Raw genomic sequence first — 54859 nt, 5'->3', positions numbered from 1 at the left:
CGCGCGACCGAGCTCGGCACCGACTGGTCACCGACCATGTGGATCTACGCCGAGGCCTTCGAGAACCAGGACTACGGCCAGGCGGCGGCGGGCTCCCTGCTGCTCGCCCTCGTCGCCGGCCTCCTCTCCTTCGTCGTCACCAAGACCGGCAACCGCTGGAAGGCCTCATGAGCACCAAGACCGCACCGCGCGCGGCGCAGGCCACCACTGTGAAGACGGCGGAGCTCCCCATACGCGTCCGGCCCGCACGCCGCCCACGGCAGTTCGCCTCCAAGGCCGTCGTCCACGCCGTACTGATCGTCTTCGCCCTCTACGCCCTGATGCCGCTGACCTGGCTGGTCATCGCGTCCACCAAGAACTACCGGGACCTGTTCGCCACCAACCCGTTCTCGCTCGGCGACTTCAGCCTTCTCGCGAACCTCAAGGCCCTGTTCGCCTACAACGACGGCATCTACGCCACCTGGCTCGGCAACACCGTCCTCTACACCGTCGTCGGCTCGCTGCTCTCCACGCTGATCTCGGTGGCCTGCGGATACGCCTTCGACAAGTACGAGTTCCAGGGCAAGGAGAAGCTGTTCGGACTCGTCCTCGTCGGTGTCCTCGTCCCGTCCACGGTCACCGCGCTCCCGCTCTACCTGCTGTTCTCCGAGGCGGGACTCACCAACACCTACTGGTCGGTCCTTGTCCCGAGCCTCGTCAACCCCTTCGGCGTCTACCTCGCCCGGGTCTTCTCCGAGGGGTACGTCCCCTCCGAGGTCCTGGAAGCGGCCCGGATGGACGGTGCCGGCGAACTGCGGATCTTCAGCAGGGTGGCGCTGCCGATGCTCGCGCCCGGCTTCATGACCATCTTCCTGTTCTCGTTCACGGCGTCCTGGAACAACTTCTACAGCGCCCTGATGATGCTCAACGACGAGCAGCTCTACCCCGTCAACCTGGGCCTGTACGCGTGGATGAAGAACGTCTACCAGCAGCCCGAGCTCTACCCGCTGGTGATCATCGGCGCGCTCGTCGCCGTCGTCCCGCTGATCCTCGCCTTCCTCGGCCTCCAGCGCTTCTGGCGCTCGGGCCTGACCGCGGGAGCCGTCAAGTGACCACAGCCCTCACCGCGGTACGGCCCCGCACGGTCCTCGCCATGAGCGAGGAGACCAAGGCCGCCGTCTTCGGACGGGACGCGCTCAGCCGCCTCGAAGGCATCGCCGAGGTCGACCCGTCCCTCGTCGTCACCGACTTCGCCGCCCCGAGCCGCTCCGTACGGCAGCGTCTGTACGAGGCCGAGGTGCTGCTCACCGGCTGGGGCTGCCCGCCCCTCGACCAGGACGCGCTGGGCCGTATGCCCGGACTGCGGGCCGTCGTGCACGCCGCAGGCAGCGTCAAGCACCACATCACCGAGGCCTGCTGGCAGCGCGGCCTCGCGGTCACCACGGCCGCCGACGCCAACGCGCTGCCCGTCGCCGAGTACACCCTCGCCGCCATCCTCCTCGCCAACAAACGCGTCCTCGACGGCGCGCAGGCCTACCGTGCCTCCCGCAGCCAGGTCTCCCTGCTCGCCCTCTTCCCCGGCGTCGGCAACTACCGGCGCACGGTCGGGCTCGTGGGCGCCTCGCGGATCGGCCGCCGCGTCGCCGAGCTCCTGACCCCCTTCGACCTGCGCGTCCTCATGTACGACCCGTATCTCGGCGCGGACGACGCCGCCGCCCTCGGCGTGGAGCGCATGGACCTCGACGCCCTCGTGCTCCGCAGCGACATCGTCTCCCTGCACGCACCCGAACTCCCCGCCACCAAGGGCCTGTTCGACGCGGCACGCCTCTCCCTGATGCCGGACGGTGCGACGCTGATCAACACGGCACGCGGCTCGCTCGTCGACACCGACGCCCTCACGAAGGAGCTGCGCACCGGCCGGCTGCACGCGGTGCTCGACCACACCGAACCCGAGGTCCTGCCCGCCGACTCACCGCTGTACGACCTGCCGAACGTGCTGCTCACCCCGCACCTCGCCGGATCGATCGGCGGCGAACTGCACCGCCTCGCGGACGCCGCGATCGACGAGATCCAGCTGTATGCACGCGGCCTGCCGTTCCGCCACCGCGTCGACCCCGCGACCCTCGCCCATTCGGCCTGAGCGCCCCCGCCGCCGTACAGAAGGGACCCGTATGTCCGCCGCCCAGGCACCGAACGAGCCACTGGCCGATCCCGGGGCCGGCCCCACGGCACCCCGCCGCCGCGTCCTCGTCGTCGGCATCGACGGTGTCACCCTCGACACCCTGACCGCCGTGCCCACCCCGCACCTGGACTCCGTGGCCGAGGCGGGCTTCCTCGCCCCCGTCACCATCGATCCCGGCACGCCCACCATGTCCGGCCCCTGCTGGGCGACCATCACCACGGGCGTACGGATCGACAAGCACGCCGTGTGGAGCAACGACTTCTCCGGCAACCGGCTGGCGCTCTTCCCGGACTTCGCCAGCCGGCTGACCTGCGAACACGGTGCCTCCAGCTATGTCGCGGCGGGCTGGCAGCCGCTGCTCACCGCCGCGCACGGCGGCCCGCTGTTCCGCACCCCGGGCCGTACGACCTTCATCGCGGCACCCGCCGACACCGTCGAGGCCTGGGACGCCACCGACGAGGCGATCACCCGCGCGGCCGTCACGGTCCTGACCGAGGACGACCCCGAGGCGTCCTTCGTCTACCTCGGCGCCGTCGACGAGACCGGCCATGTCCTGGGCTGCGCCGAACCCTACGAGTCCGCGATCCGCCGGGCGGACGAGCGGCTCGGGCGCCTGCTCGCCGCCCTGCGCGCCCGCCCTTCGTACGCGGAGGAGGAGTGGACGGTCATCGTCGTCACCGACCACGGCCACCGCCCGGAGGGCGGCCACGGCGGACGGACCGCACGCGAGGAGACGGCCTGGATCGCGGCCTGCGGCCCGGGGATGGCACCGGGCGCACCGCCTGAACGTGCCCTGCGCCACGAGGACGTGGCACCCCAGGTCTTCGCGTCCCTCGGCCGCACGGTCGACTCGCACGCGACGGTCGACGGGCGGGCCTGGTCGAAGGCGTAGGACGGGGGAGGACTGCGAGGGTGCGGGACGGGCGAGGGTGCAGGACGGGCGAGGGGCAGGCGGCCGGTGGCCGCCTGCCCCTCGGTCATGGGGTGTTCAGCAGCCCATGGCCCACGTATGCGAGTCCCCGCGGTCGTTGGCGGTCGCGTTGTAGCTCACTTCGTCGCCCGGACGCAGACAGATCGTCATCGCGTCCGGGTCCTCCAGCGGGGTGTTGGCGTCCTCGTAGACCTGGACGTGGTCCTTGACCCCGGGACCCGAGATCCCGTGGTTGGCCCACGACGAGTCCTGGTCGGCGATGTTCCCCTCCCACCAGTTGTCGTCACCGGACCAGTTGGCGCGCTGGCCCGAGTAGTTGGCCTCCGTCCAGGCGCAGAAGTCCCCGCTGGGACAGTCCGCGGCCGAGGCGGCCGACGAGGTGGCGAGCGCGCTGCCCGCGGCGAGCAGGACGGCGGCGAGCAGGCTCACGGTGTGGTGCTTGGACACACGGGTCATGAGTGATTCCTTTCGGTGGCGATGGGCGTTGCCTGGGGGGATTCGAGGAGTGTGGAGCCGAGCAGCGCCCGGGCGTTCTGCACCGCCCGTGCGCGCAGCGCCTTGTACGCGAGCCGGTCGTCCCGCGGCGCCTTGGACTTGAGGTTGTCGACGGTGGTGGAGACCTTGAACCACCGGGGCTGGTCGCCGTACAGCCGCTGCTGTGCGGAGGCGAGGCAGCCGTCGGTGTGCCGTCGGACGACATATCCGTTGGGCAGCCGGACCCGCAGCTCGGTCTGTCCCGCGCCGAACAGCGCCTTGACGACCTGGCGGCGCTCGGCCTCGGGCGGCGGCGTGCTGCCGGGGCGCGGCGGCGTCAGACCCTGGCGGATCAGGCACTGTTCGGTGAGCAGGAGCTGCGCGGCCCGTACGGTGTCGTCCGGGCTCAGCGGCGTGCCCCGGCGCTCAGCGCAACCGGTCAGGAGACTGCCGGTCAGCAAGGTGACGGCCGTGAGCAGGACCGCGGCGAGAGAGTGTCGCGACGTCATCGTGGGTGCCCGTCAGCCCGGCTGGCAGTTCCCCTTCTCGTGCGAGACCCCGTCGATGCGGTTGCCGAAGTCGTTGTTGGCCGTCCAGTTCATGTTGTAGTCGCGTCCGCGGATCTCGCGGTACACGCAACCGCCCCAGCGGGGATGGTCGATGGCGTAGACGGGGTCGTCGCTGCGCGACTCGAAGGAGCCCGCGTGGTCGTGCATACGGTCGGGGACGTCGGCGTAGCCGGTGCCGGAGTAGCACCAGCCTCCGCCCGGACCCATCATGTTGGGCTCGGCCCAGAAGCAGACCTCGCCGCGGATCTGGGCGGACGGAAGGCCTGGCTCGGCCTGGGCCAAGCCGGCCGGGGCCATGGCGAAGGCGGCGGCGGCCGCGACGGACAGGACGGTTCGGAGTCGCACGGGTTCCCCCTGGACAAGTGGTCGATGGCTGGGCAGACCGTCAACTCCCCAGCTCCGGCCGACGCCAAGCGCAAGATCACTCCCACCGGTGAACAGTCACACCGCAGATGCCCCGACCTGCACTCCTTTCCCGTACGCCCACGAAGAGGCGGTCCGGCGTACGCCTCGGCGCACTTCCGGACCGCCCGAACGACCCGTTGGGCCGTGGTTCAAGAACAGGCTCCAAGGCTCAGGCGAGTACCGCCGTCGCCTCCACCTCCACCAGGAGGTCGGGTTCGCCCAGCGCCGCGACACCGAGCAGCGTCACCGGCTTGACCGGGTCGACGCCCAGCTTCTCGGCCGCCCGGCTCACGCCCTCGCCGAGCAGCGGCATCAGCTCCGGCTTCCAGTCGACGACGTAGACCGTCAGCTTCGCCACGTCGTCGAAGGAGCCGCCGGCCGCGGCGAGGGCCGTGGCGATGTTGAGGTAGCACTGCTCGACCTGCGCCGCGAAGTCCCCGCCGCCGACCGGCCGTCCGTCCGCGTCACGGGCGACCTGCCCCGCCAGGAACACCAGGCGCGACCCGGTGGCGACGGACATCTGCCGGTAGACCTCGGGCTTCGGCAGGCCCTCGGGGTTGATCAGCGTCACGGGCATGGGTGGCCTCTTCTCGAATCGGCGTCTGGGGCTGCGACCGCACGCCTCACATTACATAGCAGCGTTATGTAATGTGTGCGCATGGCCCGGACGAAGGACCCGGCGGTCCGCTCCCAACTCCTCGCGCGCGCCGCCGAGATGCTCCGCACACGGCAGCCGGTGACGCTGCGCACCCTGGTCTCGGGCACGGGGGTGTCGACCATGGCGGTCTACACGTACTTCGGCGGCATGGACGGCCTCTGGACGGCGCTGCGGCAGGAGGGGTTCACGCGTCTGACCGCGCGGCTGGCCGCCGTCGACTCCACGGCCGACCCGGTACGGGACCTCGCGGCGCTCGGCGCGGCCTACGCCGCCAACGCCCTGGACAGCCCGGACCTCTACCGCGTGATGTTCGACGCGGGCTTCGAACTGGCGGACCCGGCCGCCGCGGACGCGACCCTGCACTGCCTGGTCGACGCCATCGGCCGCGCCAAGTCCGACGGACGCTTCCGCGAGGACGTCGACCCGCTCGGACTGGCCACGCAGAGCTGGGCCGTCGGCCACGGTCTCGCCTCGCTGACGGCCACCGGACCGCTGCCGCACACGGCGCTCGCGCACGGCGTGCCGCTCCTGACCGCGCTGTTCACGGCAGCGGGCGACGATCCGGCCCGCTGCCGTGCGTCGGTGGAGCGAGGCTGGAGACCGGTCGCTCAGGTGGCGACGTCGGCGTAGGTGGTCCCGACCTTCAGACCGTCGATCCAGTTGATCGCCCGCTTGTCCTTCACCTCGGAACCGTAGACCCCGAAGCGGGTGTCGTTGCCGAGGTCGTCCCAGGTGCGGCCGCTGAAGGACGCGACCTTCGTGCCGTTGTAGTACGCCTCGACCCAGCCGCTCGACGCGTCACTTGACGTGTGGATGCCGAGCACGATCCGCTTGTACGTGCTCACGGCGACCGGCGTGGACCACTTGAGCGTCCACTTCTCGCCGGGCTCGATGTGGAAGAGCTTGAGTACCCCGCCCTCGACCTTCATCAGGACCGGGTAGTTCTGCTGGTGCTGCTCGCCCGTCCCGTACGACTTCCACTGGAAGATCGTGGCGGCGTCGTCGGTGTTGGTGGAGGTGTCCCAGCCGATGTAGTACGTGGCGTTGTTCCGGAACGTGTAACGGGAGCCGCCGACGGTGATCCCGTGGGCCTCGCACCGTTCGAGGCCGAGCGGTTTGTTGAACTTGAAGACCATGCCGCGGCCGTCGTGGTTGTCCTGGGCGACGACGCTGCCGGGCGAGGCGCACAGGAGCGACGAGAACACTCCGGTGCCGCGCGAGGCGTCGCCGTCCCAGATGACCGAGGCGTGGGCGGGGGACGATGCGATGAGGGCCAGGGAACCGGCGGCGGCGACGAGGGCCGTGCCGAGGCGCTTGCGCATGGGGACTCCTGAGGGGGGTGGGAGGCAACCAGGCAGTGAGCGCTTTCTATCGCCGATCGCTCGAACGCTCAATACATGGGCCCAAGTTGAGCGAATCGATCGTTCGGGAGTATCCGTCATGTGCTGCCACGCAAACCGGCCGCGGTCCTCACAGGAGGAACCGCGGCCGGCGTCGTACGGGAGGCGTTTCAGGCAGTGCTCACCCGGGATGCGTCAGAAACGCAGACCCCAGGAGTCGATCTTTCCGGTGTCGAGGCGGTAGTTGTCGCTGACCCGGAGCTTCCACGTGCCGTTGGCGACCTCGGACGAGGCGTTCACGGAGTACGTGGTGTTGATGTTGTCGCTGCTGCCGCCGGTGCCGTAGTTCTTCAGCGTGTAGACGGTGCCGTCCGGGGCCACCAGCTGCACACGAAGGTCACCGATGTAGGTGTGCACGATGTTCACCGGGACCTGGAGCGCGGCCGGGGCGTTGCCCGCGACGCCGCTCACGGCGATCGGCGACTCGACCGTGGCCAGGTCGTTGATCGCGTAGTCCGTGGTGTTGTCGAAGGCCTTCCCCGGCGGGACGGTGCCGCCGGAGCCGACGTTCAGGAGCCGGTTCGGGGAACCGGTGCCCGGGCCGGTGACCACGCCGGTGCTCGACGCGGCGACCAGGGCGTCACGGACCTGTGCCGGGGTGGCCGACGGGTTCTCGGACTGGTACAGCGCGGCCGCACCCGCGACATGCGGTGCCGCCATCGACGTACCGGAGATGGTGTTGGTGGCGGAGTCCGAAGAGTTCCACGCCGAGGTGATCGAGGAGCCCGGGGCGAAGATGTCGAGGACGGAGCCGTAGTTCGAGTAGCTCGCCTTCGCGTCCGTGCTGGTGGTAGCGCCGACCGTGATGCCCTCCGCGACGCGCGCGGGCGAACGGGTCGAGGCGTCGGTGGACTCGTTGCCCGCGGCGAGCGAGTACGTGACGCCGGAGGCGATCGAGTTGCGCACGGCCGCGTCGAGCGTCGAGTCGGCGCCGCCGCCGAGGCTCATGTTCGCGACGGCCGGCTTCACCGCGTTCTGCGTGACCCAGTCGATGCCCGCGACGACACCGGCGGTGGTGCCGGAGCCGTTGTTGTCGAGCACGCGGACGCCGACGACCTTCGCCTTCTTGGCCACACCGTGCGAGGTGCCCGCGACGGTACCGGCGACGTGCGTGCCGTGACCGTGGCCGTCCTGCGCGGTGTTGTCGTCGTCGACGGCGTCGTAGCCGTACGAGGCACGGCCGCCGAAGTCGCCGTGGGTGATCCGGACGCCGGTGTCGATGACGTAGACGGTGACGCCCTCACCGGCCTTGTCCGGATAGGTGTAGCTCTGGTTCAGCGGCAGGGTCTTCTGGTCGATCCGGTCCAGGCCCCAGGATGGCGGGTTGGGCTGGGTGGCCGAGATCTTGAACGTCCGGTTCTGGGCGACCGATTCGACCGCCGGGTCCGCGGCGAAACGCTCCGCCTCGGCCTCGCTGGCCTGGATCTCATAGCCGTTCAGCGCCTTCTTGTACGTGCGCTCGATGTCCGCGCCGTACTCCTTGGCGAGCGCCTTGCCCTTCGCGGAACCGGCCTTCGCCTCGTCCGCGTCGAGCGTGACGATGTAGCTGTTCGCTATCGCTCCCTTGACGCCGGCGTTCTCGATCATGCCGACGGGAGCAGCGCCTGCGTGGGGAGCGGAGACCATGCCGAGGGCGAGGGCCGCGACGGCCGCCGCTCCCATGCCTGCCAGTCTTCGCCGTGCGGGACGCTTCTGTGCCATCTGAGGGTCCTCCTCGTGGATGGTGCACTGGTGGGGGGTGTTGCGGGGGGATTGCCTGGAGCCCGCGAAACAGCACGCCATGGTCATGTCAATCCGTGACGGCCACGTCGCTGTGCGAAAGATTGACGGATCCATAGGAATCCCACAAGGGTCCTGCAGATACGTAACAGGCTTGCCATATGCCTGACATGACACACCGTCATCACCGGTGCCTCTGCCGAGGGCAGAACTGTCACGGCCGAGCGCAGAACGGCCTCGGCGCCGTGATCTGATGAACTTCCGCCCGTCGTCGTGCAGGAGGAGAAACGCGTGCCGCCCGAGGACATACCCGCAGCCCGTCCGCAGCAGGCCGACGGCGCGGGCGGTGAGGGGGACGGCGCCGGCCGTGACGGCGCAGGCGGCGGCGCCGGAGGCGGCGAGCAGGCTCCCGGGCTGTGGCGGAATCGCTCCTACCGCACCTTCCTCGGCGTCCAGGCCCTCTCCTCGCTCGGCGACTCCTTCTCGTACGTGGCCCTGCCGCTGCTGGTCCTGCACACCACCGGATCCGTGCTGCAGATGGGCCTCGTCACCGCACTCACCGGCGTCGCGTCCATCGTGACCGGGCTGTTCGCGGGCGTCATCGCCGACCGTTTCGACCGCCGCAGGCTCCTGATGCTCGCGGACGGGGCGCGCTGTCTGCTCTATCTCTCGATCCCGCTCGCCTGGCTGGGCGGCGAACCGATCTGGCTGGTCTACGCGATCGTTCCGGTCGCGGGCTGCTTCTCGATGCTCTTCCAGGTCACGTACGTGACCGTCGTGCCCTCATTGGTCGGACGCGATCAGATCACCAAGGCGAACGGCCATCTATTCGCCACGTACGCCGCGGCCGGGATGGCGGGCCCCGCGCTCGCGGGCTTCGTGGCCGCGACCGCCGGACCGTCCGCGGCGATCGGGATCGACGCGGTGACCTTCGCCGTCTCCGCGGCCGGGATCCTCTTCGTCCGCTTCGACGCCACCTCGCACACCGAGGGCAAGCGACGCGGCGGTGTGCGCGAGGAGTTCCTGGCCGGCGCGAAGTTCCTCTGGGCGCACCCCGTCCTGCGCCCGCTCACCCTCCTGCTCTCCCTCTTCAGCTTCCTCATGTACGGGCTGACGGACCTGGTGATCTACCTGGTCAAACATGACTTCGACGGGGCCGACACCACGGTCGGCTATGTCCTCACCGCAGGCACCGTCGGCTCGTTCATCGCGTCCGCCGCCGTCGCCCGGATCCGCAAGCACCTCCCGTTCGGCGTCGTCTGGATCAGCGGCACCGCGCTCGCGGGCCTCGCGGTCGCCGGGATCGGCCTCGCGGGCAACGTCCCCCTGGTCGGCACCCTGCTCCTCATCACCATGATGTGCATGGGCATCGCCGGCATCAGCTCGATGTCACTGCGCCAGGAGGTCACACCGAGCCATCTCCTGGGCCGTGTCACCTCCGCGTTCTGGACCATCCACACGGCGCTCGGACCGCTGGGCGCGGGCGCGATCACGGCGGCCGCGGCCGGTCTCGGCGTGACGGCCACCTGCCTGATCGTCGGCCTCACGGTCCTTGCGGTCGCATCGACCGGCACGCTCACCGGGATCCTGCGGGGCGGGACGGCCGCCAAGGGGTGAACTCCCGTGCTCAGAGGGGGCGGGCGGCATCGAGCAGCGCCACCTCCTCTGGGCTCAACGTCAGGTCCGCGGCCGCCGCCGAGTCACGGACCGACGCCGGGCGGCTCGCACCGGGCAGCGGGATCACCCGCGGTGAGCGCGTCAACAGCCAGGCCAGAGCGACCTGGTGCGGGCTCACCCCGTGCGCGGCCGAGACCTCGTGGAAGGCCGTCCCCGCCGACGTCGGACCGGAAGGACCGTCGAGCGAACTGCGGGCGATCCCGCCCAGCGGACTCCACGGCAGGAACGCCAGGCCCAGCTCCGTGCACAGCCGAAGCACCGGATCGCTGTCCCGTACGGCGGGGGAGTACCGGTTCTGCACGGACACGAGCCCGTCGCCGAGGATCCCGTACGCCGTGCGGACCTGCTCCGGCGTGACATTGGAGATCCCCGCAGCCCGGATCGTCCCCGCGTCCAGCAACTCGCGCAGCGCGCCCACGGACTCGGCCCACGGCACCTCCGGGTCCGGCTTGTGCAGCTGGTAGAGACCGATCGCCTCCACGCCCAGGCGGCGGGCGGAGGCTCGGGCCGCCTGTCGCAGATGCGCGGGCGAACCGTCCACGGTCCAGCTGCCGTCGCCCGGGCGGCCGCGGCCGCCCTTCGTCGCGACCAGCACACCGGAGGTGTCGCCGCCGTACGAGGCGAGGGCGCGGGCGATGAGCAGTTCGTTGTGGCCGCTTTCCCCGGCGTGCCAGTGGTAGCTGTCGGCCGTGTCGATCAGCGTCACTCCCGCGTCCAGCGCGGCATGCAGGGTGGCGACGGCGCGTGCCTCGTCCGGGCGGTGCTCGATGGACAGGGGCATCGCGCCGAGACCGATGGCGCTGACGGTGGCGGTTCCTATGGGGCGGAAGTGCATGGATCTTCCTCGTGGGTGCTGTGGGTGCTGTGGGTGCTGTGGGTGACCGGGGTGACGGGGGTTGATCAGAGGGCGTCGGCATCGGTGCGGGCGGCGGTTGTCACCGCCACCGCCACCGCTTCGTCGACGACCCGCGGCAGCCACTCCCTCGTACGGGAGACGGGGATTCCGAGCCCCTTTGCGCGGGCGTTGCTCATCGCGTAGGGCCGGTCGAAGGAGAACGGGGAGGCCTCCTCTCCGGTGGCAACCGTCGTGAACGACGGTGACCGGCCCGTGCGTTCCGCGATCACCTCGACCAGTTCGCGCACATCGAGCGCACCGTCCGAGCAGGCGTTCAGCACCCCGGTGACCTGGTCATCGGTGGCCGTTCGGACCAGGAGATCCGCCAGCTCCCCGTACTCGATGAACACGGACGGCAGCGGGTGCTCGTGCACCTCGACCGAGCGGCCGGACAGGACCCGCTCCACGTAGTGCGCCAGGCGGCCGGTGAATTCCAGCGCCCCGCCGCCGAGGACGTGCGCACTGCGCACACTCGCGAACGCGTACCCGCCGTCCTGGACGAACACGGCCTCCGACTGCCGCTTGCCCTCCGCGTAGTGCCCCGCCACGTAGTCCTCGTCATGCCACGGCAGATCGGTCCGCACCAGCCAGGACGCCGGGTCCACCGCCTCCTCCCGTACGAGACCGTCCGCCGCTTCGGTGACCGCGGGCAGTTCGGCGGTCGCCGGGTTGTAGACCTCGATCGTGGAGGTCATCACATAGCGCCGGGTCCGCCCGCGGAACGCCCGGACGGCGATCGCGGCCTGTACGGGCGTGTAGCAGACCTGGTCGACGACCACGTCGAACGACCGCGTGCCGAGCGCCGCGACCAGCGCCGCCTCGTCGTCCCGGTCCGCCACCAGGTGCTCGACCCCGGCGGGCGGCCGGCTCGACCCGCGGTTGATGACGGTGACGTGGTGGCCGGCCGCGTGCAGCCGCTCGACCACGAGCCGGCCGAAGTACCGGCTGCCACCGATCACGGCGACCTTCAGGGGCCCGCTGTTCAGGGATCCGCTCGGCAAGGGCTTGTTCGTGCGTTCGTTGCTTTGCATGCCTCCATCCTGGGCATCTATTGTCGCCAGCAGAAGTGACTGCTCACTGAACTCGTATGAAGGAAAACTGTTGATCGACGTCCAGCGGCTCCGCATCCTGCGGGCGGTCGCCGAACACGGCAGCTTCAACCGGGCCGCGACCTCCCTGAGGCTGACGCCCTCGGCCGTCTCGCAGCACATCGCGGTCCTCGAACGCAGCCTCGGCACGGAGGTCGTGTCCCGCAGCACGCGTGGTGTGACCCTCACCCCGGCGGGCCGGATCATGGTCGACGCCGCCGAGTCCGTCGCCGCCGAACTCGCGCACGCCCGCGAGCAGGTCGACCGTCTGGAGACCGGACGGACGCAGCTGACCCTCGCCACCTTCAACACGGGAGGCCGTCTCCTGCTGCCCGGCGCGCTGGCGCGGCTCGCCGCCGCGCACCCCGGCGCCGTGGTGCACGTACGCGAGGCCGAGCCCGAGGACAGTCTGCCGCTGGTCCGTCAGGGCGCCGTGGACCTGGCCCTCGCGTACCACTTCGACGGTCCGCTGCCGACCCGGGCGGGCCCGCGCAGCCGCCTCACCTGGCAGCCGCTCATGGACGACCCGCTGCACGTCGTGCTGCCCCGCCGCCATCCGCTGTCCGCGCGCCCGGCCCTCGACATCGCCGAACTGGCCGCCGAACCCTGGGTGCTCGGCTGCCTCAAGACCGCGGACTTCCTGCGCCGCCACGCCGAACGCGCCGGATTCCAGCCCGACATCCGCAGCACCACCACCGACTACTTCTTCGCCCGCTCCCTGGTCGCCGCGGGCCTGGGCATCTCCCTGATCCCGTCGATCGCCCTGACCCCGCGGGTGCCCGGTGTGCACACCGTCCCGCTCCGGACGCCCGCCCCCGCCCGGCACCTCGGTGTGGCCACCCTCCGCGGCCGTACGCACCCGCAGGCCGAGACCCTCGTCGAGGCGCTGCGGGACCAGGCCGCGGCCTTCGCGTAGGCACACAGAACTGCGGCGCGATTGCGTGGAACCGCTCCCACGTGTGGGGCGTCTGAGGCGTACGGACGCACGAGGGGCCATCCGGGTTGTACGTAAAGGCGCGTATTGACGCGCGACTTGTGGTGGGTTTGCATGCAAATGGCCCTCGGCGCACGGCCGGGGGAACGAGGGCTTCGGGGGAAGCATGCGCATCAGCAAGCGCGCGGCCACAGCGGCCGCGCTGACCATCGCCGTGGGCGCGCCCATCGCGTTCACCGCACCGACCGCCGTGGCTGATGACCAGCAGCCGTCGGCGTACAGCAGGATCAGCACGGCGAAGGACGGCGGTCAGGCCGACGCCGCGAGCGGCACAGCGTCCGTCAGCCGCGACGGACGGACCGTCCTGTTCAAGTCCGGGGCCGGGAACATCGAGACGGGCACGCCCACCACCGGACTGCCCTGGTTCGTCAAGAACCTGACGGACGGCACCGTGAAGCGCCTCGTCATCCCCGGCGTGCCGGCCGGGGCGGACATCGAGGCCAAGCTCAGCGGGGACGGGCGCCATGTTCTGCTCGAGGGCCGAGTCGGCGCCGACACCGGGCACTTCGTGCACCGCCTCGGCTCCACCGCCGCGCCGGAGCGCGTCGATACCGGGATCCCCGACGGCTACCAGGGCGCCACCCTCTCGGGCTTCGTGATCAGCGCCAACGGCCGGTACGTCGCGTTCTCCGCCGCGTACCCGCCCGAGCCCACCAAGGACGAGGGCGGCCGGATCTACGTACGCGACCTGAGGACGAACGTCACCGAGCGCGTCAGCCACGACCGCCCCGACTGGCAGCCGCGCGCCGCGATCAAGCCCAGCATCAGCGACAACGGGCGCTTCGTGGCGTACGAGTACGACTACACGAACGGGCCGCGCGGCGACGACTGGGGCCAGGTCTACGTACGCGACCGCGAGACCGGCACCCTGACCCGCGCCGACGTCAGCCACGACGGCACCCCGATGAAGCGCGAGTCGCTCGACCCGGTCATCAGCGGCAACGGCCGTTACGTGGCCTTCGAGTCCGCCGACGACCACATCGTGCCCGGCGACGACGACAAGAGCTGGAACGTGTTCGTGCGCGATCTGCGCACCGGTTCCGCCGTACGGGTCCAGAGCGACCACGGCGGCGAGGCCGACTTCTACACCCGCAGGCCGGAGGCCATCAGCCCCGACGGGCGGTACGTCACATATCGCACGTGGAAGGACGGCGGACTCCGCGTCCGCGACGTGCGGGGCGACAGCCCGTCGCGGCTTCTCATCCCGGCGACGCTCCAGGGCGAGGTGCAGGGGAACATCACGTCCGCCGCGTTCACCAAGGACGGCAGCGTCGTGTTCAGTTCCGCGGCCACGGACCTCGTGCCCGGGGACACCAACGGCGTGGACGACGTGTTCCGGCTACGGCTGCGCTGAGCCCGTACCGGGTGGGGTGCCCGCAGCCCGGCGGACACCCCACCCGGGTCCTCACCTGAGCCGGACCGTCACCTTCTGCGTCGCGCCGTAGGTGCCGCTCAGATCGCCGAAGGTGAGCACGAGCTCCCGGCCCGTCGTGGCCGAGGTGACCGAAGCCGGCTTGCCGGTCACGGACTTCACCGGCCGCTTCCAGCGCAACGTCAGGCCCTTGACCGTACGGCTGGGATCGGAGACGCAGACCGTCGCCGTGCCGTCGCGCTTCTCGCGGATCTGGACACACACCGGCGCGCTCGCGGTGACCTTGCCGACCGTCCCCGCCTCCCAGAAGTTCACCCCGGTGAAGCCGAGCGACGGCACCCGGATGCCCTGCTGCCGCGGGGAGTTGGCGGTGAGCTCCAGCCAGTTGCGGTCTGCCGCGCGGGCCGCGGTGCGGGCCGCGCTCGCGCCCGGCAGCATCACGTACGCGTACGAGGCGTCCACCGGGTCGCTGCCGTGGTCCTGCCACAGGGTGAGGTAGCGCCGGGTGAACTCCTTCGGGGAACTGCCCCGGTTGATGTCCTTCCAGGCCCCCGTGCGCTCCTCGCGCAGCACGTTCAGCGTCGTACCGCCCGGGAACACATAGCCCGCGTGCCCGGCGACATGTGCCCAGTCCGTGCCCGCTCGCCGTGTGCTCCAGCCCTGCGTTCCGGGCTGGGCGCGGCCGTCGAGCAGCAGCCGCGGCTCGCCCGACGCGCCCAGGTTGCGGTTGTCGACCACGGTCTCCACGCCCGCGCCGTCGGTGGAGGTGATGCCCGCGCCGAGGCAGACGACCGCGTCGTCCAGCCAGAACCAGGCCTTCTTCGCGGTCATGGTCGAGAAGATCCCGCGCAGTTGCTGCCCGGTCGTGCCGAACTCGCCGTCGGTGACCCCGCCCACCCACGCGAAGTCCGGCTTCGGGCCCGCCCAGTCGCCGCCCTGCCCGTCGGTCAGCGGCTTCTTCGAGACGGTGATGCCGGGCAGGCGGTACGGGTCGACCGTGGGCCAGTAGTGGTCCGCGTACTGCTCGAGACCGTGGTCCGCGCCCCACCACTGCAGCCAGCCGGAGCCGGTGTGCCACATGCGCAGGCCCTCGCCGTTGCCCGTCTCGTAGTGGGAGATACGGGTCGAGGCCATGCTCACGGACGCGGCCCAGTCGCGGCGGCGGTGCGTGATCCGGTCCATGTTCGCGAACACGCGGTGCTCGACCGGCTCGGGCGCCGCCTTGACCGTGTCGTCCGAGTCCACCTCGTACAACTGCGAGGTGCGCAACAGGCTGAGCTTGGGGTTGTCCAGGGCCGTGCCGTAGTAGTCGCGGCGCATCCAGCCCTTCACCATCGCGTTCCAGCGGGCCTGCTGCTCGGGGCTCGCGCCCTTGCCGAGCAGCACGATCGAACCCATCACGCCGTGCGACCTGTTGTGGTCGTCCTGCGCCAGCTGGAACGGATCACTCGCGACCAGGCCGCGGGTGACACCGCGGCTGGAGACGTTGTCCATCATCAGGCCGTTGTAGACGAACGGGGCTATCGCCATGTCGACCGTGTCCAGGAACTGCTGCGCCCCCGGGTCGGTCACCTGCCAACCCGAGCCCCGCAGCAGGGCGAAGAGCCGGCCGAGGCCGTCGTTGAGCACCGCGCCGTAGCCGCCGATGTACGGGATCGAGGTGTGCTGGATGAACGAGCCGTCGGCGTAGTAGCCGTCGCCCTTGGTGACGAACGGGAAGACCGGGGAGAGGGAGTCGCGGCCGAGCGTGATCTTCTGTTCGCTGCCGCCGACGACACCGCGCAGGATCATCGCGCGGCACAGGTCGACACGGTTGGCACCCGTGCTCGTGCCCGTGTAGTGGTCCATCACGGAGTCGGGCACGAAGTGGTCGACGGCCCGGCAGTACTTGGCGATCTGGTCGGCCGTGAAGTGCTCGTACAGCAGGACCGCGATGTCCATCAGGGACTGCGGGGCGCCGATCTGCCAGTTGTACCAGTTGCCGTAGCGGGCCTGGTTCTCGTTGTAGACCTGCGCGTACAGGTGCTCGACGCCGGTGATCACCGCGTCCTTGAGGCCCGCGTCGCCCGTCAGACCGGTGCCGGGCTGCGCGTAGGCCTCGGCCATCGTGTAGAGCTTGCCGAACGTCGACTGGATCTGGCCCGAGTAGCCGTACGACTCCTGGTCGGTGTCCGGCTCGGGGTCCTTGTAGACCATGCCGGGCCACAGCGAACCGTCGGCCGGCGTCATGGTGTCCCAGTTGGCGCGGGCGTTCGTGCCGAGGGTCCGGAGCTTCGACTTGAAGGGCTCCGTGGTGGGGCTGAAGCCCTCACCGAGGATCAGGGTGCGCCACTTGGCGCGCAGCGCGGCGAAGTCTTCGGGGGCGGCGCCCGCGGAGGCGGCGGAGGCCTCGGCGGAGGCGGCCGCATGGGCGGTCGGCGCGGTGGCGGTGAGACCGAGGGCCAGTGCAGTGCCGCCGCTGGAGGCGAGGAAACCGCGGCGGGACCAGGACGTCGTCATGGAGAACTCCGGAGGGACGTACGACTGGGGGCAGGAGCATGCGGTTTCTAGCACGCAAACGTTCAAACGCTCAATAGATACTGCCAAGTTGAGCGTTTCGATCGCTTCGCGGAGGGTGACGGTCTCGACAGCTGGGCCGACGCATAAGAGGGCATTGCCGCTGGATAGATTCCCTTTATGTCATCGATACCCGGACCCGGCGGAGCGCCGCAGCCGAACCCCTATCAGCAGCCGTCTCCCCAGCCTCCGCAGGCGCCGGTCCAGCAGAACCCGTACGCCCAGCAGGCACCACAGCCCGCGTTCCCTCAGCAGATGCAGCCCGGTATGCCCGGTGCGCCCATGCCGCAGCCCGGCTTCGGCGCGCCCGTGCCGCCGCCCGCGCCGCGCAAGGGAATCCCCGGCTGGGCGTGGGGCATCGGCGGTGTCGTGGTCGCGTCCGCCGTGTGGGCGGGCGCCCTGTTCGCGACGGGCAACCTGGGGTCCGCGAGCGCGGACCTGGGCGGCTACGGCTATGAGAAGAACCTCTGCTCGGCGGCCGACATGTCCTCGTTCAAGGGCCGCTACGAGAAGGGCACCGAGAAGAACGACGAGACCCGGTACTCCTCGCAGCGGCCGACCGTCGACCAGAGCTACTGCAGCCTCGACCTCAAGGACAAGGAGTCCACCGAGGAGTACACGAGCACCTACATCACGTACAACGCGACCTGGCACAAGGCGACCGATCCCGCTGAGGAGTACGCCGACCTCGCCAAGTCCAACGAGGACTACGACTACGAGGGCTCCAAGACCGTGGTCACCCGCGTCGACGGCCTGGGCGACGAGGCCTGGCTGACGACGGAGACCAGCGACACCGACGACGAGCTCAACCGGATGGAGCTGAACGTCCGAGAGGGCTGGTTCACCTTCCGGATGAGCTGGAGCGACTACAGCGCCTCGTCCTCCGGCGACAGCAAGGTCCCGTCCGCGAAGGACGTCGAGGAGTGGCTGGTGACGGACACGAAGGCGACGCTCAAGGCGCTGCGGTAGGGCTGAGCTCGGCCTTGGACGGCTTGTGGGGCGCGGGAGCCGGACTCCCGCGCCCCGTCGCGTTCACGCAGCGGTCAGGCGCTCCGCCGCGTCCAGTGTCTGCTCCAGGAGTACGGCGATCGTCATCGGGCCGACACCGCCCGGCACCGGGGTGATCAGACCGGCGCGCTCGGCGGCCGAGTTGAAGTGCACGTCGCCGACGTTGCCCGGGTTGTAGCCCGCGTCGATGACGACCGCGCCCTCCTTGATGTCCTCACCCCGGATGAACTCCGGGCGGCCGACCGCGGCGACCAGGATGTCCGCCTCGCGGATCACCTCGGAGAGGTTCTCCGTACGCGAGTGGCAGTACGTGACCGTGGCGTCGCGGCCGAGCAGCAGCATCCCGACCGGCTTGCCGAGGATCGCGCTGCGCCCGACGACGACCGCGCGCTTGCCGGTCGGGTCGACGCCGTACGCGTCGAGCAGCCGCATGATGCCGCCGGGTGTGCAGGAGGCGAAGCCGGGCAGGCCGAAGCCCATCGCGGCGAACGAGGTCATCGTCACGCCGTCGACGTCCTTCTCCGGCGCGATGGCCTCGAACGCGGCGCGCTCGTCGATGTGGTCGCCGACCGGGTGCTGCAGCAGGATGCCGTGCACGTCCGGGTCCTCGGAGAGCGCGGTGAGCTCGGCGACGAGCTGCTCGGTGGTGATGCCGGCGGGCAGCTCGACATGGCGGGACTCGATGCCGGCCTTCGCGCAGCGGTTCCACTTCATCTTCACGTACGTGACGGAGGCGGGGTCCGCGCCGACCAGGACCGTGGCAAGACAGGGGGCCTTGCCTGCGCGCTCGGTGAAGGCCCTGGCGCGGGCGGCGGTGCGTTCGGAGATCTCGCGGGCGAGGGCCGTGCCGTCCATGAAGCGGGCGGTGCGCGGGGTGGTGGTCATGCGGGGCTCCTGGGTGCGGTGGTGATCGCCCAGGCGCGCGGCAGGAGGGTGTTTCGTCGGCGTTCATGCCGGGCTGCTCCCCGGTGGTGCTCCACCTTTTGCGCCAGTCGCAGCCGTGTTCAGGGTACGGGACCGTAGGTGGGGGGTTTGGGGTCGGGGGCGGGAACGGGTGGGGGCGAGGTTCGGGGGCAGGGGCAGGGGCACGTGCGGGATGCGTTGCCGGGTGCCTACACGCGCCGCGGTGAAGCAAGCAGCACCCGCCCCCGGTCCCGCGTCCCGTGTTCGCTCACCTGCCAGCCCGCTTCCGTCAGAACTCCCGACCATCCCGGCAGCTCGCCCGGCTCCCCGCCCCGTATCTCCACGGCCTCCGGCTGGTGCGTCTCCGTCACCACGTAGCCGTCGGAGCCGGCGGTGCCCGGTCTGCAGCCGGCCGCCTCCAGGGCCAGGGACGCCGCCTGGACCAGGTGGCTGCGCTCCCAGGTGCAGGGGCGGTCCGTCGCGCCGTCCGTGTTCGTCATACGGCGCAGTTCGAGCAGGCCCTGCCACGCGCTGTGCACCTCGCGGAGCCGCGTCGGGCTGTCATCGGGCGGTGCGCTCTCCGTGCCCGCGCGCGCCGCGAACACCCCGGACGCGGGGGCGGTGGCGCGGGCCGTCGGGGCCGGGGCCGACGTCAGGTACTCCTGGCGCAGGCGGTGGCCGGACGGTGTCAGGAAGTACGCGCGCGGCGGCCGCGCGTGCCGGAACGCCAGACCGTGCCGCACCAGCGCGTCCAGCTGCGCCTCGGTCCCGCTGATCCGGCCCGTCACCTCCTCGGCACCCGCGAGGACGCGGCGCAGCGGTGCCGTCAGCCTGCCTGTGGTCACAAGGGCCCCCTTTCCCCGGTCCGTCCCTGCCATGGTGCCGCCCGCCACTGACAACCGCCCTCCCGATGCGGCCGGACCGCCGCCGGGACACAGTGGCCTCAGGGGGACCGCACCCCCAGGAGGAACAATGGGAATCTTCGACGCGTTCAAGGGCAGCAGGGACAAGGCCGGGAAGGCCGCCGAGGCGGTCAAGGAGCAGGTGCAGGAGCAGACCTCGGCCGGCGCGAGCGCACCCGCGTCGCCCGCGAGGAGCAGCGCCGATGCCACCTCCCGGTTCACGGAGGAGGCCGCCTCCGCCACCCAGGCCGCCGCGGACCGCCTGAGGGCGGAGGCCGCCGCACCGGATCTCGCGCGCGAGGACGCACAGCGCGAGGAGCGGCCCGCAGCGTCCAAGGACACCGAGCCCAAGTCCCGTACGTACACCGTGAAGCCCGGTGACTCCCTCGCCGCCATCGCGCGTCACGAACTCGGCGACGAACTCCGATGGCACGAGATCTACGCGCTCAACAAGGAGACCATCGGGGGCAACCCTGACCTGATCCTGCCGGGCACCGTGCTCAGGCTTCCCTAGGTGCCGCCAGCGACATCCCACGCCCCGCGAAATACGTGCCGAAGACCCCCACGGCCAGCTCCGCCCTCCGCGTGCCAGCGTCCGTGCCCGACGGGTTGTGGAAGTGGAAACCCGTGCCGTCGGCCGTCCGGCCCGTGACGAGGACCAGGTGGCCGCCGCGGGAGGGCGGCGGTGCGGGGGCGCGCCGGATCGCGTAGTGCACCGAGGCGATGACGACCCGGCCCGCGTCCAGGAGCGCGCCGATCCCGTCGAGGGTCAGCTCGCGGTGGACCTCTGCGTCGAGCCCGTACACCTCGCGGACGAAGGTGACGGCCGGCGCGTAGATCATGCCGTGGATCCCGCCCTCGGCGTCCACGGTGTACGCGCCGAACTTGAGCGCGCCGTCGCGCAGTTCGAAGAGCGACGGCGCCGTCGGGCCGAGCGCCATGCGCAGACAGGTCGCGCCGCACAGGTGCCCGCTCCAGCGCGCGTAGTCCTCGACGTCGGCCGCCCCCGACTCCCGCCATGCGGGATCCGCGGTGAGTGCGACCTCCCCGGACACGAGCGCCGCCACGAGACCGGCTGAGGCGAACTGCGTATGGCTGGGAAAGCCGCAGATGGAGCAGTCGGCGGACGGTGTCACTGGCGGTACCCGTTCAGGAAGCGGCCGATCCGGCTGATCGCGGCGTCGAGATCGTCGGCGTGCGGGAGCGTGAGGATGCGGAAGTGGTCGGGGCGCGGCCAGTTGAAGCCCGTGCCCTGGACGACCTGGATCTTCTCGCGGAGCAGCAGGTCGAGGACGAACTTCTCGTCGTCCACGATCGGATGCACCTTGGGGTCGATCCGCGGGAACGCGTAGAGCGACCCCTTGGGCTTCACACAGCTCACGCCCGGGATCTCGTTGAGCTTCTGCCAGGCCACGTCACGCTGCTCGTACAGCCGGCCGCCCGGCGCGGTCAGCTCGTGGATGGACTGCCGGCCGCCGAGCGCGGCCTGGATGGCGTACTGCGCGGGCGCGTTGGGGCACAGCCGCATGGAGGCCAGCATGGTGAGGCCCTCCAGGTAGTCCTTCGCGTGCTGCTTGGGGCCGGTGACCACCAGCCAGCCGGAGCGGAAGCCCGCCACGCGGTACGTCTTGGAGAGGCCGCAGAAGGTCAGGACGACAAGGTCGGGGGCGAGGGCGGCGGCGGAGTGGTGGACGGCGTCGTCGTAGAGGATCTGGTCGTAGATCTCGTCGGCCATGACCATCAGGCCGTGCCGCCGCGCGAGATCGAGCATCCCCTCGACGACCTCCTTCGGATACACCGCGCCCGTGGGGTTGTTGGGGTTGATGATCACCATGGCCTTGGTGCGGTCGGTGATCTTCGACTCCAGGTCGGCGAGGTCGGGGTTCCAGTCCGCCTGCTCGTCACAGAGGTAGTGCACGGCCTTGCCGCCCGCGAGGGTCGTGACGGCGGTCCAGAGCGGGAAGTCGGGCGCGGGGATGAGGATCTCGTCGCCGTCCTCGATCAGCGCCTGGACGGCCATCGACACCAGTTCGGAGACGCCGTTGCCCAGGTAGATGTCGTCGACGTCCACTTCGAGGCCCAGGGTCTGGTAGCGCTGGGCGACCGCGCGGCGGGCGGAGAGGACGCCGCGGGAGTCCGTGTAGCCGTGGGCCTGCGGGAGCATCCGGATCATGTCCTGGACGATCTCCTCGGGCGCCTCGAACCCGAACAGCGCGGGGTTGCCGGTGTTCAGCCGCAGCACGCTGTGGCCTGCCTCCTCGAGCGCGTTGGCGTGCTCGATGACCGGGCCGCGGATCTCGTAGCAGACCTCGCTCAGCTTGCTCGACTGCCGGAACTCCATGCGCGTGCCCTCCAAGCGGACCGGGTGACCTCGCGCCACCAGGCAACTCTCGTGTGACTTGGTTTTACCAAGTCCCCGCTTGGAAAGTCCAACAACTTACGTATGCTGTGGCTCATGAGCAGGCCCACGTCACGTCGCCGAAGCTATGACCAGTACTGCGCCATCGCCCGTTCCCTGGACGTCGTCGGCGACCGCTGGGCGCTCCTGATCGTCCGCGAACTCCTGGCGGGCCCGCGCCGCTACACCGATCTCCACGCCGATCTGCCCGGTGTCAGCACCGACATGCTGGCCACGCGCCTCAAGGACATGGAGCAGACAGGTCTCGCGGTACGCCGAAGGCTCCCGGCGCCGTCCTCCGCGTACGTCTACGAACTCACGCCCCGTGGCCGCGCCTTGCTGCCGGTCCTCCAGGCGCTGGGGGAGTGGGGCGCGCCGGAGCTTGCCGAGCGCCGGCCCACCGACGCGGTCCGCGCCCACTGGCTGGCCCTGCCTCTGCTGCGGGAGCTCTCGGCGCTGGGCGAGGCCGGAGGCGTGGAGGTCCGCCTCGACGAGGGGCTCTTTCACGTACGGGTCGACACGGGCGGTCCCGTGTACGGCGACGGGCCGTGGCCGGGGCCGGAGGAGCCCGACGCCCGGCTCACCCTCCGCGCCACCGTCGGCGACGCGCTCGCGCGCGGTGAACTGAGCCTGGCGGCGGCCGTCGACGCCGGGAACGTCCAGGTCACGGGCGAGGGGGCACTCGCAAAAGCGCTCGGCCGCTGAGATCGCGCGGGGCTACAGTTGCCGGGTGCTCCGAGAAGTCACCGCCACCCGCTACCTCAACCCGCTGCGTACCGGGGGCTCCGTGCCCGGAGTCGTCGAGGCGGACGACCTCGGCACGTACGTCCTCAAGTTCACCGGGTCGGCCCAGGGCGTGAAGGCGCTCGTGGCCGAGATCCTGGTGGGCGAACTGGCGCGGCGCCTCGGGCTGAGGTTCCCCGAGCTGGTGCTCGCGCACTTCGATCCCGCGATCGGCGCCGACGAACCGCACCAGGAGGTGCAGGACCTCCTGAAGGCCAGCGCGGGGCTCAACCTCGGCATGGACTTCCTTCCGGGCGCGGCCGACTTCACCCCGGAGGTCGCCGAGGTCTTCCCGGTGGATCCGCTGGAGGCCGGACGGATCGTGTGGCTCGACGCCCTGACCGTCAACGTCGACCGGACCGTGCACAGCTCGAACCTGATGGTCTGGCCGACCTCCGGCACCGCCGAGCCGAAGCTCTGGCTCATCGACCACGGCGCGGCACTCGTCTTCCACCACCGGTGGGAGGGCGCGGCGCCCGACAAGGCGTACGACTTCAAGCACCATGCCCTCGGCGGCTATGGACCGGACACACGGGCGGCGGACGCGGAGCTCGCGCCGCGGGTGACGCGGGAGCTGCTGCGCGAGGTCGTCGGGCTCATCCCGGACGCGTGGCTGACGGACGAGCCCGGCTTCACATCACCCGACGACGTACGGGACGCATACGTCGGCTACCTCCTCGCCCGCGCCCGCAGTTCCGCGTCCTGGCTCCCGACGGAGTTCCCCTCGCGGGACGAGCTGGCGGCGGCGGATGCCCGGCGGACGGCGCGTACGCAGAGGGGGCGCCCCGCCTGGCTCAAGCAGGTTCCGAACCTGCACGGGAAGCCGACGGCCGAGCAGGACTGGTCCGTCCACCTGGAGTGAGCCGGCGAGACGGCGAGGCGGCCCACCGGGCTCACCTCAGGCGAAATCCGCCTCCGTGATGCCGTCGGCATGTCCGGCCGGCCATTGGACCAGCTCGATCCGGTAGCCGTCCGGGTCGGTGAGCCAGGAGGTCTGCGGACCGTCGGGCCCACCGGGGTACTGGACGGGCTCCGGCTCCAGACCGGCGGCCGTCAGCCGCTCCAGCGCGGCGGGCAGCGCCTCCACCTGGATCGCGAGATGGTCGAAACCACTGCCCACGTCGACCCGTCCGCCCGCGGGCCGGTGGACGAGTTCGAGCGAGGCGGCCGGTTCGCCGGGGAACTTGAGGATCACGAGCCGGGTTCCGTCGCCGGGCTCCACCTGTCCCAACTGCACATATCCCAGGGCGGTGTAGAACGCGAGCGAGCGGTCCAGGTCGGTGACGCGGTACGAGACGAAGAGCGTCTTCATACGGACTCCCCGGTCGGGAGCACCTTGTAGCGCAGGTGCGTCACGTCCCGGTCCTCCAGGCGCCGCACGAGCTCGAGTTCGATGGGCCCGGCGCCCAGGTGCTCGAAGAGCCGCCGGCCCTCGCCGAGCAGGACCGGGACCAGGTGGATCTCCAGCTCGTCCAGCTGCCCGGCGCGCAGCAGCGCCTGGGCCGCCCCCGCGCCATGGACCATGACCGCACGCTCCCCGGCGGCCGCGCGGGCCTGCCGGGCGCAGTCCTCGACGTCGGTGACGAAGCGCGCGTGGCCGGGCGGTACGTCCCCGTCGTCCACGTGGCGGGTGAGGACGAGGACGGGCACCCCGTCGTGGTGGTCGCCCTGCCAGCGCCCGGCCAGTTCGAAGGTACGGCGGCCGGAGATCACGGCGCCGGTGGCCAGTGCTTCGCGGTAGACCTGGCCGCTGGGACCGTCGGACTCCCGGTCGTCAAGCCAGTTGAACAGCCGTCCGCCGTCGCGCCCGAGCTCCTGCCCGGGCCGGTCGTCGGGTCCCGCGATGAAGCCGTCGAGCGACATCGACATGTACAACCTGATCGGGCCGGTCATCCTGGCCTCCCTCTCCTCGGTCCGTCGCAAGGATGACCTCGGGTGGCGCCGGAACTCATCGGCCCACGCGGCAGTGCCCGTACAGACGAGTGGCCCCGGGCGTAAACCCGGGGCCACTCGTCACTGCGATGTGGGACTCAGCCCGCCAGCTGCTCGTACGCCGGCAGCGTCAGGAAGTCCGCGTAGTCCGCGTCCAGGGAGACCTGGAGGAGGAGGTCGTGGGCCTGCTGCCAGTGGCCGGCCGCGAAGGCCTCGTCACCGATCTCGGCCTTGATCTTCGCGAGCTCCTCGGCGGCGACCTCGCGGGCCAGCTCGGCCGTCGCGGTCTTGCCGTTCTCGAAGACGACGCCGGCGTTGATCCACTGCCAGATCTGCGAGCGGGAGATCTCGGCGGTGGCCGCGTCCTCCATCAGGTTGAAGATGGCGACGGCGCCCAGGCCGCGCAGCCACGCCTCGATGTAGCGGGTGCCGACCTGGACGGCGTTCTGCAGACCCGCGTACGTGGGCTTCGCGTCCAGCGAGTCGATGGCGATGAGCTCGCCGGGCGCCACCGCGACGTCCTCGCGCAGCCGGTCCTTCTGGTTCGGCTTCTCGCCGAGGACCTTGTCGAAGGACTCCATGGCGATCGGGACCAGGTCGGGGTGCGCGACCCACGAGCCGTCGAAGCCGTCGCCGGCCTCGCGGTCCTTGTCGGCACGGACCTTCTCGAAGGCGACCTTGTTGACCTCGGCGTCACGGCGCGAGGGGATGAACGCGGCCATGCCGCCGATCGCGTGGGCGCCGCGCTTGTGGCAGGTGCGCACGAGCAGCTCGGTGTACGCGCGCATGAACGGCGCGGTCATCGTCACCGCGTTGCGGTCCGGCAGGACGAACTTCTCGCCGCCGTCACGGAAGTTCTTGACGATGGAGAACAGGTAGTCCCAGCGGCCCGCGTTCAGACCGGCGGCGTGGTCGCGCAGCTCGTAGAGGATCTCCTCCATCTCGTACGCGGCCGTGATCGTCTCGATGAGGACGGTGGCGCGGACGGTGCCCTGCGGGATGCCGACGTAGTCCTGGGCGAAGACGAAGATCTCGTTCCAGAGGCGGGCCTCCAGGTGCGACTCCGTCTTCGGGAGGTAGAAGTACGGGCCCTTGCCGAGCTCGATGAGGCGCTTGGCGTTGTGGAAGAAGTACAGACCGAAGTCGACCAGGGCGCCGGGGACCGGCTTGCCCGACGCGTCCACGAGGTGGCGCTCGTTGAGGTGCCAGCCACGCGGGCGCATCACGACGGTGGCGAGCTGGTCGGCGTCCTTGAGTGCGTAGGACTTGCCGGACTTCGGGTCGGTGAAGTCGATGTTCCGGGTGTACGCGTCGACCAGGTTGACCTGGCCGAGGACGACGTTCTCCCAGGTGGGCGCGGAGGCGTCCTCGAAGTCCGCGAGCCAGACCTTCGCGCCCGAGTTCAGGGCGTTGATGGTCATCTTGCGGTCGGTCGGACCGGTGATCTCGACTCGGCGGTCGTTCAGCGCGGCGGGGGCCGGCGCGACCTTCCAGGAGTCGTCCTCGCGGATCTGAGCGGTCTCCGGGAGGAAGTCGAGCGTGGAGGTGCGGGCGATCTCGGCGCGGCGCTCGGACCGGCGGGTGAGGAGCTCGTCACGCCGGGGCGTGAACAGGCGGTGCAGCTCGGCCACAAAGGCGAGGGCCGCGTCCGTGAGGACCTCTTCCTGCCGGGGCAGGGGCTCGGCGTCGACGATGGCCAGCGGGGACGGCGCTGGTGCGGACATGAGCTGTCACTTCCTTCAGCGGGGGAGCCTTGCGCGGCACTGAGTGCCGTCAGGTCCTGATGATGGTCCGGGGCCGCCGGCCGCCCGATGTTCGGCGCGGGGCGCTTCTGACCAGTGGATAGTAGTTTCCTCATGGTGGAAGTTCAATGGTTTGTTGATATCGAGATTCTCCGGGTCGAGCGACCATGGCGCTGAGTGCCAGGCCGGTCACTCGACGTTCCCTCACGGCTCAAGGTGCGCCAGATCCGCCTCGATGTCGATGTCGTACGGCTGCGCCACATCACCGCACTCGACCAGCGTGACCCGGTCCGCGTGCTCCTTCAGATAGGCGCGCGCCCCCCGGTCGCCCGTCGCGCTCCGCGCGATCCCCTCCCAGTGCGCCCGCCCGAACAGCGTCGGATGCCCGCGTACCCCGTCGTACGCGGCCGTCACCAGCGACTCCTCGCCTTCGTACGCGGCGAGCACCCGCCCGACCGCCGCCGGCCCGATCCCCGGCTGGTCCACCAGGCAGACGAGGGCGGCCGGTGCGTCCGTCCCGGTGACGGAGGCGAGCCCGGCCCGCAGCGAGGACCCCATCCCGTCCGCCCACTCCGGGTTGTCGACCAGGACGCAGCCGCTCAGCTCCGCCCGCTCCCGTACCGCCGCGGCCGAGGCGCCGAGCACCACATGCACCCGCTCGACGCCGCCCGCGCGCAGCACCGCCACCGCGTGCTCCACCAGCGGCCGGCCGCGGTGCGTGAGCAGTGCCTTCGGGCGCCCGCCGAGCCGCCGCCCGCCGCCTGCCGCGAGCAGCAGGCCCGCGACCGGCGCGTTGTTATGTGTATGTGCCATACCAAAGGCATACACGATGGCCCGTGGGCCACCCGGTTTCGGATAAGGTTCCCGTCGTCTCGGGTGGAGCAAGGGCACGGTGGGGAACGGGAATTGATGAGCAGGCAGGACGACGGCGTTTTCAAGCCCCTTGAGGGCGACGACCCGCAGGCCGTCGCGGGCTACCGGATCAGCGCCAGGCTGGGCGCCGGCGGGATGGGCAAGGTCTATCTCTCCTATACGCCGGGCGGCCGGCCGGTCGCCATCAAGGTGATCAGGCCCGAGCTGAGCGAGGACGCGGAGTTCCGCCGTCGCTTCAAGCAGGAGGTGCAGTCGGCCCAGCGGGTCCAGGGCCTCTATACGGCGCCTGTGATCGACAGCGACGCCGACGGTGCCAACCCCTGGCTCGCCACGGCCTACGTGCCCGGGCCCGCGCTCTCCGCCGCGGTCGTCGAGCACGGCAAACTCCCGGTCGACACCGTGCTGTTGCTGGTCGCCGGGATCGCCGAGGCGCTCCACGTCATCCATGGCGCGGGCATCGTGCACCGCGACCTCAAGCCGTCGAACGTGCTGCTCGCCGCCGACGGCCCGCGCGTCATCGACTTCGGCATCGCCCGCGCCGCCGACGCCACCTCGCTCACCGGCAGCGGCGTCACCATCGGCACACCGTCGTTCATGGCGCCCGAGCAGGCCGCCGGGCGGCCCTGCACCCCGGCCACGGACGTCTTCGCGCTCGGCCAGGTCGCCGCGTTCGCCGCGATCGGCAAGCCCGCCTTCGGCGAGGGCACTTCGCACGGTGTGCTGTACCGCATCGTGCACGAGGAGCCGGACCTGACCGGACTGCCCGAATCGCTGCGGGAGTTGGTGACGCGCTGCCTCGCCAAGGACCCGGCGGCGCGGCCCTCCGTCATGGAGGTCATCGCCCTGTGCCAGGCGGCCAACGCGGAGACGGTGCTGCGGCGCCCCGAGGACTGGCTGCCGACGGCGGTCGCCGCGGACATCACCCAGCGCGCGGCCGCGCCCGCACCGGTCCAGACTCCGCCGCCGCCCGTCGTCCAGGCCCCCGCGCCGCCGGCCCAGGCTCCGGCCGGTCCGCCCGCGTATCAGCCGGCTCCTCCGGCCCAGCCGCCCGCGGCTGCGACGCCGCCGCCCCAGCAGCCGGTCGCGCAGCCGCCCATGGATCAGCCGCCCGCCCAGCAGCCGGCGGCCGCGCAGGCCCCCACGCCGCCCGCCGCCTACGCCCCCACACCACCGCCCGCCGCCACGGCACCGTCAACTCAGCATGCCGACCCCGCCACCCCGCCGCCGGGCTTCGGGCCCAACGCGTACGACACGGCCGCGCTGCGCGATCCGGGTCCCGCGGCCCACCAGCCGACGCCTCCGCCCGCGACTCATCAGGGTGCCGCCCCGGCGCCGGCGCCGAAGAAGAAGCGCCGGATGCTGCCGCTCGCGATTGCGACCGTGCTCGTGCTGGCGCTTGGCGGCGCGGGCGGTGCCTACTTCGCCCTGAAGAAGGACGACGACGGCAAGAAGGGACAGTCGGCGGGCAGTGACAACAAGCAGTCCGCCACGCCGTCGTCCGACCCGACGACCGACGAGCCGGCGCCTTCGGACACTCCGACCGACCAGGAGAGCTCCGACGGCGGAGGCAAGGCGGTCCCGAATCCGACGCCCGTCGACTTCAAGGGCATCAACGTCCCGTACGAATACGAGCTGTACTTCTCCGACGACGACATGAAGCCGGTCAACCTCAATGACGGCGAGGCCGACCTCGAGTACGACGAGGACGACAGCAAGAGGGCGCTGGAGATCGGTGAGTATTCGGGCAACAAGCTGATCCTGCTCAACAACGCCCAGGAAGGCACGCTGGAGACCTGCCGCGACGAGACGCGCTACGCGGAGGTGATCACGTTCGACCGCATCTCCAAGGGCTCCCGGATCTGCGTGCGGACCTCGTCCGGGCACATCGCACTCGTCACGTACAAGGGGAGCTCTCCGCAGTCCGACCCGAGCGACTATGTCACCCTGGACGTCACTTTGTGGCGCAACGCGTTGGACGCCCAGCCCACGGACTGACAAGGCGCGCCATTTCCTGCCGCCGCAGTGGCGCCCGGAGTACCAAGTGGCGTTTACTGATCCGCGTCACGGGTGACTGACCACCACCCCGATGCTCGGCGGCCGGAGCGCCGCGTACGACCGAAATACCGCACAAAGATGTGCGTTGGGGGATGAACTGTGTTGCGAAGCGTGGGGCAGAGGCGACCGGTGACGGACAGCGGCGACGACCCGCGGGTGAGCGCGCTGCGCACCGCGGTGGCCCGGCTGCGGCGTGAACTGGCCGCGCACCCGGCCGAGTTCCCGGACCGCGGGATCGCCGAGGAGGAGCTGGCCGCTCTGCATGCGATGGCGCTCGACGGCGCGCCAGAGGCGGCGCGGCTGCGCCGCTCGCTGCTGCTGATCGCGGCGGCGATCGGCTCGGTGAGCGCGCTGGCCGTGGCGGTCGCGTCCGTACGGGACGCGGTGGAGCTCTTCGGGGAGCCGGGGCGCGGGGCCTGAGCCCCGCGCCGCATTCCCACGCTCCCGCCCGGTACTCCCGCGGCCGCCGGATCAGTTCATCTGGATGATCTGGATCAGGTTGCCGCAGGTGTCGTCGAGGACCGCGGCCGTCACCGTGCCCAGCTCGGTCGGCTCCTGCGTGAACGTGACGCCGAGCCCCTGCAGCCGCTTGTGCTCGGCGTGCACGTCCTCGACCAGGAACTGCGCGGCCGGGATGCCGTCCGCGACCAGCGCGTTCTTGTACGGTCCGACGGCCGGGTGGCCGCTCGGCTCCAGGAGCAGTTCGGTGCCCTCGGGGGCCTCGGGCGAGACGACGGTGAGCCAGCGGGCCTCGCCCAGCGGGATGTCGTGCTTCTTCACGAAGCCCAGCTTGTCGACGTAGAAGCTCTCGGCCTTGGCCTGGTCGTCGACGAAGACGCTGGTGATGTGGATCTTCATGGGGAGTTCTCCGGTGTCCGGGGGGTGAGCCATCGCGTGACGATCTGCTCGAGGGGCTGGGTGTTGAGGTCATGGAACTTGTAGCGGCCTTCGCGCCGGGGCACGACGAGGCCCGCCGCCTCCAGGACCGCCAGATGCTGACTGACCGCCTGACGGGTGAGCGAGAGCTCGTGCTTCATCGCCAGGCGCGTGCAGATCTCGAACAGGCTCTGGCCGTCCCGTTCCGCCAGCTCGTCAAGGATGGTCCGACGCGTGGGGTCGGCCAGGGCCTTGAAAACATCTTCCGACATCCCGCCACGATAGGCAAGTCGCTGCTTGCCTGTCGAGTCGGGGTGGTGCCTTCGGGTGGGGGGCGGTGGCTTCCAGATGAGGGGCGGTGGCTTCCGGACCCCACAAACGCCTCAGGGGTACGGCACCGGAATGCGGTGCCGTACCCCTGAGGGACGGATGGCGTCGGCGGTCAGCCGGTGCCGGTGCTCGCGAGCGCGACCGACAACTCGGCGGCGACCTGCTGCAGGATCGGCACGATCTTGTCCGTGGTGCCCTCCGTCACACGGCCCGCGGGTCCGGAGATGGAAATGGCCGCGGCGGTCGGCGAGTTGGGGACCGAGACCGCGAGGCAGCGGACTCCTATCTCCTGCTCGTTGTCGTCCACCGCGTATCCCGTACGGCGCACCTCTTCGAGCGCGTCGAGGAAGCCGTCGGGGGTGGTGATGGTCTTCTCGGTCGCGGCCGGCATCCCGGTCCGCGCGAGCAGGGCCCGCACCTCGTCGGCCGGGGTGTAGGCGAGCAGCGCCTTGCCCACGCCCGTGGAGTGCGGCAGGACGCGCCGGCCGACCTCGGTGAACATGCGCATCGAGTGCTTGGACGGCACCTGCGCCACGTAGACGATCTCGTCGCCGTCGAGCAGCGCCATGTTCGCGGTCTCGCCGGTCTCCTCGACCAGGCGCGCGAGGTAGGGGCGGGCCCAGGTGCCGAGCAGGCGCGAGGCGGATTCGCCGAGGCGGATCAGGCGCGGGCCGAGCGAGTACCGGCGGTTGGGCTGCTGGCGGACATAGCCGCAGGCCACCAGGGTGCGCATCAGGCGGTGGATGGTGGGAAGCGGCAGTCCGCTGGCGGCGGAGAGCTCGCTGAGGCCGACCTCTCCGCCCGCGTCCGCCATCCGCTCGAGCAGATCGAAGGCGCGCTCGAGGGACTGGACGCCGCCGGTGGGGGCGGCGGCCTTGGAGTCGGTGGTGCTGGCGCTGGACGTCGGCACGGCGCGGTCCTTTCGTGCAGGCAGGAAGGAGCAGCCTATCGCCCGCCCTCCGGTCGACGGGTATCGCATGGGCCTTGGTCGTGGCCGGTCAGGGACCGTTTGTCCGGCTGCGGGCGATGCCTTCCCACAATCGGGCCCTGCCTTGATTGTGACATGATCCATTCTGTAGTCTGAAATTCAGTTTCCGCTCTATGGAAACCTCCAATTGGCCGACCGCTCTCCCCGAGCCGCGCCGAGAGGGGGTTGACGGGTCGCAATCCCGGGGCGAGACTCCGTTCAACAGACCGTTGAATTCCGCACTGCGGAAGATCCGGCCAGAGGCTCTACGGAAGCGAGGGTGAGGGTGTCCGACGTGGAACTGGTGGTGCGCTCGACGAGGGTGGTCACCCCTGAAGGGACGAAGGCCGCATCGGTCACCGTCTCCGGTGGAAAGATCGTCGCCGTCGAGGCCCATGACGCCGAGGTGCCCGAGGGCGCACGGCTGGAGGACTTCGGGGACCAGGTCGTGCTCCCCGGCATCGTCGACACCCATGTCCACGTGAACGACCCCGGCCGCACCGAGTGGGAGGGCTTCTACACGGCCACCCGCGCGGCCGCCGCCGGCGGCATCACCACCCTCGTGGACATGCCGCTCAACTCCCTGCCGCCGACCACCACGGTCGACAACCTCCGTACGAAGCAGGAAGTCGCCGCCGCCAAGGCGCACATCGACGTCGGCTTCTGGGGCGGAGCGCTCCCGGACAACGTGGCGGACCTCAAGCCCCTGCACGACGCCGGCGTCTACGGCTTCAAGTGCTTCCTCTCCCCGTCCGGCGTCGACGAGTTCCCGCACCTCGACGGTGAGCGGCTCGCCGCCTCCATGGGCGAGATCGCCGGCTTCGGCGGACTGCTCATCGTGCACGCGGAGGACCCGGGCGAGCTGGACGCCGCCCCGCACAAGTCGGGCCCGAAGTACGACGACTACCTGCAGACCCGTCCCCGTATCTCCGAGGACGTGGCGATCAAGGGCCTGATCGACACCGCGAAGCGTCTGAACGCCCGCGTCCACATCCTGCACCTCTCCTCGTCCGACGCCCTGCCGCTCATCGCCGCCGCCAAGGCGGACGGCGTGCAGCTCACCGTCGAGACCTGCCCGCACTACCTCACCCTCACCGCCGAGGAAGTCCCCGACGGCGCGAGCGAGTTCAAGTGCTGCCCGCCGATCCGCGAAGGCGCCAACCAGGACCTCCTGTGGCAGGCGCTCGCCGACGGCACCATCGACTGCATCGTCACCGACCACTCGCCGTCCACCGCCGACCTCAAGACGGACGACTTCGCCACCGCATGGGGCGGGATCTCCGGTCTCCAGCTGAGCCTCGCGGCCATCTGGACCGAGGCGAAGAAGCGCGGCCACTCCCTCGACGACGTGGTGCGCTGGATGTCCGCGCGCACCTCCGCCCTGGTCGGCCTCGGCCAGAAGGGCGCGATCGAGGCAGGCCGCGACGCCGACTTCGCGATCCTCGCCCCGGAGGAGACCTTCACCGTCGACGCGGCCGAGCTGCAGCACCGCAACAAGGTCACCGCGTACGCGGGCAAGACCCTCAGCGGTGTCGTCAAGTCGACCTGGCTGCGCGGCGAGCGCATCTACGCGGACGGCGAGTTCACCGAGCCCGCCGGCCGCCTTCTCGAAAGGAACAACTGACACCGTGGCGTCTGACAACACTGGCATCCCTTCCTTCACCGGTAACGCGAACCCGTACGGCGGCGGCGACCCCTGGGCCGACTACCGCAGCGCGGACCTGCCGTTCACCCACCTCGCCAACCTCGCCGACCGCACCCTCGGCGCCGGTGTCATCGCCGCCAACGACGAGTTCTTCGCGATGCGCGAGAACCTTCTCGTCCCCGAGGCCGCCGAGTTCGACCCCGAGCACTTCGGCCACAAGGGCAAGGTCATGGACGGCTGGGAGACCCGCCGCCGCCGCGGCGTCTCGGCCGACCAGCCCTGGCCGACCGCCGAGGACCACGACTGGGCGCTCGTGCGCCTCGGCGCCCCCGGCGTGATCCGCGGCATCGTCGTGGACACCGCCCACTTCCGCGGCAACATGCCGCAGGCCGTCTCCATCGAGGCCACCAACTGGGAGGGCGCCCTGGCGCCGACCCCGGAGGAGCTCCTCTCCGACGGCGTGAAGTGGACGACGATCGTCGAGCGCACCCCGGTCGGCGGCCACGCGGCCAACGGCTTCGAGGTCACCACCGAGCAGCGCTTCACGCACCTGCGCGTCAACCAGCACCCCGACGGCGGCATCGCCCGTCTGCGCGTGTACGGCGAGGTCGTGCCGGACCCGAAGTGGCTCGCCGCCCTCGGCTCCCTCGACGTCGTCGCCCTGGAGAACGGCGGCCAGGTGCTCGACGCCTCCAACCGCTTCTACTCCTCGCCGGTCAACACCATCAACCCGGGCCGCTCCCGCAAGATGGACGACGGCTGGGAGACCGCCCGCCGCCGCGACAACGGCAACGACTGGATCAACTACCAGCTCGTCGCCGAGTCCTCGATCCGCGCGATCGAGATCGACACCGCCTACCTCAAGGGCAACTCGGCCGGCTGGGCCTCCCTCTCGGTGCGCTCCTCGGCGGATGCCGAGTGGCAGGAGTTCCTGCCGCGCACGCGCCTGCAGCCCGACACCAACCACCGGTTCGTGCTCGACACCCCGGTCGTCGGCTCGCAGGTCCGCATCGACATCTACCCCGACGGCGGCTTCTCCCGTCTGCGCCTGTTCGGTTCGCTGACCGAGGACGGCGCGGCGAAGCTGGCCGCACGTCACCAGGAGCTGGGCGGCTGACGCCCTTTTCCTGAGCATGCTTGAGGCGCACCGGGAGGACAGCCCCGGTGCGCCTCAATTCCATTCTGTACGGGACGCTCAGGCGGCGTGCCCGCCGTCCACCGACATCTCCGCGCCCGTCACGTACGCCGCCTCGTCGCTCGCCAGGTAGCGCACCATGGAGGCGATCTCGGCCGGCGCCGCGAACCGGCCGACGGCCGTCATCGCGGCCTGCGGCTCGGCGTACGGGCCGTCCGCCGGGTTCATGTCCGTGTCCACCGGACCCGGGTGCACGACGTTCGCGGTGATGCCGCGGCCGCCGAGCTCCCTGGCGAGCGCCTTGTTCAGACCGGTCAGCGCGGCCTTGCTCATCGTGTACAGCGTGCCGCCGGGACCCGGGACGCGCTGCACCATGGTGCTGCCGATCGTGATGATCCGCCCGCCCCGGCCGAGACGGACCGCGGCGGCCTGGGTGGTCAGGAACACCGAGCGGATGTTGATGTCCATCACCTGCTGCACGGCCTCGGCCGTGTGCGACTCCAGCGGGCCGAGCACGCCCAGGCCCACGTTGTTGACCAGGATGTCGAGCCGCCCGAACGCCTCGACGGTCCTCTCGACGACCGAGACCGCCGCGTCCGCGTCCGCCGCGTCCGCCTGCAGCGCCAGGCCGCGCCGCCCGGTCGCCTCGATCTTGGCGACGACCTCGCGGGCCGCCTCCTCGCCCCGTACGTACGTGACGACGACGTCGGCGCCCGACTGGGCCAGCTCGACGGCGATGGCCGCGCCGATACCGCGGCTGCCACCCGTCACCAGGGCCACCTTGCCGGTCATGGGGTTCTCCTCTGCGTTGGACCGAAGTGGTTACGTGTTCCATCTCAGCGGCCGGCGCGGACGGGTGCTGGCGGCAATCGGACAGTGAATCCGGGGCGGTTCGCGGCGTGCGACAGCGCCGTGGGACCAGGCTGTGCGGCCGGGCTGACGACCGCGCTGTGAGATCCCTCTACCGGTCGCGATCATGCGCGGATACGGTGACTCCGCCCAGGTGAGCCGCCGAAGTCTCTCCGCCCTTCGGACCGTTGGAGCACCGCCCGTGTCCACGCTCACCGCGCCCGCCGTCCGCGCGCCCCGCCGCGCCTGGCTCGCCGATCTGCCCGTCCTGCTCGTCGCCGTGTTCTGGGGCGCCAGCTATCTCGCGGCGAAGGGCATCACGACGTCGCACACCGTCATCGCGGTCCTCGTACTGCGCTTCGCACTGGTGCTGCCGGTCCTTGTCGCGGCCGGATGGCGGCGGCTGCGGGCGCTGAGCGCCGCGCAGTGGCGCGGGGCGGGGCTGCTCGGCGCGATCCTCGGCGGCATCTTCCTCCTGGAGACCTACGGCGTCGTCCACACGTCGGCGACGAACGCCGGCCTGATCATCAGCCTCACCATGATCTTCACGCCGCTCGCCGAGGCGGCCCTGCTGCGCCGGGCGCCCTCGCGCTCCTTCCTCGCGGCGGCCGGACTCTCCGTCCTCGGCGTCGTCCTGCTCACCCAGGGCGCCGGTTTCACCGCACCCTCGACCGGCGACTTCCTGATCCTGCTCGCGGCGCTCGCCCGCACGGTCCACGTTCTTGCGATGGCCCGTATCCGTGCCGTCCAGGACGCAGACTCCGTCTCCCTCACCACGGTCCAACTCGGCACGGCCGTCCTCCTCTTCGCCCTGCTCGCCGCCGCGGGCACCGGTGACTCGCCCTGGTCCGCAGCGGTCGGCTTCGGGCCCCGCGAGTGGCTGGGCCTGGTCTTCCTCTCGGTCTTCTGCACGCTGTTCGCGTTCTTCGTCCAGATGTGGGCGGTCCGCAAGACCTCACCGTCCCGTGTCAGCCTGCTCCTCGGTACCGAACCCCTGTGGGCCGCGGCGGTGGGCATCGCACTCGGCGGCGAACGCCTCGGTCTGCTGGGCCTCTTCGGGGCCGCCCTCGTCCTGGTGGGCACGGCCTGGGGGCGCAGGAGCGCGTGAACGAGGGCCGCCGCGAGCGACTTCCAGCGGCTCGCGTTCTCCGTCCCGGACACCCCGGGTGAGGAACCGCGGCCGCCGCTCCGCGCATCGTTGAAGGGACGGCTCACGGGGGAGGGCACAGTGGATGCCGATGTCGCGTACGACCTGAAGTTCCGCCGGCTCGCGCAGCGGCACCGGGGGCAGGGGCTCGGGTTGCTGCTCGTCGCGGGGGCGCTGTGGGCCGTGGCCCTGTGGTTGCTGTTCGCCCGGCAGGTACCGTCCGCATCCGGTGCATGCGACCCGTCGTTCCTCGCCTCGGCGGAAGGGTTCGGGGAGTGCGACTACGGCGCCGCTCTGGGGCTGCCGGTCTTCCTCCTCGCGCTCTCGCTGCTTCCCGCCGTCCTCGGCGCCGCGCGCTACGCCGCGGCCACGACCCGCCTCGACCTCGCCGAGTACCACTCCGCGCTGCAGGCCCTCGCACACTCGCAGCGCCTGGAGGACGAGCGGCGCGGGGCGGAGCGGCCGGACGACGGCCGCTGAGGCTCAGCGGCCGTCCGCCGCCACCAGCCCCGTCTCGTACGCGATGATCACCAGCTGGACCCGGTCCCGTGCCTGCAGTTTGGCGAGCAGCCGCGCCACATGGGCCTTCGCCGTGGCCATGCTGATGAACAGCTCGGCGGCGATCTCCGCGTTGGACAGGCCGCGCCCGACCAGCGTCAGCACCTCGCGCTCGCGCTCCGTGATCCCGGTCAGCTCCCGCTGCGGGCGCGTCTGTTCGGGCCGTGCGGCGAACTCCGCGATCAGCCGGCCGGTGACGCTCGGCGCGATCAGACCGTCGCCGCCCGCCACGACCCGGATCGCGGCGAGGATCGCGTCCAGCTCCATGTCCTTGACGAGGAAGCCGGACGCACCGGCCCGCAGCGATCCGTACACGTACGCATCGTCGTCGAAGGTCGTCAGCATCAGGACCCGGGTGGCGCGATACGCGGCGGTGATCCGGCCCGTCGCCTCGATCCCGTCCATGCCGGGCATCCGGATGTCCATGACCACGACGTCGGGCCGCAGCCGCCCGGCCAGGTGCACCGCCTCGGCGCCCGTGCCCGCCTCGCCCACGACCTCGAGGTCCGGGGCATCGGCGATCAGGACGCGCAGGCCGCTGCGGACCAGCGGCTGGTCGTCGGCCAGGACCACCCGTACGACCCCGGGCGTGCCGCCCTCGGACACGGCCCCTTCCCCTTCTCCGGACACGCTCACTGTCCCTCCGCCGGAACCGGCAGCCGGGCCGTCACCCGGAAGCCGCCCTCGGGGCACGGCCCCGCCTCGAACACGCCGTGCAGCAGCGCCACCCGCTCCCGCATCCCCACGATCCCGTACCCGTCGGCGCCGAGCGCCGCGCCCCGGCCGCGGTCCGTCACGGTGACGGTCAGCTCCCCGGCGCGGGCGTCGATGCCCACCACGCAGTCCGGCACCCCCGCATGCCGTACGACATTGGTGACGGCCTCCTGCACGATGCGGTACGCCGACAGCTCCAACTCCGGGGGCAGCGGCGCCGGTTCGCCCGTACGCCGCAGGTCCACCCGCACTCCCGCGTCCTTCGCCGCCGCCACGAGCCGGTCGAGGTCCGCGAGACCCGGTGCCGGATCCAGCGGTGCGCCCTCCGACTGCCGCAGGGCGCCGAGCATCCGGCGCAGCCCCGAGAGCGTCTCGCGGCTGGTCGTCTCGATGGCGCCCAGGGCCTTGCGCGCCTCGCCGGGCTGGGTCTCGATGACCCGCCGCCCCACCCCCGCCTGGATCGCGATGATGCCGATGCTGTGCGCCACCATGTCGTGCAACTCCCGCGCGATCCGCAGCCGTTCGGCCGTCACGGCCTGCTCGGCGGCGCGGGCGCGCAGGGCGCGGGCGTGTTTGCTGCGCTCGGCCACCGAGTAACCGATCAACCAGGCGGTGGCCAGGGCGAGCACGAGCGTGACGATGGTGCTCACCGTGACATCCGCGCCCGCGCGGAAGTACGGGACGGCGGCGATCTGCGCGGCCAGGGCGAGCACCGCGGCCGCGACCGCTTCGCGGCGCGGGCGGGTTGCGGCGACGAACCCCACCGCGAGATCGCTGTACAGCGCCTGCAGATAGGCGATCTGCCAGGCCTGCTGGGTGTCGTACGGCCAGCCCGCATCGTCCCTGGCCAGCACGGTCGCCGCGAAAGACCCGGCCAGGAGCAGCACCAATGCGGGCAGCGGGCGGCGCAGCAGCAGCGGTACGAGGAGCACCACGAGCAGCGCCGAAGGCAGCAGCCGCACACCCGTCAGCTCCTCCTCGGCGAGGACGGCGAGGACGAGGAGCAGCGGGTACGCGACCCCGGCGCACCACGCGCCCGCCTCCACGAGGACAGCACGCCGCGACCGTACGGCACCCGAAGCCGGCGGCGGGGTGCCGCTCATGCGGAGCCGGTGGAGGGCGGAAGGGCGTTCATGCGGTGATCATAGGCAGCCGCGGGCCCTCCGACATCGGCCCACGGGCTTACACCCGTGGGCTACAAGGCCCCGCCCGATGTGCCCGGTGGCCCGATGCCAGGAGGGGCCCGCGAGCACGACCGTGAACAGCGTGATCGAAGCCAATGACCTCACGAAGCGCTACGGCGGCACCACCGCCGTACGCGATCTGTCCTTCACCGTCCGCCCGGGCCGCGTCACCGGCTTCCTGGGCCCCAACGGCGCAGGCAAGACCACCACCCTGCGTCTCCTCCTCGGCCTGAACGCCCCGACGGCGGGCACGGCCACCATCGACGGACACCCTTTCGCCGGACACCCCCGCGGCCTGCGGCGCGTCGGCGCGCTGCTCGACGCCCAGGACGTGCACGGCGGCCGTACCGCGCGCGCCCACCTCAAGGCACTCGCCGTGAGCAACGGCATCGACCGCCGCCGGGTCGCCGAGGTGCTCGCCGAGGTCGGCCTCGCGCCGGCCGCGGGCCGGCGGATCGGCGGGTTCTCGCTCGGGATGAAACAGCGGCTCGGTATCGCGGCGGCCCTGCTCGGCGATCCGCCCGTGCTCGTCTTCGACGAACCGCTCAACGGGCTCGACCCGGAAGGCGTGCAGTGGCTGCGTGCCCTCCTGCGGCGCCTGGCCGCCGAAGGCCGTACGGTTTTCGTCTCCAGCCATCAGATGTCCGAAATGGAGCTGTGCGCCGAGGAGTTGATCGTCATCGGCCGCGGCGAGCTGATCGCCGCGGAGAGCCTCGCGGAGTTCGCGGCCCGCGGCACGAGCCAGGGCGTACGGGTGCGGGCGGACGACCACGAACGGCTGGCGTCGGCGCTGCGCGCGGCGGGGGCGACGGTGGTGACCGGGGAGCAGGAGCCGGGGAACGGGCCTTTGACCGTGACCGGTCTCGAACCCGGCCGGATCGGCGAGCTGGCCCTGCGCGAGGGCATCGCCCTGAGCGAACTCACGCCACTGGAGGCCTCGTTGGAGCAGGCCTTCATGGAACTGACCGCCACCAGCGTCGACTACCTCGCGGGAGAGCCCCGATGACCACCGCCGTCCGCACGGCCGCCGTGCACACCGCCGCCGCCCCGGCCGCCCGCTTCCGCCACCTCCTCGCCGCCGAGTGGATCAAGCTCTGGTCGCTCCGCTCGACGTACTGGGTGCTCGGCGCCGGTGCGCTCACGGTGATCGGGATCAATGTGAACTCGGCGTACTCCAACGCCGACCGTCTCTCGCGCATGCCCGCGGAGCCGCCGTTCCCGCCGCCCGGCCGGCCCGAGACGCCGGTCCTGACCTTCGACGCGATGCACACCGCCTTCCTCGACCCCGCCTGGCAGATCTTCATGGTCGTGGCGTGCAGCGTCGGCGCGATCGCCGTGTTCGGCGAATACACCAGTGGGCTGATCCGTACGACCTTGACCGCCGTACCCGACCGGCGCGCCGTCGTCCTTGCCAAGGCCGCCGTCGTGACGGCCGCGATGACGGCGCTCGGCGCGATGGTGGCCTGCACGAGCCTGCTCGTCACGCAGTTCCTGCTGCGCGAGCACGGAGGTGTGTCCCTCGCCGACCCCGACGCTCTCCAGGCCGTCGCGGGCTCCGCCCTGCTCGCGCCGCTCTGTGCCCTCGTCGGCATGGCGATCGGCGCGGTCGTGCGGCATGCGGCGGGTGCCGTCGTCGGTGCGATCCTCACGCTGCTGCTCCTGCCGGTGCTCTTCCAGGGCGAGACCTACCGCTGGGTCGCCGAGATCGGCAACGCGATGCCGCTCGAGGCCTGGGAGACCCTCAGCGGCAACCACTGGGGCGGGGGCGCGTATCCGGTCACCGTCACCGAGGCCTGGGTGGTCTACGGGGCCTGGGCGACGGTCTCCCTCCTCGTCGCGGTCGAGGCGGTGCGGCGCCGGGACGTGTGAGCCGGCCCGGGAGAGAGGTCCTACTGCTCCAGGTGCAGCTTCCGCCCGGTCCAGCGCCGCCGCAGCCAGCGGTCGTGACTCGCCACCACGACCGCACCGGGCCCCGGCCCCAGTGCGTCCTCCAGCTCGTCGCACAGCACGGGGGACAGGTGGTTCGTCGGCTCGTCGAGCAGCAGCAACTGCGGCGGGCGGGCCACCAGCAGCGCCAGCGCGAGCCGCCGCCGCTGCCCCACGGACAGCCGCCCGACCGGCGTGCCCAGATCGCGCTCGGCCAGCAGTCCGAGCGAGACGAGCGGCACCTGCTCGGCCTGCTCCTCGCCCAGCGCCAGCACATACGTGTCCCGCACCGTGCGGCCCGGCCGCTTGAACACACTGTCCTGCGTCAGCCGTCCGACCGTGAGTCCCGGGCGCCACAGCACGGTCCCCTCGGCCGGCAGCCGCCCGGCGAGCACCGCGAGCAGCGTCGACTTGCCCGCGCCGTTCCCGCCGGTGACCAGCAGCCGTTCCCCGGACCGCAGTTCCAGGTCCACCTGCGCGAGCCGGCCGGGCACGCGCACGTCCTGCAGCGACGCGAGCGGGCCGGTCCGGGCCTCGGACGCCAGCTCCTCGGCGGTGAACTGCAGGGGGCGGGGCGGCTCGGCGACCCGGGCGCGCTCCAAGTCCTCCACCCTGCGGGCGGCGTTGCGCACGCGCCGCGACACCTGCTTCTGCACCCGCCCGGCCCGGCGCCCGTACCCCATCTTCTCGTTGTCCGTCCGGCCGCGGTCCGGCGCGACCCGGGGCGCGGTCACGCCGGCGGCGTGCCGCAACTGCTCCCATTCCTCCTGCTCCTCCGCATACCTGCGCTCCCAGCGCGCCCGCTCGGCCCGCTTCTCGGCCACGTACGCGCTGTACGTGCCGCCGAAGCGGACCGGGCCGTCCACCGCCGGATCGAGGTCGACGAGATCGGTGCAGACCGCGTCGAGGAACGCCCGGTCGTGCCCGGCCACCACGACGGTTCCGGGCAGGGCGCGCAGCTGCTCCTCCAGGAACTCGGCCGCCGCGTCGTCGAGATGGTTGGTCGGCTCGTCGAGCAGCAGCGCCGAGGGCCGCCGTACGAGCAGGGCGGCGAGCGCGAGCCGGCCGCGCTGCCCGCCGGACAGCGAACCGAGCGTGCGCTCGTGGCCGAGCGAGCCCAGCCCCAGGCCGTCCATGACCAGGCCCGCGCGACGTTCCGCGTCCCAGGACTGCCGGTCCCCGGCCTGTTCGAGGCGGCTGCCGTACGTTGCGAGGAGCTCCGGATGGCGCGGGTCGTCCGCGGCGAGGCGGGCCAACTCCTCGCCGAGCCGCTCCAGTTCGGCCAGGTCCTCGCGGGCCTCGCGCAAGGCCTCGTCGAGCACCGTGGCGATCCGGGCGCCCGCCTCGTACGGCAGTTCCTGCTGCAGGAAACCCAGGTCGGCGGGGCGTGTGACGCTGCCGGCATCGGGCGCGTCCACGCCCGCGAGGACGCGCAGCAGCGTGGACTTGCCGACGCCGTTCTCGCCGATGAGGCCGATCCGGCGGCCGGGGGCCGCGGTGAGGGAGACACCGTCGAGGATGCGGCGGCCGCCGAGAACCCGGACGAGATCGTGGGCGAGCAGAGCGGGCTGGGGCATGGGAACCGTCCGAGAGGAGAGGGCAGAACGGTCCGTCGAACGGCGAGCGGTGAGGGGCTGCCGCGCCGACGGTGCGCGGTGATCACCGCTCGCTCAAGGTCCCGTGCAGGGTAACAGCCGGCTGTCCGGCCGGGACTTGTGTGCGGGTAGTGGCGGTGAACCACCGGAGAATTCACGGGAGTTCACCGGACGGGCCGTTGACAGTCACAGGTCTACGCGCGTCATCCTGAGGGCATGCGAATCCCCCCACGTATCACCGCAGCCCTGACCCTGTCCGCCGCCCTGCTCCTCGGCGGCGCCGCCCCGATGGCCACCGCGGCCCCCGAGGCCGTCGGCGACATCTGCTACTCGGCGCTGCCGAGCCAGGCCCACGACACCCTCGACCTGATCGACGCGGGCGGCCCCTACCCGTATCCGCAGGACGGCACCGTCTTCCAGAACCGCGAAGGGCTGCTGCCGCAGCAGTCCTCGGGCTACTACCACGAGTACACCGTCGAGACCCCCGGCTCCCCGGACCGCGGTGCGCGCCGCATCGTCACGGGCGAGGAGCAGGAGGAGGACTACTACACGGCCGACCACTACGAGTCCTTCGACCTGGTCGACCCCGACTGCTGAGCCGGGCCGCGCCGGCGGCCGGGTGACCCTCCGGTGACGGCGGCCGGGTGCGCCTTCCCGCGCTCAGGGCTTCGTGCTCACTCCTGGGCTCAGGATTTGGCGCTCTCGGCCGCCGCGAACAGGGCCACGGCGAGCGCCATCACCGTGATCCCGGCATACAGCTCCCAGCCGTCGAAGAAGCCGAGCTGCTGGATGAGCCCCCACTTCACCCAGCCGAAGAGCTCGTAGACCACCGCGCCCGTCCCTTGGAAGAGCAGGACCACCCCGAAGAACTGCAGAAGATCTTTCATGCCACCGATCGTGTCCCGCTCCCGCGGCCCGCGGCATCGGCCGACGGGTGAGCCCGCCGGGCCGAAAGTCGCCGGCCTCGCGACTTTGGTCTACGGGAGCGGGCGTCGGCCCACGTCAGCGGCCGTACCTGCGTAAATTTGCCGACTATGAGCTGGAGCAAGAGCAGGCCGCGGACCGCGGACACCCCCTCGCCGCGCGAGTACCGCTGGCCCAGCCTGCTGCCATCGGCGGTCGCCGCCGAGCTCGACCCCGACCGTGCCGCCCGTAACGGCGGCCGCCCGCGCAGGACCGCACGCGACTGGACCGTCGACTTCCTCTGCTTCCTCGTCGCCGTCGTCATCGGCATGGTCGGTGCGGAATCGATCGGCAAGAACCCGAACGTGTCCGAGAACGTGGCGCACCTCGATCAGCTCGTCGGCGCCGTCGCCTGCGCGGCGGTCTGGCTGCGCCGCCGCTGGCCGGTCGGGCTCGCGATCGCGATGCTGCCGGTCAGCCTCATCTCGGATACAGGGGGCGGCGCCGCGGCAATTGCCATGTTCACGCTCGCAGTGCACCGGCCGTTCCGTTACGTGGCGTGGATCGGCGGTCTGTCGACGGCGCTGGCCCCGCTCATCTACGTGCTGCGCCCCGACGCGGACATCCCGTACGGCGTGGCGGTCGCGTTGGCCGTGATGCTCAATCTGACCGTCATCGCCTGGGGCATGTTCGTCCGCTCCCGCCGTCAGCTCCTGCTGTCGCTGCGCGACCGCGCGCTGCGCGCCGAGACCGAGGCCGAGCTACGGGCCGAGCAGGCGCAGCGCCTCGCCCGCGAGGCCATCGCGCGCGAGATGCACGACGTGCTCGCCCACCGGCTGACGCTGCTCAGCGTGCATGCGGGCGCGCTCGAGTTCCGGCCCGACGCACCCCAGGCGGAGATCGCCCGGGCCGCCGGGGTCATCCGCGACAGCGCGCACGAAGCGCTGCAGGACCTCCGCGAGATCATCGGCGTGCTGCGCGCCAACGACGCCGCCGAGGAATCCGGCCGGCCCCAGCCCACGCTCACCGCACTCGACCAACTCGTCGCCGAATCACGGCAGGCCGGGATGGAGATCCGCCTCGACCACCGCATCGAGGACCCCAAAGCCGTCCCCGCCGCCACCGGCCGCAACGCCTACCGCATCGCCCAGGAAGCCCTGACCAACGCCCGCAAGCACGCCCCCGGATCCACCGTCACACTGCAGATCGCCGGCGCCCCCGGCGACGGCCTCACCCTCGACATCACCAACTCCGCCCCGCCGGGCGAGGTCCCGCACGTCCCCGGCTCGGGCCAGGGCCTGATCGGCCTCACCGAACGTGCCACCCTCGCCGGCGGCCGCCTCGACCACGGCAAGGAGGCGGACGGCGGCTTCCGCCTCCACGCATGGCTGCCCTGGCAGGAACGCTAGCCCTCGCCGCATGCCCCGCCCCGGCTCAATCCGGCCGCACCGACCGCCAGATCCGGTCCGGCAACTCCCGTACCACCTCGTCGAGATCGAGCTCCGCGAAGGTGTGCGTGAGGGAGCGGCGCGCTGCCTCGATCACCGGCCCGAGCACCAGGATCTCCAGGAGCGGCTCGGGCAGCGGGGCGATCTGACCCGCGGCGATCCGCGGTTGCATCCAGGCGGCGATCCGCCCGAACTTCTCGTTCTTGAGCGCCCTGATCTCCTCGGCATGCGCCGCCAGATGACCCGAGTACGACGAGGCGTGCAGGAACAGGGCGGCGTCCCGGTGGTCCCGGATGAACCGCAGATACGTGCGCACGAGGGCCTGGATCCCGGTTCGCGGCGTGCGCGTACGGTACAGCGCCTCGATCATCTCGTCGCAGACCTGCGCCATGCACCGGCAGTACAGGGCGGCCGCGAGCCCGTCGAAACTGCCGAAGTGGTGGTACAGACTGCCGAGGCTGACCCCGCTTGCCTGCGTCACGGCGCCCACCGTGAACCCCTCCTGACCGCGCTCGGCGTAGACCGCCAGAGCGCTGGTCAGAAGATGGTCGACGGTGACGGCACCGCGGTGCTGCTTGTGGGCCATGAGCCTCCCTGCTCAGTCGGACGCGCCGAACACGGCCGCGAGGTAGGGAGGGTCGTCGGGGTCGGGCTGTCGGACCGACAGTTCCGACAGGAACAACCGCCCGTCGGTGTACCGGATTTCGACCTTGTCGGTGCCGGCGAAGTGCTGCTGAGCGGCGGCGGATTCGCGGTCCTTCTCCGGCACGGTCAGGTACACCGTTTCCTTGAAGGTCCGGCCGTCGATCTTGATCACCTGCCCGGGCGTGATGAACGTCGGCATTCGGCTCGCGATCAGATCCCGCCCGTCCATCCTGATGATCCGCAACGGGTTCTTTCCGCCGGAGTCGGCCCGCTGACCGGTCGCCTTGCCGGTCGCGAGGTCGAAGGAGACGATCTCGTTCACCGACTCGGCGTCGTTCTTCGTCCGCCGCTCCTCCGTGGCCAGGTACAGCCGGTCGTTGCCGACCGCGACGCCGTCGCAGTGGATGTGCACAAGAATCGTGCAGGGCGAACCGAACCGCTCCGGATCGACCGCGATCTTGCTGCGCAACGTGCCCTTGCGGCGGTCGATCGAGAAGTAGTCCGTGAGCTTCGCTTCCGAGAAACCAGCGACGACCAACGGATCGGCCGACACGAGCTGCGCGAAGTCGAGCGCCTTCGGGAGTTTGTACGTGGAACGGGGCTTGCCGCCGTCGTCGAGGACCTGGACCTGGGCGCGTGAGTTCTCCTCGTGCCCGCAGTTCTGCAGCGCCACCAGGCCGTCCTCACTGCCCTCGTACGCCATGTCGTAGCAGGTCTGGGCCGGCCGGGGCTCCCAGCGAAGGTCGCCGCTGCCGAGCTCGAAGGCCGCACCGCCCCCATCTCCGGCGACCGCCACCTTGCCCGCGCCGACCGCGAGCTGACGGAATGCGATCTTGGTGCCGGACCGCTTGACGCTGTGCTGCCACAGCATCAGTCCGGCATCGAGGTCGAGGACGGCGATCTCCGTACAGGGCTCGGGCGTACCGCCCTTGCCGGGCATTCCGTCCCGGAAGAGCACTCCGGTGCGGCCCTCGTCCACCGTCTGCGTGTAGTCACAGATCTCGCCGCCCAGCGCGATCTCCCAGACCTGACGACCGCTCTTCAGGTCGTAACCGGCCACGGATCCGAGGCCGTTCTTCACATACGTCTCATCCGTCACCCAAGCGCCCGGGGCGAAGGCGGTCTCGTTCTTGCCGACCTTCGGATCCATCACCGGGAACAGCAGCCGCGCCTTCGGGTCGACAGGCTTCTTCTCCGTCCCGGGCCCGTCGAACTGCGCCTGCTGCTTGCGGTCGCCACCACCCGGCGCCTCGTCGTCCCCGCCCCACACGAACCAGACCCCACCGCCCACGACCAGTACGAAGGCGACCACGACGCCGACGATCCAGCCGAGGCGGCTCATCCGGCGCTCCCGTACGACAGCATCTGTGCCTGCTCCTTCATGTCATCGTCGGGGGAGACGCTCACGGGGAGGAAGAAGCGCCCGTCGCGATACGTGCCCGAACCGGCCAGCCGCTCCAAGGGGTGCGCCGTAGTGCCCAGCTTCATCACGGTCTTCGGCTCCTCGCCCTTCGGCCCGATCCGTACGAGCCTCCCTGGCTCCTTCGAGTCGGCCTTCACGTAACCAATCACCGAGGACCCATCGATCCCCACCGTCAGCATCGGCCGGTTCTCCGCCGGCTCGGACGTCCACTTGATCTTTCCGCTGTCGAGGTCGAACGCGACGATCCGCGACCGTCCGTTTCCGTACTCGCCTCCCGGCTTGGCGGACAGATACAACAGGTCCTTGCCCACGGCGCCCCCTGAGCAGATCAGCGCACCGCGTGCTGAGTCGGCGCCTTCCGGGCACTCTGCGAAGGCGTACTTGCCGAAGTCGATGGCCGAACGCAGCTTGCCGTTGCCCGTGAGGGAGAGCACCGACCACTTGGACCTGTCACCCGCCGTGTGGACGGAGACGACCGGCGGATCGACGGAGTACACGGTTCCGAACATTCGCTGCCTGGTCTTCTTGGTCTTCGCATCCTTCGGCCGGTAACGCCACGCGATCTTCCCGGACTTGGGGTCGACCTCCTTGATCTGGCCGAACCCCGGGTCCGTGGCAGAGCAGTGGTCCAGGACCAGGAGCTTGGTGCCGCCGGCGACATCATCCGGGGCGCAGCCACCCGATGAGTCCTCGGCGAGTCCGAACAGGCGCTTGCCGTCGGACACCCGGTAGCCTTCGGCGATCATGTCGCGGGCCACCGCCACCGTGTTTCCGGTGATCGCGAGACGGACGGTGATCGTGCTGTCGAACCTGCCGGACTCGTCCAGCTTCTTGCGCCAGCCGCCCGCCCCCTTCTTCAGATCGATCATCTGCAGGTGATTGCACCGGCCGCCGCTGTTGTCGGCCTTCCCCTGGTAAGCGACGACCACCTTGCCGTCCGGCGTCGGCTGCGCCGGGGTGTCGCAGATCGCGGCCGGCAGCGTGATGCTCCAGGCCTTGGAGCCGTCCGTCACCTTGAACGCCGTGACCTCCCGGTACACGGCCCGGATCACCAGGTCGTCGACGAACCACGGGGTGTACCCGCGGCCGTCCGGGGGAAGATCCTGCTCGGTCGTCCCCAGCCAGGCCTTCGCCTCTCCCGTCTTCAGCCCGGCGTTGATGTCCTCGGGCAGGGGCGGGCGCGTGGACCCGGCACCGGGCGGGGCCGACGCGGGCGGCTTCTCGGCGTCCCCCGCTTCCGTCCGTCCCTTCCCGCCTTCCGTGTCGTCGCCGCTCACCGCGTACACGCCGGACCCGACGAGCAGCAGCGCCGCGAGCGCCGCACCGGCGGTGAGCACGGTCCGCCGCTCCCAGCGCGGAAGGCGCGCGGACAGCGGTCGCCTGGGGCGGGCGTTGCTGTGCGAGAACTCCGACAGCGGCCGTGCGTCGGGATCGCGGCGCGGCGGCTCGGGTGGCGAGGTCATGGCGCACCACCGAACGCCGCCGCCAGATACGGCGGTTCATAGCGCGACGCCGGCTTGCGCACGTAGAACTCCGAGGCGAAGAAGCGGCCGTCGACATAGCGGAGTTCGACCTGGTTGCCCACGAAGTGGCCCATCACCGTGGCCGCTTCGGCGTCCCGCGGGACGGTGAGGAGGAGGGTCTCCTTGAAGGTCCGGCCGTCGATGCTGACGATCTGCCCGTTGCGGCCCGCAAGCGGCGGCCGGTAGGCCAGCACGTTCCGGCCGTCCATCCGCAGCGGCAGGATGATGCCGCGGTCGCCGGAGTCTGCCTTCTGGCCGGTCGCCTTACCGGTCGCCAGGTCGTACGAGACGATCTCGTTCGCCGACTCGGACTCACCCACGTTCATCCGCTGCATGGTGGCCAGATACAGCCGGTCGTTACCGACGGCGATCGACTCGCACTCGGTCGCCGCCTCGATCCGGCAGGCCTTCATGGTCTGCTTCGGATCGACCGCGATCTTGCTGCGCAGCTTGCCGCTGCGCCGGTCGATCGCGAAGAAGTCGGTGATCTCCATGGACTCCGAGAAGCCCGCGACGACCAGCGGGTCGTTCGAGACGACCTTGGCGAAGCCGAGGCCGGTCGGCAGGTTGTACGTGTGGCGGGGCTTGCCGCCGTCGCCCAGGATCTGGACGCGGGCGTGGGAGGTGTCCTCCTGACCGCAGGTCTGCAGGGCGACCAGGTCCTCACCGCTGCCGTAGGCGAAGTCGTAGCAGGTCTCGGTGGGCCGGGGTTCCCAGCGGAGCCGGCCGTCCGCGAGGTCGAACGCGGCGCCGCCCTCGTCGCCGGCGACCGCCACCTTGCCCGCACCGACCGCGACCTGGTCGAACTCGATCTTGGTGCCGGAGCGTTCGAGGCTCTTGTTCCAGAGCAGCATTCCGGCGTCGACGTCGATCACCGCGATCTCGGTGCACGGCTTGAACTTGCCGTCCTTGCCGGGCAGTCCGTCCTCGACCAGGATCCCGGTGCGCCCTTCCTCGTCCACCTGCTCCGTGAAGCCGCAGACCTGGCCCGCCAGCGGGACCTCCCACACCTGCCGGCCGCTCTGCAGGTCATAGCCGGCGATCTTCCCGACACCGCTCTTCACGTACGTGGTGTCGGTGACCCAGGAGCCCGGGGCCTTGAAGAAGTCGCTCTTGCCGACCTTCGGGTCGGCGATGTGGAAGAGCATCCCGGCCTCGGGGTCCGCCGGCACCTTCTCCTTGCCGGGACCGTCGAAGCGGGCCGTCTGCTGCTTGCCGTCGCCGCTCGGCCCGTCGTCACCGTCCGCGGCCATGAACCAGATCCCCGCCCCGGCGAGCAGCGCGAGCGCCGCCGCCGCGCCGACGAGGGACACGGGGGAACGGGGGTGGCTCACCGCGCACCCCCGTAGGAGAGCAGCCGCACCTGCTGTACGGAGTCATCGCCTTCGAGCAGCGAGTCCGAGAGGTAGAACCGGCCGTCGCGGTAGACGGTGTGGCCCGCCATGGCCTCGTACTCCAGGGGCTGCGCCGTCTTGCCGAAGGTGACGACCGTCTTGGGCTTGCCGCCCTTCGCGCCGATCCTCACGATCCGGCCCGGCGTCTTCAGGCCGGCCCGTACATAGGCGATCAGGGACTTGCCCTCGACCGCCAGCGGCCGGACAGACCAGGTGTCGACCGGCTTGGACGCCCACTTGACCTTGCCCTTGTCCAGATCGAACGCGACGATCTGGTTCGGGCCGAGCGCATCCTCCTTCAGCGGCTTGCTGGAGAGATAGAAGGTGTCCTTGCCGACCACCCCGCCCACACAGTTCTGCGTACCGCGTCCCGAGTCGCCGGCGCCTTCGCACTGGTCGAACTTGTACTTGCCGGCGTTGAGCGTGGAGCGCAGCTTCCCGTTCGACTTGAGGCTGACCACCGACCAGTTGAACTGGTCCTCCGACTCGAAGACCGAGAACACCGGCGGATCCACCGAGTAGACCTTGCCGATCCGCCACGGCATCGTCTTCTTCGTCTTCCTGTCCTTCAGCTGGTAACGCCACTTGATCTTCCCCGACTTGGGGTCGACCTGCCTGATCTGCCCGTGCGAGATGTTGTTCTTTCCGGGGCACCAGTCGACGACGAGGAGCTTCGACCCGCCCGCGACATCATCCGGAGAGCAGCCGCCGGTCTTCTCCTCACCGAGCCGGAACAGCTTCTTCCCGTCCTTGATCCGGTACGCCTCCGCACTCATGCTGCGCCCGACGAGGACGGTGTCACCACTGATCGCCAGATGGACGGTGATCGTGTTGTCGCCGTTCTTCTTCTCGTCGAGCTTCTTGCGCCAGCCGCCCGCACCCTTCTTCAGATCGATCATCTGCAGGCCGTTGCACTTGCCCCGCTCCTTGGTGGGATGGTCCCGGTACGCGACGACGACCTTCCCGTCCGGCGTCGGATTCACGGGGACGTCGCAGACCGGAGCGGGCAGCGGAAGGCTCCACAGCTTCGAGCCGTCGGAGGTCTTGAACGCCGTGACCTCCTTGTAGAAGGCCTGGACGACGGTGTCCTCACCGACGAACCACGGCTCGTGCACCAAGGTGTTGCCGTCGGGCAGATCCTGCTCGCTCTTCGCGTACCAGGCCTTCGCCTCGCCCTTCTCCAGCCCGGCGTTGATGTCCTTCGGGAGGGGCGGCCCTGTCGGCTTCGCGTCGGGACTGGCCGAAACCGTCGGCTTCTTGGACGCCCCGGCTTCCGTACGCCCCTTCCCGTCACCCTTGTCCTCGCCGCTCATCGCGTACACCCCGGAGCCGACGAGCAGCAGCGCCGCGAGCGCCGAACCGGCCACGATCAGGGTCCGCCGCTCCCAGCGCGGCAGCCGTGTGGACAACGGCCGCTTCGGCCGGGCATTGCTGTGCGAGAACTGCGACAGCGGCTGGGCGTCGGGGCTGCGCCGAGGCGGCTCCGGCGGCTGGTTCATCGTGGGTCCCCCATGGGTCAACTTCTCGGTTCTGGAAGAAGATTCCAGAACCGGGTTCTGGTCGACGGTCAGAGTAGCGATCTCCGCGCGACCCGGTGAGGTGTTCATGAGGGGATACGGTGGATCCATGAACGTGATCCGCCTGCTGCTCGTCGACGACGACCCTCTGGTGAGGGCCGGACTGTCCTTCATGCTCGGCGGCGACTCCGGCATCGAGATCGTCGGCGAGGCGGCGGACGGCAGCGAGGTGGCCGAGCTCGTGGACCGCACCCGGCCCGACGTGGTCCTGATGGACATCCGGATGCCGCACGTCGACGGTCTGACCGCGACCGAGCAGCTGCGCGCCCGCAAGGAGGCGCCGGAGGTCGTCGTCCTCACCACGTTCCACGCCGACGAACAGGTGGTGCGGGCGCTGCGCGCGGGCGCGGCGGGCTTCGTGCTCAAGGACACCCCGCCCGCCGAGATCGTCGCGGCGGTCCGCCGGGTCGCCGCGGGCGAGCCGGTGCTCTCGCCCGCCGTCACCCGTCAGCTGATCTCGCAGGCCGCCGCGCCCGAGCCGAACGGCGGGCGGCGGGAGAAGGCGCGGCAGCGGATCGCGGAGCTGGCCGAGCGGGAGCGCGAGGTCGCCGTCGCCGTCGGGCAGGGCAAGTCGAACGCGGAGATCGCCGCGCAGCTGTTCATGAGCGTCGCGACGGTGAAGGCCCACGTCAGCCGGATCCTCACCAAGCTCGACCTGAACAACCGCGTCCAGATCGCACTCCTTGCCCACGATGCGGGGCTCCTGGAGGACTGACGCGGCAACGGCCGATGGCCGACCCGGGTGAGCGGGGACGGTCCGTCGGGGTGCGCGGGGCCGGGCGGCCCGGCAGTATCACCCCATGGGGACTCAACCGCGCATCGTGGAGCGCGCCGAGCAGCGGTTCGTCGGCGTACGGGGCCGTGTCACCTGGTCGTCCTTCGGACTGATCGCCGACCGGCTGCCGGAGATCGTCGGCCTGCTCGCCGAGCGCGGCATCGCGCCGGCCGACGGCCCGTTCTTCAAGTACGAGCTCATCGACCCCTCGGATCCCGAGCACGAACTGCACGTGGTGGCCGGTGTCCCGGTGAACGAACGGGTCCGCCTCCCGCACCCCGACCTCTTCGCGGGGACCCTGCCCGCGGGGCGGTACGCGACGGTGCACCACGTCGGCCACCCCGACAAGCTCCTCGCGGCCGCCTCGTCCCTCCTCAAATGGGGCCATGCGAAGGGCGTGCACTGGGACATGGTCCGCACGCCCGAGGGCGAGGTATGGGGCTGCCGTCTGGAGAGCTACCACACGGATCCGCGGCTCGAACCGGACCTGGAGAAGTGGGAGACGGAGCTCTCGTTCCGGCTCGCGGACTGAGCCGTACGCCGTGGTCGGGGTGAGGACCACGGCGTACGCCTCACTGGCTCAACTCGCCTCGATGCCGCGGGCTTCGAGGATCTCCCACTTGTCGGGCGCCGCCAGCGTGCCGTCGTCCACGAAGGTGACCTCCTTCAGGTTGGGCAGCAGGGCGAGGTCGTCCAGGGAGCGGATGTCGAACAGGTCGTCCTCGCCGTCCCAGGCCGGCGCGCAGTGCCGGTAGATGTCGAGTCCCGCGTCGAAGCAGAGCTCCTCGATGCCGGCGAGCAGCTCGTCACCGATCTCCAGCGCCTCGAAGTACGCGCGGGGCTCGGCGAGCACCTCCTCGTGCAGACCGTTCGCCAGCACGTGGGTCGCGGCGTCGCGAATGCCCCGCGCGTGAAGCAGCGCGTGGAGGTCGAAAACGGGCGTGAGGAGGGGCTCCTGCCCGTACATGAGCTCATCGATCACAACAAGCTTGAAATTGAAGTCTTTGAACAGGGCCATGCGGAAGATGTAATCACGGCCGCCGGAGCCCCCTCACGGCACCTCACGCCGCCCGGCGCCCCCGTCCCCGGTGGCCCGCGATCAGCTCGGCGTAACGGCGGCCGCTGCCCTTCACCGTGCGCTTCTGCGTCGCGTAGTCGACATGCACCAGACCGAAGCGCTTGTCGTAGCCGTACGCCCACTCGAAGTTGTCGAGCAGCGACCACGCGAAGTACCCGGCCAGCGGGGCGCCGCCCGCCACCGCGCGGGCGCAGGCCGCGAGGTGTTCCTCCAGGTAGCGGGTGCGCTCGGGGTCGCGGACGCCGCCGTCCGGGTCGACGGTGTCCACGTACGCGGACCCGTTCTCCGTGACGTACAGCCGGCGTGGTCCGTATTCACGTGTGACCCGCAGCAGGATGTCCTCCAGGCTGCGCGCGTGCACCTCCCAGTCCATGGACGTGGTCGGCGCGCCCTCGACCGGGACCTGCCGTGCGTACGGTGCGGGCCCTTCAGGGTCGGCCGCGACGACCTGGCGGAAGTAGAAGTTCACGCCGAGCCAGTCGAGCGGTGCGCCGATCAGCTCCAAGTCGCCGTCGTGTTCGGGGAGTTCGACCCCGTACAGCTCCTGCATGTCCTCGGGATAGCCGCGGCCGAAGACCGGGTCGAGCCACCAGCGGTTGGTGTGGCCGTCCGCGCGGCGGGCCGCCTCGATGTCCTCGGGGCGGTCCGAGGCCGGGACGATCGGGCTGAGGTTGTTGACGATACCGACGCGTGCACCGGGCACGTTGGCCCGCAGCGCCTGCGTCGCGAGGCCGTGGCCGAGGTGCAGGTGGTACGAGGCGCGTACGGCCTGCGCGAGGTCGGTGACGCCGGGCGCCATCCGGCCCTCCAGATGGCCGATCCACGCCGAGCACAGCGGCTCGTTGAGCGTGCACCAGTCCTTGACGCGGTCGCCGAGCTTCTCGCCCACCACGGCCGCGTACTCGGCGAATCGCTGTGCCGTGCTCCGCTCCGGCCAGCCGCCACGGTCCTGCTGCCACTGCGGCAGGTCCCAGTGGTAGAGGGTGAGATGAGGCGTGATGCCCGCCTCGCAGAGGCCGTCCACGAGCCGGTCGTAGAAGGCGAGCCCCTTCGCGTTCACCACGCCGTCGGCCTGCGGGACGACGCGCGGCCACGCCACCGAGAAGCGGTACGCGTCCGCGCCCAGTTCCCGCATCAGGCCGAGGTCTTCGCGCCAGCGGTGGTAGTGGTCGCAGGCCACGTCACCGTGGTCGTCCCCGTCGATCTTCCCCGGGGTGTGCGAGAAGGTGTCCCAGATCGAGGGGGAGCGGCCGTCGTCGGCGACGGCGCCCTCGATCTGGTACGCCGAGGTGGCGGTGCCCCAGACGAAGTCGGCGGGCAGCGCGGCGAGGTCGCCGTGCGGGGTGCGGAGGTCGTCAGCCGAAGTCACGTAGTGCCTTTCCCATCGGATGAGGTGCAGGTGGTGCGGTGTGGTGCGGTGGAGCGTCACTTCACGGCCCCTGCGGTGAGGCCGGCCACCAGGTAGCGCTGGAGCAGCAGGAACCCGGCGACGATCGGCACGCTCACGACCAGCGAGGCGGCCATCACCTGGTTCCAGTACACGTTGTTCTCCGTGGCGTAAGCCTTGAGACCGACGGCCAGCGTGCGTGTGGTGTCGTTGGTCATCACCGAGGCGAAGAGGACCTCGCCCCACGCGGTCATGAACGCGTAGACGGCCACCGCGACGATCCCC

Annotated in this window: 57 protein-coding genes and 1 riboswitch (2 of these 58 cut by a window edge); of the genes, 24 read left to right on the top strand and 33 right to left on the bottom strand. The window is 70.9% G+C overall.

The genetic code is table 11. The features are described 5' to 3' along the window. The 4 genes in view from ACIBI4_RS31455 to ACIBI4_RS31440 are tightly spaced (at most 41 nt apart) and all read left to right on the top strand, a layout consistent with a single transcriptional unit that may run on beyond the window. Positions 1 to 171, top strand: partial view of a carbohydrate ABC transporter permease gene (locus ACIBI4_RS31455; protein WP_399207590.1) — the 3' portion only. The gene continues 678 nt to the left of window position 1, outside the view; only the last 171 of its 849 coding nucleotides appear in the window; the start codon falls outside the window, past its left edge; the stop codon is at positions 169 to 171. After that, complete coding sequence (locus tag ACIBI4_RS31450) at positions 168 to 1091, top strand: carbohydrate ABC transporter permease (protein ID WP_399207577.1); 924 nt, start codon at positions 168 to 170, stop codon at positions 1089 to 1091. Before ACIBI4_RS31455 ends, ACIBI4_RS31450 begins: the two co-directional genes overlap by 4 nt. A gap of 41 nt (positions 1092 to 1132) precedes the next feature. Continuing rightward, positions 1133 to 2119, top strand: coding sequence for a hydroxyacid dehydrogenase (locus ACIBI4_RS31445; protein WP_399207589.1), 987 nt, complete (start codon positions 1133 to 1135; stop codon positions 2117 to 2119). Between the two features lie 31 nt (positions 2120 to 2150). Then, a complete protein-coding gene (locus tag ACIBI4_RS31440) occupies positions 2151 to 3053 on the top strand; it encodes an alkaline phosphatase family protein (RefSeq protein ID WP_399207576.1) in 903 nt (300 codons plus the stop codon). Positions 3054 to 3149: 96 nt separating this feature from the next. Here ACIBI4_RS31440 and ACIBI4_RS31435 read toward each other — a convergent pair whose 3' ends face one another. From ACIBI4_RS31435 to ACIBI4_RS31420, 4 genes are all read right to left on the bottom strand, one after another. Then, positions 3150 to 3548 (bottom strand): peptidase inhibitor family I36 protein, encoded by a 399-nt coding sequence (locus ACIBI4_RS31435; protein WP_399207575.1) that lies wholly within the window; start codon positions 3546 to 3548, stop codon positions 3150 to 3152. Further along, positions 3545 to 4075 (bottom strand): hypothetical protein, encoded by a 531-nt coding sequence (locus ACIBI4_RS31430; protein WP_399207574.1) that lies wholly within the window; start codon positions 4073 to 4075, stop codon positions 3545 to 3547. The genes ACIBI4_RS31435 and ACIBI4_RS31430 overlap by 4 nt, the downstream gene beginning before the upstream one ends. A 12-nt stretch (positions 4076 to 4087) precedes the next feature. Next, positions 4088 to 4480 carry a hypothetical protein gene (locus ACIBI4_RS31425; RefSeq protein WP_399207572.1) on the bottom strand — a complete coding sequence of 131 codons (393 nt, stop codon included), beginning with the start codon at positions 4478 to 4480 and terminating at the stop codon, positions 4088 to 4090. A gap of 229 nt (positions 4481 to 4709) precedes the next feature. Next, positions 4710 to 5117 (bottom strand): RidA family protein, encoded by a 408-nt coding sequence (locus ACIBI4_RS31420; protein WP_399207571.1) that lies wholly within the window; start codon positions 5115 to 5117, stop codon positions 4710 to 4712. A gap of 81 nt (positions 5118 to 5198) precedes the next feature. Here ACIBI4_RS31420 and ACIBI4_RS31415 point away from each other — a divergent pair, with 81 nt between their 5' ends. After that, on the top strand, positions 5199 to 5828 hold the full coding sequence (locus ACIBI4_RS31415) for a TetR/AcrR family transcriptional regulator (protein ID WP_399207569.1): 630 nt from the start codon (positions 5199 to 5201) through the stop codon (positions 5826 to 5828). On the opposite strand, the gene ACIBI4_RS31410 is transcribed toward ACIBI4_RS31415, so the two are convergent. Together ACIBI4_RS31410 and ACIBI4_RS31405 are read right to left on the bottom strand one after the other, a co-directional pair. Beyond that, a complete protein-coding gene (locus tag ACIBI4_RS31410) occupies positions 5807 to 6520 on the bottom strand; it encodes a heparin lyase I family protein (RefSeq protein WP_399207568.1) in 714 nt (237 codons plus the stop codon). The two genes, ACIBI4_RS31415 and ACIBI4_RS31410, sit on opposite strands and share 22 nt — an antisense overlap. A 213-nt stretch (positions 6521 to 6733) precedes the next feature. Further along, entirely contained in the window at positions 6734 to 8299 is a 1566-nt protein-coding gene (locus ACIBI4_RS31405; RefSeq protein WP_399207566.1) for a S8 family peptidase, read from the bottom strand. A gap of 309 nt (positions 8300 to 8608) precedes the next feature. Between ACIBI4_RS31405 and ACIBI4_RS31400 the strand changes: the two genes are divergently transcribed. Then, positions 8609 to 9934, top strand: coding sequence for an MFS transporter (locus ACIBI4_RS31400; protein WP_399207565.1), 1326 nt, complete (start codon positions 8609 to 8611; stop codon positions 9932 to 9934). Positions 9935 to 9944: 10 nt separating this feature from the next. Here the strand turns inward: ACIBI4_RS31400 and ACIBI4_RS31395 are convergent, their stop codons facing one another. After that, entirely contained in the window at positions 9945 to 10829 is an 885-nt protein-coding gene (locus tag ACIBI4_RS31395; RefSeq protein ID WP_399207564.1) for an aldo/keto reductase, read from the bottom strand. Positions 10830 to 10894: 65 nt separating this feature from the next. Continuing rightward, the gene (locus ACIBI4_RS31390; RefSeq protein ID WP_399207563.1) at positions 10895 to 11920 is read right to left on the bottom strand and encodes an NAD-dependent epimerase/dehydratase family protein; all 1026 of its coding nucleotides are present in this window, start codon (positions 11918 to 11920) and stop codon (positions 10895 to 10897) included. 70 nt (positions 11921 to 11990) lie between these two features. Between ACIBI4_RS31390 and ACIBI4_RS31385 the strand changes: the two genes are divergently transcribed. Both ACIBI4_RS31385 and ACIBI4_RS31380 read left to right on the top strand, forming a co-directional pair. Further along, positions 11991 to 12893: a LysR family transcriptional regulator gene (locus ACIBI4_RS31385; protein WP_399207562.1), complete on the top strand. Its 903-nt coding sequence runs from the start codon at positions 11991 to 11993 to the stop codon at positions 12891 to 12893. A 184-nt stretch (positions 12894 to 13077) separates the two neighbouring features. Then, a complete protein-coding gene (locus ACIBI4_RS31380; protein ID WP_399207561.1) occupies positions 13078 to 14325 on the top strand; it encodes a TolB family protein in 1248 nt (415 codons plus the stop codon). Positions 14326 to 14376: 51 nt separating this feature from the next. Here ACIBI4_RS31380 and ACIBI4_RS31375 read toward each other — a convergent pair whose 3' ends face one another. Then, positions 14377 to 16842: a polysaccharide lyase 8 family protein gene (locus tag ACIBI4_RS31375; protein WP_399207560.1), complete on the bottom strand. Its 2466-nt coding sequence runs from the start codon at positions 16840 to 16842 to the stop codon at positions 14377 to 14379. A 177-nt stretch (positions 16843 to 17019) separates the two neighbouring features. Between ACIBI4_RS31375 and ACIBI4_RS31370 the strand changes: the two genes are divergently transcribed. Beyond that, entirely contained in the window at positions 17020 to 17868 is an 849-nt protein-coding gene (locus ACIBI4_RS31370) for a hypothetical protein (protein WP_399207559.1), read from the top strand. A 63-nt stretch (positions 17869 to 17931) separates the two neighbouring features. On the opposite strand, the gene ACIBI4_RS31365 is transcribed toward ACIBI4_RS31370, so the two are convergent. Continuing rightward, positions 17932 to 18792, bottom strand: a complete 861-nt coding sequence (locus ACIBI4_RS31365; RefSeq protein WP_399207558.1) for a bifunctional 5,10-methylenetetrahydrofolate dehydrogenase/5,10-methenyltetrahydrofolate cyclohydrolase — start codon at positions 18790 to 18792, stop codon at positions 17932 to 17934. Between the two features lie 20 nt (positions 18793 to 18812). Continuing rightward, positions 18813 to 18913, bottom strand: a riboswitch (ZMP/ZTP riboswitch). A 106-nt stretch (positions 18914 to 19019) separates the two neighbouring features. After that, complete coding sequence (locus ACIBI4_RS31360; RefSeq protein WP_399207557.1) at positions 19020 to 19655, bottom strand: hypothetical protein; 636 nt, start codon at positions 19653 to 19655, stop codon at positions 19020 to 19022. A gap of 127 nt (positions 19656 to 19782) precedes the next feature. On the opposite strand from ACIBI4_RS31360, the gene ACIBI4_RS31355 reads away from it, so the two are divergent. After that, complete coding sequence (locus tag ACIBI4_RS31355; RefSeq protein WP_399207556.1) at positions 19783 to 20226, top strand: LysM peptidoglycan-binding domain-containing protein; 444 nt, start codon at positions 19783 to 19785, stop codon at positions 20224 to 20226. Here the strand turns inward: ACIBI4_RS31355 and ACIBI4_RS31350 are convergent. Beyond that, positions 20213 to 20848 (bottom strand): peptidase, encoded by a 636-nt coding sequence (locus ACIBI4_RS31350; RefSeq protein ID WP_399207555.1) that lies wholly within the window; start codon positions 20846 to 20848, stop codon positions 20213 to 20215. The genes ACIBI4_RS31355 and ACIBI4_RS31350 overlap by 14 nt on opposite strands. Next, on the bottom strand, positions 20845 to 22053 hold the full coding sequence (locus ACIBI4_RS31345; RefSeq protein ID WP_399207554.1) for a pyridoxal phosphate-dependent aminotransferase: 1209 nt from the start codon (positions 22051 to 22053) through the stop codon (positions 20845 to 20847). Before ACIBI4_RS31345 ends, ACIBI4_RS31350 begins: the two co-directional genes overlap by 4 nt. A gap of 114 nt (positions 22054 to 22167) precedes the next feature. Here ACIBI4_RS31345 and ACIBI4_RS31340 point away from each other — a divergent pair, with 114 nt between their 5' ends. Both ACIBI4_RS31340 and ACIBI4_RS31335 read left to right on the top strand, forming a co-directional pair. Then, complete coding sequence (locus ACIBI4_RS31340; protein WP_399207553.1) at positions 22168 to 22815, top strand: winged helix-turn-helix transcriptional regulator; 648 nt, start codon at positions 22168 to 22170, stop codon at positions 22813 to 22815. A gap of 25 nt (positions 22816 to 22840) precedes the next feature. Further along, positions 22841 to 23755 carry a HipA family kinase gene (locus tag ACIBI4_RS31335; RefSeq protein WP_399207552.1) on the top strand — a complete coding sequence of 305 codons (915 nt, stop codon included), beginning with the start codon at positions 22841 to 22843 and terminating at the stop codon, positions 23753 to 23755. 36 nt (positions 23756 to 23791) lie between these two features. On the opposite strand, the gene ACIBI4_RS31330 is transcribed toward ACIBI4_RS31335, so the two are convergent. From ACIBI4_RS31330 to ACIBI4_RS31315, 4 genes are all read right to left on the bottom strand, one after another. Beyond that, the gene (locus ACIBI4_RS31330; RefSeq protein ID WP_399207551.1) at positions 23792 to 24205 is read right to left on the bottom strand and encodes a VOC family protein; all 414 of its coding nucleotides are present in this window, start codon (positions 24203 to 24205) and stop codon (positions 23792 to 23794) included. Beyond that, positions 24202 to 24786 carry a dihydrofolate reductase family protein gene (locus ACIBI4_RS31325; RefSeq protein ID WP_399207550.1) on the bottom strand — a complete coding sequence of 195 codons (585 nt, stop codon included), beginning with the start codon at positions 24784 to 24786 and terminating at the stop codon, positions 24202 to 24204. The genes ACIBI4_RS31330 and ACIBI4_RS31325 overlap by 4 nt, the downstream gene beginning before the upstream one ends. Before the next feature lie 137 nt (positions 24787 to 24923). Continuing rightward, positions 24924 to 26549: a malate synthase A gene (aceB, locus tag ACIBI4_RS31320; protein ID WP_399207549.1), complete on the bottom strand. Its 1626-nt coding sequence runs from the start codon at positions 26547 to 26549 to the stop codon at positions 24924 to 24926. 222 nt (positions 26550 to 26771) lie between these two features. Next, on the bottom strand, positions 26772 to 27380 hold the full coding sequence (locus ACIBI4_RS31315; protein ID WP_399207548.1) for an NTP transferase domain-containing protein: 609 nt from the start codon (positions 27378 to 27380) through the stop codon (positions 26772 to 26774). 96 nt (positions 27381 to 27476) lie between these two features. Here ACIBI4_RS31315 and ACIBI4_RS31310 point away from each other — a divergent pair, with 96 nt between their 5' ends. Together ACIBI4_RS31310 and ACIBI4_RS31305 are read left to right on the top strand one after the other, a co-directional pair. Then, positions 27477 to 29435: a serine/threonine-protein kinase gene (locus ACIBI4_RS31310; protein WP_399207547.1), complete on the top strand. Its 1959-nt coding sequence runs from the start codon at positions 27477 to 27479 to the stop codon at positions 29433 to 29435. 159 nt (positions 29436 to 29594) lie between these two features. Further along, on the top strand, positions 29595 to 29915 hold the full coding sequence (locus ACIBI4_RS31305; RefSeq protein ID WP_399207546.1) for a DUF5955 family protein: 321 nt from the start codon (positions 29595 to 29597) through the stop codon (positions 29913 to 29915). A gap of 51 nt (positions 29916 to 29966) precedes the next feature. Here ACIBI4_RS31305 and ACIBI4_RS31300 read toward each other — a convergent pair whose 3' ends face one another. The 3 genes from ACIBI4_RS31300 to ACIBI4_RS31290 all read right to left on the bottom strand — a co-directional run bounded on the left by ACIBI4_RS31300 (position 29967) and on the right by ACIBI4_RS31290 (position 31611). After that, positions 29967 to 30353, bottom strand: a complete 387-nt coding sequence (locus ACIBI4_RS31300) for a VOC family protein (RefSeq protein ID WP_399207545.1) — start codon at positions 30351 to 30353, stop codon at positions 29967 to 29969. Then, a complete protein-coding gene (locus tag ACIBI4_RS31295) occupies positions 30350 to 30643 on the bottom strand; it encodes an ArsR/SmtB family transcription factor (protein ID WP_399207544.1) in 294 nt (97 codons plus the stop codon). Before ACIBI4_RS31295 ends, ACIBI4_RS31300 begins: the two co-directional genes overlap by 4 nt. 170 nt (positions 30644 to 30813) lie before the next feature. Then, positions 30814 to 31611, bottom strand: coding sequence for an IclR family transcriptional regulator (locus tag ACIBI4_RS31290; protein ID WP_399207543.1), 798 nt, complete (start codon positions 31609 to 31611; stop codon positions 30814 to 30816). Between the two features lie 343 nt (positions 31612 to 31954). Here ACIBI4_RS31290 and allB point away from each other — a divergent pair, with 343 nt between their 5' ends. Together allB and alc are read left to right on the top strand one after the other, a co-directional pair. Further along, a complete protein-coding gene (allB, locus tag ACIBI4_RS31285) occupies positions 31955 to 33292 on the top strand; it encodes an allantoinase AllB (RefSeq protein ID WP_399207541.1) in 1338 nt (445 codons plus the stop codon). A 4-nt stretch (positions 33293 to 33296) separates the two neighbouring features. Continuing rightward, complete coding sequence (gene alc / locus ACIBI4_RS31280; protein WP_399207540.1) at positions 33297 to 34430, top strand: allantoicase; 1134 nt, start codon at positions 33297 to 33299, stop codon at positions 34428 to 34430. A gap of 78 nt (positions 34431 to 34508) precedes the next feature. Here alc and ACIBI4_RS31275 read toward each other — a convergent pair whose 3' ends face one another. Next, positions 34509 to 35240 (bottom strand): SDR family oxidoreductase, encoded by a 732-nt coding sequence (locus ACIBI4_RS31275; RefSeq protein WP_399207538.1) that lies wholly within the window; start codon positions 35238 to 35240, stop codon positions 34509 to 34511. Between the two features lie 259 nt (positions 35241 to 35499). Here ACIBI4_RS31275 and ACIBI4_RS31270 point away from each other — a divergent pair, with 259 nt between their 5' ends. Then, positions 35500 to 36405, top strand: coding sequence for a DMT family transporter (locus ACIBI4_RS31270; RefSeq protein WP_399207537.1), 906 nt, complete (start codon positions 35500 to 35502; stop codon positions 36403 to 36405). Positions 36406 to 36525: 120 nt separating this feature from the next. After that, complete coding sequence (locus ACIBI4_RS31265; RefSeq protein WP_399207536.1) at positions 36526 to 36924, top strand: hypothetical protein; 399 nt, start codon at positions 36526 to 36528, stop codon at positions 36922 to 36924. A 3-nt stretch (positions 36925 to 36927) separates the two neighbouring features. Here ACIBI4_RS31265 and ACIBI4_RS31260 read toward each other — a convergent pair whose 3' ends face one another. Next, a complete protein-coding gene (locus ACIBI4_RS31260; RefSeq protein ID WP_399207535.1) occupies positions 36928 to 37632 on the bottom strand; it encodes a response regulator in 705 nt (234 codons plus the stop codon). A gap of 2 nt (positions 37633 to 37634) precedes the next feature. Further along, positions 37635 to 38819 carry a sensor histidine kinase gene (locus ACIBI4_RS31255; RefSeq protein WP_399207534.1) on the bottom strand — a complete coding sequence of 395 codons (1185 nt, stop codon included), beginning with the start codon at positions 38817 to 38819 and terminating at the stop codon, positions 37635 to 37637. 163 nt (positions 38820 to 38982) lie between these two features. Here ACIBI4_RS31255 and ACIBI4_RS31250 point away from each other — a divergent pair, with 163 nt between their 5' ends. Then, positions 38983 to 39906: an ABC transporter ATP-binding protein gene (locus tag ACIBI4_RS31250; RefSeq protein ID WP_399207533.1), complete on the top strand. Its 924-nt coding sequence runs from the start codon at positions 38983 to 38985 to the stop codon at positions 39904 to 39906. Then, positions 39903 to 40769 carry an ABC transporter permease subunit gene (locus ACIBI4_RS31245; protein WP_399207532.1) on the top strand — a complete coding sequence of 289 codons (867 nt, stop codon included), beginning with the start codon at positions 39903 to 39905 and terminating at the stop codon, positions 40767 to 40769. The genes ACIBI4_RS31250 and ACIBI4_RS31245 overlap by 4 nt, the downstream gene beginning before the upstream one ends. Before the next feature lie 20 nt (positions 40770 to 40789). Here ACIBI4_RS31245 and ACIBI4_RS31240 read toward each other — a convergent pair whose 3' ends face one another. After that, complete coding sequence (locus ACIBI4_RS31240; RefSeq protein WP_399207531.1) at positions 40790 to 42403, bottom strand: ABC-F family ATP-binding cassette domain-containing protein; 1614 nt, start codon at positions 42401 to 42403, stop codon at positions 40790 to 40792. A gap of 234 nt (positions 42404 to 42637) precedes the next feature. On the opposite strand from ACIBI4_RS31240, the gene ACIBI4_RS31235 reads away from it, so the two are divergent. Then, positions 42638 to 43018 carry a ribonuclease domain-containing protein gene (locus tag ACIBI4_RS31235; protein ID WP_399207530.1) on the top strand — a complete coding sequence of 127 codons (381 nt, stop codon included), beginning with the start codon at positions 42638 to 42640 and terminating at the stop codon, positions 43016 to 43018. An 89-nt stretch (positions 43019 to 43107) separates the two neighbouring features. Here the strand turns inward: ACIBI4_RS31235 and ACIBI4_RS31230 are convergent, their stop codons facing one another. After that, positions 43108 to 43308 carry a hypothetical protein gene (locus tag ACIBI4_RS31230; RefSeq protein WP_399207529.1) on the bottom strand — a complete coding sequence of 67 codons (201 nt, stop codon included), beginning with the start codon at positions 43306 to 43308 and terminating at the stop codon, positions 43108 to 43110. A 147-nt stretch (positions 43309 to 43455) separates the two neighbouring features. Here ACIBI4_RS31230 and ACIBI4_RS31225 point away from each other — a divergent pair, with 147 nt between their 5' ends. Then, positions 43456 to 44733: a sensor histidine kinase gene (locus ACIBI4_RS31225; RefSeq protein WP_399207528.1), complete on the top strand. Its 1278-nt coding sequence runs from the start codon at positions 43456 to 43458 to the stop codon at positions 44731 to 44733. A 25-nt stretch (positions 44734 to 44758) separates the two neighbouring features. Here the strand turns inward: ACIBI4_RS31225 and ACIBI4_RS31220 are convergent, their stop codons facing one another. The 5 genes from ACIBI4_RS31220 to ACIBI4_RS31200 are packed head-to-tail and all read right to left on the bottom strand — an operon-like array spanning position 44759 to position 51256. Beyond that, the gene (locus ACIBI4_RS31220; protein WP_399207527.1) at positions 44759 to 45358 is read right to left on the bottom strand and encodes a TetR/AcrR family transcriptional regulator; all 600 of its coding nucleotides are present in this window, start codon (positions 45356 to 45358) and stop codon (positions 44759 to 44761) included. A gap of 12 nt (positions 45359 to 45370) precedes the next feature. Next, the gene (locus ACIBI4_RS31215; protein ID WP_399207526.1) at positions 45371 to 46759 is read right to left on the bottom strand and encodes a PQQ-binding-like beta-propeller repeat protein; all 1389 of its coding nucleotides are present in this window, start codon (positions 46757 to 46759) and stop codon (positions 45371 to 45373) included. After that, the gene (locus ACIBI4_RS31210; RefSeq protein ID WP_399207525.1) at positions 46756 to 48303 is read right to left on the bottom strand and encodes a PQQ-binding-like beta-propeller repeat protein; all 1548 of its coding nucleotides are present in this window, start codon (positions 48301 to 48303) and stop codon (positions 46756 to 46758) included. The genes ACIBI4_RS31215 and ACIBI4_RS31210 overlap by 4 nt, the downstream gene beginning before the upstream one ends. Then, positions 48300 to 49697: a PQQ-binding-like beta-propeller repeat protein gene (locus ACIBI4_RS31205; protein ID WP_399207524.1), complete on the bottom strand. Its 1398-nt coding sequence runs from the start codon at positions 49695 to 49697 to the stop codon at positions 48300 to 48302. Before ACIBI4_RS31205 ends, ACIBI4_RS31210 begins: the two co-directional genes overlap by 4 nt. Next, entirely contained in the window at positions 49694 to 51256 is a 1563-nt protein-coding gene (locus ACIBI4_RS31200) for a PQQ-binding-like beta-propeller repeat protein (protein WP_399207523.1), read from the bottom strand. The genes ACIBI4_RS31205 and ACIBI4_RS31200 overlap by 4 nt, the downstream gene beginning before the upstream one ends. 127 nt (positions 51257 to 51383) lie before the next feature. On the opposite strand from ACIBI4_RS31200, the gene ACIBI4_RS31195 reads away from it, so the two are divergent. Then, the gene (locus ACIBI4_RS31195; protein WP_399207522.1) at positions 51384 to 52049 is read left to right on the top strand and encodes a response regulator; all 666 of its coding nucleotides are present in this window, start codon (positions 51384 to 51386) and stop codon (positions 52047 to 52049) included. Between the two features lie 85 nt (positions 52050 to 52134). Continuing rightward, positions 52135 to 52641, top strand: coding sequence for a GyrI-like domain-containing protein (locus tag ACIBI4_RS31190; RefSeq protein ID WP_399207521.1), 507 nt, complete (start codon positions 52135 to 52137; stop codon positions 52639 to 52641). 48 nt (positions 52642 to 52689) lie between these two features. On the opposite strand, the gene ACIBI4_RS31185 is transcribed toward ACIBI4_RS31190, so the two are convergent. The 3 genes in view from ACIBI4_RS31185 to ACIBI4_RS31175 are tightly spaced (at most 56 nt apart) and all read right to left on the bottom strand, a layout consistent with a single transcriptional unit that may run on beyond the window. Beyond that, positions 52690 to 53127, bottom strand: a complete 438-nt coding sequence (locus ACIBI4_RS31185) for a DUF6892 domain-containing protein (protein ID WP_399207520.1) — start codon at positions 53125 to 53127, stop codon at positions 52690 to 52692. Between the two features lie 43 nt (positions 53128 to 53170). After that, positions 53171 to 54556 carry a GH1 family beta-glucosidase gene (locus ACIBI4_RS31180; RefSeq protein WP_399207519.1) on the bottom strand — a complete coding sequence of 462 codons (1386 nt, stop codon included), beginning with the start codon at positions 54554 to 54556 and terminating at the stop codon, positions 53171 to 53173. Positions 54557 to 54612: 56 nt separating this feature from the next. Further along, positions 54613 to 54859 carry the end of a carbohydrate ABC transporter permease gene (locus tag ACIBI4_RS31175; RefSeq protein ID WP_399207518.1) on the bottom strand. It continues 641 nt past the right edge of the window, so the window shows 247 of its 888 coding nt (coding positions 642–888); the start codon falls outside the window, past its right edge; the stop codon is at positions 54613 to 54615.

The sequence above is a fragment of the Streptomyces sp. NPDC050418 genome (assembly GCF_044458745.1).
Taxonomy (GTDB): domain Bacteria; phylum Actinomycetota; class Actinomycetes; order Streptomycetales; family Streptomycetaceae; genus Streptomyces.
This window is presented reverse-complemented; position numbering and strand designations above follow the sequence as displayed.

Coding starts and splice junctions, on each gene's coding strand:
- ACIBI4_RS31435 (WP_399207575.1), bottom strand. CDS start 3,548: ATGACCCGTGTGTCCAAGCACCACACCGTGAGCCTGCTCGCCGCCGTC.
- ACIBI4_RS31445 (WP_399207589.1), top strand. CDS start 1,133: ATGAGCGAGGAGACCAAGGCCGCCGTCTTCGGACGGGACGCGCTCAGC.
- ACIBI4_RS31315 (WP_399207548.1), bottom strand. CDS start 27,380: ATGGCACATACACATAACAACGCGCCGGTCGCGGGCCTGCTGCTCGCG.
- ACIBI4_RS31225 (WP_399207528.1), top strand. CDS start 43,456: ATGAGCTGGAGCAAGAGCAGGCCGCGGACCGCGGACACCCCCTCGCCG.
- ACIBI4_RS31375 (WP_399207560.1), bottom strand. CDS start 16,842: ATGACGACGTCCTGGTCCCGCCGCGGTTTCCTCGCCTCCAGCGGCGGC.
- ACIBI4_RS31195 (WP_399207522.1), top strand. CDS start 51,384: ATGAACGTGATCCGCCTGCTGCTCGTCGACGACGACCCTCTGGTGAGG.
- ACIBI4_RS31420 (WP_399207571.1), bottom strand. CDS start 5,117: ATGCCCGTGACGCTGATCAACCCCGAGGGCCTGCCGAAGCCCGAGGTC.
- ACIBI4_RS31200 (WP_399207523.1), bottom strand. CDS start 51,256: ATGAACCAGCCGCCGGAGCCGCCTCGGCGCAGCCCCGACGCCCAGCCG.
- ACIBI4_RS31440 (WP_399207576.1), top strand. CDS start 2,151: ATGTCCGCCGCCCAGGCACCGAACGAGCCACTGGCCGATCCCGGGGCC.
- ACIBI4_RS31380 (WP_399207561.1), top strand. CDS start 13,078: ATGCGCATCAGCAAGCGCGCGGCCACAGCGGCCGCGCTGACCATCGCC.
- ACIBI4_RS31395 (WP_399207564.1), bottom strand. CDS start 10,829: ATGCACTTCCGCCCCATAGGAACCGCCACCGTCAGCGCCATCGGTCTC.
- ACIBI4_RS31450 (WP_399207577.1), top strand. CDS start 168: ATGAGCACCAAGACCGCACCGCGCGCGGCGCAGGCCACCACTGTGAAG.
- ACIBI4_RS31235 (WP_399207530.1), top strand. CDS start 42,638: ATGCGAATCCCCCCACGTATCACCGCAGCCCTGACCCTGTCCGCCGCC.
- ACIBI4_RS31220 (WP_399207527.1), bottom strand. CDS start 45,358: ATGGCCCACAAGCAGCACCGCGGTGCCGTCACCGTCGACCATCTTCTG.
- ACIBI4_RS31390 (WP_399207563.1), bottom strand. CDS start 11,920: ATGCAAAGCAACGAACGCACGAACAAGCCCTTGCCGAGCGGATCCCTG.
- ACIBI4_RS31410 (WP_399207568.1), bottom strand. CDS start 6,520: ATGCGCAAGCGCCTCGGCACGGCCCTCGTCGCCGCCGCCGGTTCCCTG.
- ACIBI4_RS31405 (WP_399207566.1), bottom strand. CDS start 8,299: ATGGCACAGAAGCGTCCCGCACGGCGAAGACTGGCAGGCATGGGAGCG.
- ACIBI4_RS31240 (WP_399207531.1), bottom strand. CDS start 42,403: ATGCCCCAGCCCGCTCTGCTCGCCCACGATCTCGTCCGGGTTCTCGGC.
- ACIBI4_RS31255 (WP_399207534.1), bottom strand. CDS start 38,819: ATGAGCGGCACCCCGCCGCCGGCTTCGGGTGCCGTACGGTCGCGGCGT.
- ACIBI4_RS31370 (WP_399207559.1), top strand. CDS start 17,020: ATGTCATCGATACCCGGACCCGGCGGAGCGCCGCAGCCGAACCCCTAT.
- aceB (WP_399207549.1), bottom strand. CDS start 26,549: ATGTCCGCACCAGCGCCGTCCCCGCTGGCCATCGTCGACGCCGAGCCC.
- ACIBI4_RS31210 (WP_399207525.1), bottom strand. CDS start 48,303: ATGACCTCGCCACCCGAGCCGCCGCGCCGCGATCCCGACGCACGGCCG.
- ACIBI4_RS31310 (WP_399207547.1), top strand. CDS start 27,477: ATGAGCAGGCAGGACGACGGCGTTTTCAAGCCCCTTGAGGGCGACGAC.
- ACIBI4_RS31330 (WP_399207551.1), bottom strand. CDS start 24,205: ATGAAGACGCTCTTCGTCTCGTACCGCGTCACCGACCTGGACCGCTCG.
- ACIBI4_RS31345 (WP_399207554.1), bottom strand. CDS start 22,053: ATGGAGTTCCGGCAGTCGAGCAAGCTGAGCGAGGTCTGCTACGAGATC.
- ACIBI4_RS31185 (WP_399207520.1), bottom strand. CDS start 53,127: ATGGCCCTGTTCAAAGACTTCAATTTCAAGCTTGTTGTGATCGATGAG.
- ACIBI4_RS31340 (WP_399207553.1), top strand. CDS start 22,168: ATGAGCAGGCCCACGTCACGTCGCCGAAGCTATGACCAGTACTGCGCC.
- ACIBI4_RS31295 (WP_399207544.1), bottom strand. CDS start 30,643: ATGTCGGAAGATGTTTTCAAGGCCCTGGCCGACCCCACGCGTCGGACC.
- ACIBI4_RS31215 (WP_399207526.1), bottom strand. CDS start 46,759: ATGAGCCGCCTCGGCTGGATCGTCGGCGTCGTGGTCGCCTTCGTACTG.
- ACIBI4_RS31430 (WP_399207574.1), bottom strand. CDS start 4,075: ATGACGTCGCGACACTCTCTCGCCGCGGTCCTGCTCACGGCCGTCACC.
- ACIBI4_RS31190 (WP_399207521.1), top strand. CDS start 52,135: ATGGGGACTCAACCGCGCATCGTGGAGCGCGCCGAGCAGCGGTTCGTC.
- ACIBI4_RS31355 (WP_399207556.1), top strand. CDS start 19,783: ATGGGAATCTTCGACGCGTTCAAGGGCAGCAGGGACAAGGCCGGGAAG.
- ACIBI4_RS31300 (WP_399207545.1), bottom strand. CDS start 30,353: ATGAAGATCCACATCACCAGCGTCTTCGTCGACGACCAGGCCAAGGCC.
- ACIBI4_RS31230 (WP_399207529.1), bottom strand. CDS start 43,308: ATGAAAGATCTTCTGCAGTTCTTCGGGGTGGTCCTGCTCTTCCAAGGG.
- ACIBI4_RS31275 (WP_399207538.1), bottom strand. CDS start 35,240: ATGACCGGCAAGGTGGCCCTGGTGACGGGTGGCAGCCGCGGTATCGGC.
- ACIBI4_RS31325 (WP_399207550.1), bottom strand. CDS start 24,786: ATGACCGGCCCGATCAGGTTGTACATGTCGATGTCGCTCGACGGCTTC.
- ACIBI4_RS31365 (WP_399207558.1), bottom strand. CDS start 18,792: ATGACCACCACCCCGCGCACCGCCCGCTTCATGGACGGCACGGCCCTC.
- ACIBI4_RS31245 (WP_399207532.1), top strand. CDS start 39,903: ATGACCACCGCCGTCCGCACGGCCGCCGTGCACACCGCCGCCGCCCCG.
- ACIBI4_RS31415 (WP_399207569.1), top strand. CDS start 5,199: ATGGCCCGGACGAAGGACCCGGCGGTCCGCTCCCAACTCCTCGCGCGC.